Consider the following 57671-nt stretch of genomic DNA (forward strand, 5'->3'; position numbering starts at 1 on the left):
GTGTTACCCAATCTGGTGAATATAGTCTTAAAATATACGGAACAAGTGGTGCTGGGCAGTATAAATTCAAATTGAACACTATCGCTACGCCTGAAGAACTCGTTTCAAATAGTAATATTGTTGGTGTAAAAGACGCTATCGCGGGGGCATTGGCAAGTGGAACCTTTGCGGAATACAAAATGGTTGTGGAAGGAAACACTGCCTACCATATTGTTAGCGAACCTCAGCGTGATAAGGTCCAGTACAGCGCTAGTATTCATGATGAATCAGGCAACGAACTGTTTAAAACTCGACGTAAGTGGTCAAATAAAAAAATTGATTGGGGAATAGGTTTCCCTAAATCAGGTACATACATTCTAAGGATCAATGGCACCAATGGTGCTGGTATGTATCACTTTAAGCTTTTAGAAAAATAGCGCTCTCTGATAATAGTGTGATCACATTGGCATACTTTGTTGCGTTGAGCGCAACAATTTTATCTGTGGCAACAAACTGTACGTTAGAAGTTCAAAACTCTGCTTTTGATAGGTAACGTTTCCTAACAATTAAACCACTATCGACGTACTGATTTTATGATATAACATGCTAAGAATATTGTTGTATTAACATTTTAGGAGTACGTAAATGGAATTAGAAACACTACTCGATTACGTGTTTTCGTATCAGATTATCCTGCTAGTGCTGATTGTTATTGGCCTTAAATCGTCTATTAAATTTGTTCCGCAAAACCGCGCATTCATTATTGAGCGCTTTGGCAAATACAATACAACCCTTGAAGCAGGTTTAAACTTTATAGTGCCGTTTATCGATACTGTTGCGGCGGATCGTTCGCTTAAAGAGCAAGCGGGTGACGTACCAGAACAATCTGCAATTACCAAAGACAATATTACGCTAAGCGTCGATGGCGTGTTGTACTTCAAAGTTGTCGACCCTTATAAAGCAACTTACGGTGTTGAAGATTACGTGTTTGCTGTTACACAACTAGCTCAAACCACCATGCGTTCTGAATTGGGTAAAATGGAGTTGGATAAAACCTTTGAAGAACGAGATTTATTAAATACTAATATTGTGTCGGCATTAAACGAAGCGGCAGCGCCTTGGGGCGTGCAAGTATTACGTTACGAATTAAAGGATATTAATCCACCTAACTCTGTTCTAGATGCCATGGAACAGCAAATGAAAGCGGAACGTTTAAAGCGTGCACAAATCCTAGAATCAGAAGGTGATCGTCAAGCGGCAATTAACCGTGCAGAGGGTGACAAACAAGCCATAGTATTGGCCGCTGAGGCAGATAGAGAGCAACAAATACTTAAAGCTGATGGTGAAGCCCAGGCCATTATTCGTGTTGCAAAAGCCGAAGCCGAAGCTATTGAAACAGTGGGTAAGGCAGCAGCGACCAGTGAAGGTCAAAAGGCTGTTCAGTTAGATTTAGCAAAAGGCGCTATTCAGGCTAAAGAGAAGATTGCAAAAGAATCTTCTGTGGTGTTGTTACCGGATAGCAGTACCGAAATTGGTAGTGTTGTTGCACAAGCAATGACCATCGCGAATACCATCGGCAAAAAGGGCTAGCTATGGATAATATGCTAACCAATCTACCTCATTTTTTACTTGGCGTGGGGTTGGTGCTCCTCATTCTTGAAGTGGTAATGGGGTTTACGACTATATTGCTGTTGACGCTAGGCATATCAATGATGATAACGTCGGGGCTGATGTATAGTGGCATTCTTGATGAGTCGTTACTGTCAGCATTTGTGGTAATTGCGGTTGTGGATGCACTACTTACCCTAATAGTGTGGCGACCGTTAAAAATGTTACAGCGAGACCGCTCTCCGAAAGAAGTGAAGTCAGACTGGATAGGCACCACGTTCGATGTTGAAACGGATATTACTCCAGGCACCCCCGGTTCTGCGCGTTTCTCAGGTGTAATGTGGAAGGTGAAGTCCACCACACCAATACCGCAAGGGACAACGGTGGAAGTGATTAGAGTTGAGGTTGGCATTTTACATGTTCAACCTACCGACTAACCGTATGTAAGCAATATCAAGGTAACGCCAACTATTTGTAGCAGCACGCTTATTGTAGCTCCAGACAATGGGCTTTAACGCCAATTGCGTTGGTCATCACAGTGACGTGAAGACCACAATAACGTGATGACCAAAGATTAATGGTAACTCATGGTTGAAAGTCGTGTTGCACGGTTAAATCACTAACGTGATTAGAACCCCAACCCCTTTGCTATTCGATTCCAGCTGTTAATTTGCAATATAACCGTTGTTAAAGCCATAAAGCGCTGCTCGCCAAAGGCTCCTAGAGTGTCTTTGTATTCATCAGCCATATTTTTGCTTTCGTGCAAAAGGGTTAGGGTTTTGGTCCATAAAAGCGCCTGTTTCTCTAGCTCGGTAAAAAGCAGGCAGCTTTCCCACGTGGGTAGCGCATCTATTCGTTGTTGAGTATCACCGTCTTTCAGCGCTTCTTGAATGTGCATATTTTGGCAGAACTCACAGTTATTTATTTGTGATGCGAGTAATCTGACTAGGTGTATGAGCTTTGACGGGAGTGCGTCACTGATGTGTTCGCTCACCAAGCTTGTTAGGCTGGTGGGAATGTTGGGGTAATGCTGGTACAAATAATTAGGTGTAAGTGTGTTAGTCATTGGGCTCTCCTTATTTCATCTAAGAAAAGCGTAAATCAACACCCGCAACCTTAATTGGAAATTTGCGACAATTTTCGTTTGCGGTACCGTTGTGGCGTTTCTAACGTACTAGCGCTAAATGCATTGGTAAAATGTGATTGGTCGTAATAGCCGCATTGTAAAGCAATATCGCTTAGGCTATTGCTGCTTACAATAAGTAGCTTTCTTGCTGTGCTAATTTGAGAAAACTGCAAGAGCTGATGTGGCGTTACATCAAAGTATTTACGAATGTATCGTTCTAATGTCCGTCTACTCATGGTTGCGTCATCAGCCATTTGTTGTGGCGATAATAAGCGCTGGTTTACTCGTTGTATAAGGGGTAACCACGATAAGCTGGTGTTGTCTGTTTGAGCGAATGTATTGACTAACCAGTACTGAATTTCACGAAGTTGTCTGTCGACGTTGTTTTCCAATTGTGTGCTTTCTGAAAACGGAATGTCAGCTATCATATCGCATAAATGGTTAAACGAGTCGTAGTGTAAAAAGTGCTGTTGTCGAAGGCTGAAAGGTACACATTCCTCACACTCTATAGTCTCTCCAAACAGCGCTTTTGCGGCACCGGGCTTTAACACAACACTGATATAGTTTGCATCTAACCGCCAGTGTTTACTTACAACGCGGCGATGTTGCAATATGCTGGCTGTGCAACCATTGTCACTAATGCGAAAGGTTAAACTGCAACCCGCATCAGGGTACAGTTTTTCGGTAAATTCGGTCAGGTTCGGCTTTTCATTAGTCATATACCAAATAGCCTTGACGTAAGGGCGCAATTCAGCTGTCACGGTGATAAAGCGAATATCAACATGGTCAAAGCTGGCCGCCGGAATGATGTTGCTGCGCTTAGCGAGTATGTCATTGTTATTGTCGACCCTTTGAGTATTCACAGCTAAACGTTCACATCTTCCCATTGGCGCCACTTTCTATTTCACAATGCGTATTTGTTTCCAAGTAGCGCTTCATTTCCATATAATAAGGCATGGCTTGCTCGGCAACCTGGTTTAATGCATCGTTAAGTATAGGTAAGGGTTTTTGAGGTGAAGCGATAAGGCCCGTGCTTTTCCAAACCGACTCATACCAGTGCGGAGCCCATGTGCCATCGGCTGCATTACCTCCAGCAGGCCACGACAACATACTAGGTTGAAAATCGATACCTATTGCGCAGCATAGTTTGCGTAGCGCCTCTTCTGGGTTTTCAAGCAGTCGGTCGCTATCGACAACAATAGGCGTTTGCCCCAAGTTATCTCGCACATAACGCAATAGCCGTAGTTGTTGAATAAAACCTATATCCTCAAGAGTAGGGTTTTCTCGTTTGGCTTGATAACTCGCTACCACGCGCGCGGGGTGACGTATCAGAAATACGTTGGTCAGTTCACCCAGCCAATCAAGTTCAATGGTTTCAAGCATGTGATGGGTCATGTGCTTCTGATAAAAATGCGGCTTGTTGTTAGGAGTGTCGCCCAAACACTGTTTGATAACATCCTTTGCATTGCAGGGCTGAGAATCTAATATGGCTTGCTGCATAGGATGAACAAGCCCGGTCTCAGTCAAATAGGTTGCATAAAAAGGCTCATCGATAACCGCACAATCGCTACGCGCGGAAAATGCGTACATCATCGCGGTAGACAAATTTCTGGGCCCAGACCACATTGCAATGCGCATTACAAATTCCTTTTTTAAACAGTTTGCTTTACGAGTTCAAAATACCACTGCCTTATTCGCGTGGTCATGGGGCCAGGGTGAGACGTGCCAATTTGTCGTCCGTCGATATGTGATACCGGTGTTTGCGCCCCAAAAGTTCCGGTCAAAAAGGCTTCATCGGCGCCGTAGGTTTCTACTAGCGAATAATTTTTTTCTCGCACCGTTATGCCATTTGCTCTGCAAACCTCAATCACTTTTTGCCGTGTGATCCCATTCATGCAGTAATCGCCAGTCGACGTCCACACTTCATCATTTCGCACAATAAAGAAATTGCAGGCGTTAGTGGTATTTACAAACCCATTAATATCTAACATAAGCGCTTCGTCGGCACCGCACTTTTCTGCTGCGATACAGGCCAAAATACAATTTAACTTACTGTGGCTATTAAGTTTAGGGTCTTGCGTCATTGGTAGCCCTCGTAGATGGGGCACGGTAGCAAGTTTTATTGGTCTTGAGATTGCGGCCTTTGAATGTTCGCAAATAATAACCAGTGTCGGGCCTTGTTGCGAAAGTGCAGGGTGTTGAAATGGCTTACTTTTCACGCCGCGCGTGAACATTAAACGCGCATGCACATTGTCATGCATGTCATTCGCTATGCGAGTTCGCTCTAAGGCTGCTTTCACGTCTTGTTTAGACATACCCAAGTCTAAATCAATGGCTAACGATGCTTCAAACAACCGGTTAATGTGCTCATCTAAAAATGCCCATTTGCCATCATATAAGCGCAGGCCTTCCCAAATGCCATCGCCTAACATAAAGCCGCTATCATATACCGATACCTTGGCGCTGTCGCGATGCACAATATCGCCGTTAACGTATATGAGGATATCGCTGTTTCGTGGGTCTTCAAGCGCAGTATGCGTACTTACGTCTTCCATAACCATCTCTTATTAATTGTTATTGTGTTAACACACCATGTGAACAGCTTACTGTTGATAAAGTAAGCTGTTTGCATTGTTATGGTATTCGCTTGGGGATGTCAACTTACGCAGTAGTTTGGAATAAGCACCGATATACACGTACCTTTATTGACATCTGATGACAAAGAAACGTCACCTCTGAGTTTTTGTGTAACAAGGTTGTACAAAATATTAAGGCCTAGACCTGTTCCACCTTGTTCACGTGCGGTTGTGAAGAAGGGTTCAAACACCTTTCGCTGCAAGTCTTTGGGGATCCCTCTACCGTTGTCTTTAACACTAAGCTGAATACCAGTTTCAACTCGCTTGCATTCAACGTTTACGGCGTTCTGTTTATTATCTACACCATCACCGAAAGCATGGCGCTGCGAATTAGAAATGAGGTTAGTTAATAGTTGCGCGATTATGCCGGGGCAGGTTTCAACACGTAAATGCGGCGTAATGTCCAATGACAGTTCGATGTTTTCTTTGCGCAGCATCGGCTTAAGGGGGTTACAGATTCTAGGAATGTATTCATCCAGATCAAACTCTTCAACTTCCATCGTGGTTTGATCGGCCGATGTTCGCTTAAAATCTTGAATTAACTGTGCCGCGCGCGAGAGGCTTGATTCGGCTAGATGAAGTCCTTCAGCGCAAACATGGGTGAAGTCCTTGAAGCCTTGCTCGGTTAAACTTTGATTTTCGAAGTCTCGATTTATCGCTTTGAGCTCCTCCTGACAATTACTCACCGAAGTCAAGGCGATGCCTAGAGGCGTATTCACTTCATGAGCAATACCTGCAACCAAGTTACCCAACGCTGCCATTTTCTCTGACTCGACTAGCTTTTCTTGGGCGGTTTTGAGTGTGCTTAGCGTTATTTCTAGCTCTTGAGTACGTTCTTGTACGTTTTGCTCTAATGTTTGATTTGCCTTTAGCAACTGAGCTTCATAATCGGCGCGCTCTTTCGCACTTACAGCCCGCCCGTATAAGTCGGCTAATGATGCAGCAAATACTATTTCATCACCAAGCCACTGCCTAGGGGCGCCTTGATGTTCACAGCAAATAATGCCAATCATTTTTCCTCTGTGGCGAATGGGAACATCTAGCATTGAGCTTATGCCTAATGGACGTAAATAAACATCGGTAAATTCGAATGTTGCGGGGTGAGTATGCGCATCATCCGCTGCAATACTGCGTTCTGTATCAAGGGCCTCAAAATAATGAGGAAAGTCTTTTCTACTAAGTTTCAGGCTTTCATCATCTAAATCATTACCTTTATCTATCAATAGCTTGCAGATAATAAGTGACTGGGTCTCATCATAAAGCCAAATACCAGCACGTGTAATCGCCAACCCTTCACATACTGAGTTAATGATAAGGCGCGATGCAATTGATAATTCGCCTTTATCAATATCGGCGCTTCGACTAACCCGCAGTAATATCAACTCTAGTGCATCTTTCATTCTTCACAGTCCGGAGCTTGATTGCGTAGTTCTAAAATACGGTCAAAGTTTTCTAGCATGATATGGGTGATAACGGGGTCAAATTGCTTTCCTGCATTCTCGCGCATATAAGATTTGACCTCGTCAACCGTCCACGGGGTCTTGTAACAACGTTTAGATAGCAATGCATCTACAACATCCACAATGGCCATGATCCTACCTTCAATAGGAATGTCATCACCTGCAAGGCCTTCAGGGTATCCTGAACCATCCCATTTTTCATGGTGAGTTTTGGCAATAACGGCGCCCATTTTGGCAACAATACGATCAGTACCTGAAAGTAAGTCATAGCCCTTTTGGGCGTGCGTTTTCATGACTTCCCACTCATCGTCTGTGAGTTTACCTGGTTTGTGCAATATGGTTTCAGGAATACTAATTTTACCTACGTCGTGTAGCGCGGCTGCGTAGCGAATGGTTTCAATGAACTCTTGGCTCATAAAGAGCTTTTCTGACAAGAACTCAGTCATTAAAATGACGCGTTTTACGTGGCCACCCGTTTCTTTACTTCTCATTTCAATGGCGTCGCTAAGCACCATGATGAGCTCTTTTTGAGTCTGTTGAATGTCCTCTTTTTGCGTCAAGTTTTCAAAAATAACCGACACGTTTGACGCAAACATTTCCAATGTTTTGCGTTGTAAATCATCCAACGGGCCGTCTAACTCAATGTACAAAATATTGTGACTTACTTTGCCTGTAGGGTAGTAACCAATGAAGCGATTTTCTGATTGATAATGAGCTTTGCTTTTAAGTACTTTTTTTACATCATCTTCAATGGGTTTGGGTATCTCTGCTGAAATCCCCGGCGTGCAAAGCCCTACTAGGTCGCCGCTTGCTCCTAGTACGGTCATTTTGGTGTCACCGTAAAGGTCAGTATGTTGTGTGGAAAGATAAAGCACTGAGCTATTTAAATTCAGCAGTGTGAGTATTTGTTTAAGCACAGCTGAACCAAACTGCGCTAGAGACTGGCTTTCAAGCACAGAGGACGATGACTTCAATACGTCCTCCATTCCCTGTTTACTTTTCTCTATCGTTTTTATGTCTCGGTATGAGCGTATAGCGGTATAAACGCACGATTTGAGCTTCATGGAAGATAGCTCAGTTTTCGCTTTGTAATCGTTAATATCGTATTGCCTAATAACCTCTTCTTCGGGGGCTTGGCCAGGCTGACCTGTACGAAGAATAAGTCGTGTACTGTGGTTGTTTAGCTCATTTCTAATTTGGTCTATGAGCTTTAGCCCCGCATCATCAGTTTCCATGACCACATCAACAAAAGCGAGGGCGATGTCAGGGTGTTCCTTAAAAAGCGCTAATCCTTCCTTTGCGCTATATGCTGAAACGAAGGTAACACCACGTCTTTCAAAATTAAATTTTCTTAGCGTGAGTATGGTGACATCGTGTACACCGCTTTCATCATCAATTATGGCAATCTTCCACGGCGCTAGATTTGACTGTGTTGTACTGCCATCTGACTTCTTAAAAAGTGACATAGAAAACAAATGCTAAATAAACAGGTTAATTAAAACGTATGCCACAAAATGAAAAGGCGCAAATTCAGGAGTTGAGTTTTTTGTTACTTATTAAAAAAGCCTTATTACCCACGCAATGGGCAATAAGGCTTTAATTGATGCCATTATTCTGAATTAGTTATCTTCTATTGGCGTATTTTCCGTAATTGGAACTGTGTTTACATCTGTATCAAGAGACTCTACTGCGTTTCTCACACCTGCAGCATATTCCGAGGAAACTTTTTCCAAAACAGCGTACCATCTCTCTTTAACGCTATCTGAACATGGACCCATAGCGGCTGCGTAGTTTTTATATAATCGCTGCTTTTGCTCGTCAGAAAAAAGATTAAATAACTTTCTTGGCTGAACATAATCAACGTCAGCGTCTTCTTGATTGTATCGGTCGGCATCGCCATCAATGCTTAGCGGAGGCTCTTTTACAGAAAAGTCGGCGACAGGTCCATTGTGCTGATTGGGCTCATAATAGGCGTCCGGGTTTCCAAAATCATTGGTGAAGAAGCGCATTGCACCGTCTTTGTGGTAATGATTTACATCGCTGTTCTTTGGAGCATTAGCAGGCAGGGCTTCATAGTGCGTACCTAATCGATAGCGATGGGCATCTGCGTATGAAAATATACGCGCTTGTAACATCTTGTCAGGACTAAATCCGATACCTGGAACCACATTAGACGGGCTAAAAGCGGCGTTCTCTACCATTTGAAAATAGTTGTCTGGATTGCGATTCATTTCTAGTTCGCCCACTTCTATAAGTGGGTAATCGTCATGAGGCCACACTTTAGTTAAATCAAAAGGGTTGTATTCTTGCTTTCCTGCCTCTTCTTCAGGCATAGCTTGAATATACATGGTCCACTTTGGGAAATTGCCTTCATCAATAGCACTGTAAAGCTCTTCTTGGTATTTCTCTCTGGTGCTACCGATGATTTTTTCAGACGTTTCGTTGGTGTAATTTTTGATGCCTTGCTGCGTTTTAAAGTGAAATTTAACCCAATGACGCTTTCCGTCCTTATTCCACATACTAAACGTATGGCTGCCGTACCCATTCATGTGCATTGGCGAGACAGGAATGCCTCGGTCTGACATTAAGATAGTCACTTGATGTACACTCTCAGGTTGTGCGGCCCAAAAATCGAACATGGCTTCCGGTGAGCGTAGGTTAGTTTTTGGATGACGTTTTTGGGTACGGATAAAATCGGGAAACTTGTAGCCATCGCGAATGAAGAATATAGGCGTATTGTTACCAACCATATCCCAATTGCCTTGCTCCGTGTAAAACTTCAAACTAAACCCACGAACATCGCGTTCTGTATCCGCGGCACCTGATTCACCCGCAACGGTTGACCAACGGCTGAGTACTTCTGTTTGCTTGCCCACTTCACTGAAAAGATCTGCACGCGTATATTGAGTAATGTCGTGTGTTACTGTAAATGTGCCTTGTGCACCCCAGCCCTTGGCATGAACAACGCGTTCTGGAATGCGTTCTCGGTTTTGGTGTGCAAGTTTTTCGATAAGTTGATAGTCTTGAAGCAGGGCAGGTCCTCGTTCCCCCGCCGTTTTTGTGGTTTCGTTACTGGCCAGTGGGGCACCTGCTGAGGTGGTTAGTTGTGGTTTCTTCGTCATTGTAAACTCCATTCACGCGCTCTGAATTCAAGCCAAATTCCATTAACTACATGTGTGTTTGACTCATGTGTAGCCATTGCTACGGCAGCGGCAAGTAAAGGGTTTAGTTCGCGCTATACATATCTATAAAAACAAACAATCCTAATAGTACACGATGTACATTGCATCAAAGTAGGGGGCTGTTTACTCTACGTTAACAATTGAAGTTAAAAGACATTAGGAAAGGATATGAATTTTGCTGAGTTTGCCGCTTCGCGTAAAAGTGTTCGTGGATTTACCGACCAACCCGTTACAAAAGATACGGTAGAAGCCATCATCAATGCCGCAAAATGGGCACCGTCTTCATACAACACACAAACTTGGAAAATTCACGTTGTAACCGGAGATGTGTTAGACAACATCAGAAAAGGGAATACAGAAAACACCCTAGCCGGTAAGCCACATGTTCGAGACTTCCCATATAAAGAAGATTATCAAGGTATACATCGTCAGCGCCAAATAGATGTGGCAATTCAGCTTTTTGACGTAATGGGGATAGGGCGAGAAGACAAAGAAAAACGCATGGATTGGATGATGCGAGGCTTTAGGCAATTCGATGCTCCGGTGTCACTTGTACTTACATACGATAAATCACTGGAACCTGCAGGCATCACACAGTTTGGGTTGGGCTCGCTTGCCTATGGCATAGTATTGGCTGCATGGGATTTAGGATTAGGTTGCGTAATTAACGGGCAAGGAATCATGCAGTCTGAAGTAGTACATAAATACGCCAATATTCCCGATGATGAAGCTATTATGATTTGTATTGCACTAGGTTATCCCGATCCTGAATTTCCCGCTAACGACGTTCGTTCAACACGCGCTGACAATAGTGAATTTGTTACTTATCACGGTTTTTAGCAGGCTGGTAGGTTAACGCGCTCTTTAATGAAGCTATTCACTATTAGCGATAAGTATTGCTGCCATTTCGTCGCCAGGTATTGGTTTACTCCAGTAATAGCCTTGACCAATATGGCAGCCTAATTCAATCAGTTTGCTCAAAGCAGCCTCATTTTCGATACCTTCGGCCACGGTAACCATACCTAAGCTTTCGGCCATGTTAATAATGGCTGATACGAGGGGTTCCTCACTTTCATTTACGCCCAAAGTACTAACAAAGATACGGTCTATTTTCAGTTTTTTAGCGCTAAATGTACGCAGATAATTAAGGTTTGAATAACCCGTTCCAAAATCATCAATGGCGAACTGTACCCCTAGCTGTTTGATCGCTTGTAATTGCTGTACAACGTTATTTGTCGACTCTGCTAAGATGCTTTCAGTTAACTCTAGCTCAAGGCATTCAGCCGTCAAGCCACTATCTTTTAGTGCCTGAGAGACCACTTCAGGCAAGCTCCCGTCTTTAAACTGTGCAAAAGATAAATTCACCGCAATACTTAAATCTGTATTGCCTAACTGATGTTGTTCTGCGCAAAAATGACAAGCTTGGCGTAACACCCATTCTCCTAGCGGTGCGATAAGGCCGCTGCTTTCCGCTATCGGAATAAACTTATTGGGAAAAATCATGCTGCCATCTGCTTGAGGCCAGCGCACAAGCGCTTCCATAGCGCAAATTTTTCCCGTGGCTAAATCCACAAGTGGTTGATAATAAACGTCCAGCGTATTGTTATTGATGGCTGGTCGAAGCTGTTGAATAAGCTTGAATTTCTCATCGCTCTCTTCATCAAGTTTGGCATCGTAGTATTCAAAGCGATTACGTCCATTTCGTTTTGCCTCATACATTGCAATGTCGGCTTTTCGGCAAAGTTGCTTAAACTTAACGCCATCGAAGGGCGCTTGCGCGATACCGATAGAACAAGACACGACTATTTTCGTCTGTAAAACTTCAAATTCTGAAGAGCACCATGTAATAAGGTTGTCACAAAGTTTATCTAACTGCTTTTTATCATGTATTTCAGACGCCAATACAATGAACTCATCACCACCAAAGCGAATTAGATTCTCGTTGGCAGTTAGGTTGTCGGTAATAGTTTGCGAAATTTTCTGAAGAAAGCGATCGCCCGCTGCGTGGCCTAAAGCGTCGTTTACAGGTTTGAAGTTGTCCAAATCAATAAACAACAAGGCCAATTGAAGTCCCTTTTCTTCACACTCTTCGAGCTTTTGAACGAATAGTCGTTCTCCCAGTATCCGATTGGGCAAATTAGTAAGTGGGTCGTGATGAGCAAGGTGCTGGATGTGAATGCGGTTCTGTTCTACTTTGGCGTTTTCTTGCTGCAACGACTGCATCAAGCGGCGAATATCCTGCACCAGCACATACACACCAAATCCGGTAACGCAGAAAATCACCATAATAAAAACAAGATGAGTCCAGCTTAGATAGGGGCTTTTAGGCGCTATAGTGCCGCTCATGATTAACCACGTCATGAGTGCACAAAGGGCTAATATAAAAGAGAGTACGCCTATAAATAGGCCACGCCCGCCAAGAAGAGCTGCGAAAATAATAATGCCGGGGTAGCCCAACATTGCCATGTCGAAGACACCCGCACCAGTAGCTGCTAGAGCGAACAACATGGAGGACAGTGAGCCCAGTAGTACGTAACTACTCAAGGCCATTACTTTCTTATGGGCCAGAAAAGCTGCAATAAGAATACAAAAAAGACTAATCGCGAAGATATCAAATGTGATGCCACGAGAAACAAACAAACACGCAATTAGACCTAAGCTCGTTACATTGCTTATTTGAAATATCCGCTTTCTACGCAATTCACTAAGCTCATCGCGTTTTGAAGAGGGAAGCACAGATTCACTATCCAGCATACGTTACTCTTACCGCAGTGTTTAGAAAACCATACCGCCACTTTGGAAAAAAGCAAGTTATCGCATTGAACTAAAAAAAACGACTTCATAGTGAAGTCGTTTTTCTAAAGTGTAACACCATCAGTAACTGTCGTTCATCGGATGCGGTAAAACAACAGCGCTTATGTGCACATGTCACCGATTACCATTACCCAAAATGGAAAAGTAATCGGCTTTTAGCAACGGGGTTTATGCCGCAAGAGTCAAAATTTGGCGAGCTTTAGCGAGGTCAATATCGCCATGTTCGCCCAATGCAGTTAACCCATTGCGTTCCAAGTTGCCGATTAGGCCATCAATTTCAGACTTCTCGATACCGTGATCTGAAAGTCTTGTCTTCACTTGCATTGTTTCAAAGAAGTCTTGAACTGCTTTTATCGTCAAGTCGATTGCTTTTTCTTTGTCGCTCTCTGTGATTCCAAAAACGCGCTCGCCCAGCTGAAGAATTTTCTCTTGCTTTTTGTCGCGTTGAACAAACATTAGCGACGGCAATACAATAGCGAGTGTGACGGCATGGTCAAGCCCGTGCAAAGCAGTTAGCTCATGCCCAATCATGTGTGTAGCCCAATCTTGCGGTACACCTTTACCAATTAGACCATTCAGTGCCATTGTCGCTGACCACATAACATTGGCGCGAACATCATAATCCTGTGGTGTCGCTAGCGCTTTTGGCCCTTCTTGAACTAGCGTTTGCAAAATACCTTCTGCAAAGCGGTCTTGCAGCGGCGCATTAACTGAATACGTTAGGTATTGTTCAATGACATGTACAAACGCATCTACTACACCATTTGACACTTGTCTCGGCGGTAGCGAGAACGTGAACTCTGGGTCCAGAACGGCAAAAACAGGCTGCACAGTTTCAGACGAGAATGCACGCTTCTGCTGTGTTTCTTTGCGATTTACTACTGAGTTACCATTGCTCTCCGAACCTGTTGCAGGAAGCGTTAGAACGGCACCAATAGGTAGCGGATTGCTAAATGCTGCTCCCTTGATAAGAATATCCCAAGGATCGCCCTCAAAATTAACCGCAGCAGCCACAAATTTGGCACCGTCAATTACGCTACCGCCGCCCACAGCAAGGATGAAGTTAACCTTGTTGTCACGCGCTACTTCTACTGCTTTCATCAGCGTATCGAATTCAGGGTTTGGCTCCACACCTGAAAACTCGATTACATCTGCACCTTCTAGTGACGTTACGACTTTCTCGTAAATACCATTTTTCTTAATAGAGCCACCGCCATATAGAAACAGCACTTTCGCATCTTGGGGTAAGCGAGATGAGACTTCGCTTAGTTGGCCTTTACCAAATAAAATTTCGGTTTGGTTTTTAAACGTAAAATTAAGCATAGTTATTTCGCCTGTCCTTATTGAGTTATAGCGTTAAGTTGTTGAATCAATTTTTCTGCCAACAAGTCGTCTGAAAAAGGGTTCTGGCCCGTGATGAGCTCGCGATCGAATACTACATTCTTGTGATGTGGCTTTGTCACCTTTTTTCAATGCTAACTCAAAAGATTGCGGGTTGAGTTGAGCAGAAAGTAAGGCGATTGGGCCATGACATATCGCTGCCGTTGGTTTTTACCGTCGCATCAAATTGTGCAAGCATCGTAAGGGATTTGGTTTGAAGGCAGAAGTCAGATAAGTTTGCATTAGTCATCAAAAATCTGATGGGTTGAAGAAATGTCCTACCTAACACAACTTAAAACATTCGTTGAGGTATATCGCAGCGGCAACATAACCCGCGCAGCCTCTCGACTTCATATGTCACAACCCGCGGTAACGTCGCATATCCAAGCGATGGAAGCTATTGTGGGTAAAGAACTCTTTGTAAGAAAGGCAAGAGGCGTTGAGCCCACACCGATTGCAGATGACCTAGCGTTGCAGGTAGCAGGTCACATTGATGTTTTAGAGCAAAAAGTCGCTTCAATTCGAAGTCGGGCGTCAACCGATCATGGCACTTTACATTTAGCGGGTCCTGCCGAGTATTTGAGCGTTGTTGCTGGCCCTGCGTTGGCTAATTTACTGCAAGCAGATAAAGTGAATTTAGTTATGCATATTGGTAACAAGACAAGCACCTATAGTCTGCTAGAGGATGACGTTGTTGAACTTGCTATCACCGCATCAGAGCCTAGCGATGCACAATATGAATATTTAAAGTTAGATCGCGAACGTCTTGTTTTAGTAATGAATAGAGTGCAGGGAAAACTTTTAGGCGAACGGGAAATTACTGCGCATATGCTCAATCAATATAAGGTTGTTACATATGATGAGCAGCTACCACTAATCAGGCGTTACTTCTCAGAAGTTTTCAATGCACCGTGCGAATCACCAGTAGCTGCTGTGTGTCCAGATATTCGAGCCATTAGCACCATAATCAAAGCTGGAATAGGGTACTCGGTTTTGCCTGATTATTTATGTAAAGAGAGTATTGCAAAAGGCGAGCTAATTCCCTTAGGGCCACTAGGGCCAGAAAATGATATTTATTTAGTATGGAAAAAAGGCGCGCTGCGCAACCCTCGAGTGGACTTTGCCAAAGACGTAATCATGGCCTTTGCCAATCTCAATTATTTATCAGCACTGCCCGATTAATGCTTAAATAAAAAAGGAGGGCTATTAATATGGCGAAGCCAAATGCCAAAGGACCTGTCAAAACGGTACAGATTTTTTGTGCTAGATGTCGATGCCAACTTTACAAATACCGCAAAGGAGGCAAAGGGGCGCTGGTGAAGTGCTTCAAGTCCCGAATTGTCGAAGATTACACTGATGAAGAAGGCATCTGCCCTTCATGCAATAGTCAGTTTGCGCGAAGCGCAATGATAAGGGGCGAACGTTCTTTAAAAATTGTGGGTGGAAAAGTGCATATGAAATAAGTACTAAAAGTTGCGCTTGTGTTTTTTTGACCTAAATTTATTGCTAAGGGATCCTCCACCTAATCACATGGCTGTGCTGGCGATATTACACTTGTTGAATTAGTGAGTAGAGTACATGTCAATCCAGCGTAAATTTCTAATATCAGTGACCGCAGTTATTACGTTTTTTGCTGTAATAATCGCTGTCATTACTGTCTTTACAACCTCTTCATCTGTAAATGAAAAAATACAAACGCAGAAAAAAGAAACTGCTGACCGCCTTTCAAATATTCTCACTGTGACTGACGCCATTATGCTTGAAAGAGTAAAAAGTAGTATGGCTTTGCTAAAGCAACGAGGGGCAGAACTGGGCGCACCAAGTCAGGCTTCAAGCGTTGTGGTCAAATCAACGCCAGCTACTCAGTTACTATTGGGAAATACACCGCAGGCTAATAATTTTACGCTAGTAGATGGACTCACACAGGTCATGGGGGGCACCGCCACCTTATTTAGCAAGACAGGTGATGACTACATTCGCGTGAGTACCAACGTGATTAAAAATGGCGAAAGGGCCATAGGCACTAAATTAGCCCCCTCAGGTAAAGCCATTAAACAAATTCAAAATAAAAACGCTTATTACGGCGCCGTAGACATTCTGGGAAGCCCATACTTGACAGGGTACGAGCCCATGTTTGATTCATCTGGAAACGTCATTGGAATTTGGTATGTAGGGTATTCTGCGGACCTAAAGGTTCTTGAAGAAGCCATATTGCAAAGCCATTTACTAGAAGATGGTTTTGTCGCTCTTAGAGACGCGAAAGGGAATATTCGAATGCACTCTTCTCATGTGAGCGACGCCATTGTACAAGAGGCGCTTGCCAATGACGACGATTGGTTAGTGACTGTAACGCCATTCGCGCCATGGGGTTATGACATTATTTTAGCTGCATCTTCCTCTGAAAAGTCGGCGCTTATTGGTCAAGCGGTGTTCGCAGTATTTATTAAAATTGTGCTGGCAAGTGCGGGAATACTTTTAACTATTTGGTTGCTTGTTAAGCATATTGTTGGCAAACCATTAGATGAGTTTATAGGTGTTGTTAGTAACTTATCCTCAGGCGAAGGAGATTTAACGTTTCGGTTTGAAGCAGCAAGAAGTGACGAGTTCGGAACAATGGCGAAAGCATTCAATCGCCTTTTAGGACAGTTACAAGAAACATTGCAGTGCGTAGATGAAGCCACAGACAGAATGTTGGCCAAGTCTGAAACACTGAACACAACAGCAGGTAAATCTAAGGCGACCGTTGCTGAACTGGCGAAAGAAGCCCAAAACATCGACGATGCAATTGTGCTGCTTCAACAAAATGCAGACACAGTGTCGGGCACTATTCAAAGTTCGAGTGAGGCGGCTAAGGTGGCAGACTCTGACACACGAAACAGTGTGAATGTGTTAGCGCAAACTATTCACGATATTGAACTACAGGCCAACGATGTTGATACGTCTGTGAAAGTTATTTCAGAACTTGCGCAAGCCAGTGAAGAGATTAGCGGCGTAATGGAAGTTATTAGAACCATCGCTGAGCAAACGAATTTACTAGCACTTAACGCTGCCATCGAAGCTGCGCGCGCTGGCGAGCAGGGCAGAGGGTTTGCAGTGGTTGCCGATGAAGTCCGGTCGTTAGCCAGCCGGACACAATCATCGACTGAAGAAATTAGAAATATGATTGAGCGTCTACAACACGGTAGTCGTGAAGCGTCTGAAAAAATGCAGCAAAATAAAGACACTGCCTTCAAGACGGTCGACATAACTCAGAAAGCAGGTGATTCGCTTCATCAGGCTTTAAACGCTGTAGCGCGCATCACTACACTTAATCAAGATGCAGCCACTATGGCGGAAGGGCAAAAAGGCGTTGCCGATGGCGTTAAAAAAGGGCTGGCGACCATTCACGAAGTAGGCAAGGCCAATACAGATTACGCCAATGACGTCGCAATAAGTTGTGGAGCATTAGTAGAAGAGATTAAGCAAATGCAGATGCAGCTTCGCCGATATCACTTCTGATTTTGTGTTTTTTATACGCGATAGGCTGATTTTGAAATGATTAGTAACAATTTGTGAGGGCGACAATTGCCCGCTTCATTGCCATAGCACGCAGACCTATTTATCCTTATGCGTGGATAAAAATAGGGATTATTTCCCACTCTACGGATAAAAAACACCATGAAACGACTTACTGCGCTCTATGGAGCGGTGGTGACGCTGCTTACATTTGCGTCGCTGCTTGGCACATCTGCATACGCAGCAGATGTTGACTATCGCTTACCTAAATCTGTTACACCGACTTTCCAAAAAATTCACCTTAATATCGACCCCGATAACCCTGCCTATTCAGGAACCACTGAAATAAACGTCACAGTAAACACAGAAACAAATAAAGTTGGGTTTTATCAGCAAGATTTGACCGTGACTTCAGCCGTGTTGATTGCTGGTGGTAATGAAATTGCTCTGGATGTAACCGTTGGTGAATATGATATCAATTGGGGGATGGCAAAAGAGGCTATTGAGCCGGGCAAGTACACGTTGCGGATCGCGTTTGAGGGCAAAGTGAATACCTCATCTGACGGCATGTATCTGTCACGCTTTGAAGATAGAAATTATATTTTTACGCAGTTTGAAGACATGCATGCTCGTAAGGCTTTTCCTAGCTTTGACGAACCCATTTTTAAAATCTCGTATCAGATGTCTATTAGCGCACCCGAGCATCAAGTTATTGTAGGTAATACGCCCGTTGAGAAGCAATCTGTAGAGGCGGGCGTAAAGACTGTTTTATTCGAAAAAACAAAACCTATGCCGACCTACTTGATCGCATACACTGTAGGACCATTTGACAGTGCAGAAATGACAGGCCTTCCTGTTCCTGGTCGCATCTATGTACCAAAAGGGTATGCGGATAAAACCAAATTTGTTATCAAGCATACGCCAGAGATTTTGGCATCGCTTGAAAACTTCTTCGACATTAAATATCCATACAAAAAAATGGACTTTGTTGCAGTGCCAAACTTTACTCACGGCGCTATGGAAAATGTGGGGTTAATTACTTATCGCGACAGTTTGTTGTTACTAGAAGATAACCCTAGTGTGACAGAGCGTTCACGCCCATTAAATGTTATTGCGCACGAGCTTGCTCACCAATGGTTCGGAAACCTAGTTACTATGGCGTGGTGGGACGATTTATGGCTAAACGAAGCTTTTGCTTCTTGGGCAGCAAGTCATACTATGAAAGAGCTGTATCCTGAACTTAATTATGCAGATCGCATTGTGCAAGAAGGTGCGTTTGGCGCAGATGCAAGCCCGACAGTGAAGCCCGTTAAGAAAGTAGTAAAGAGCCAGCCTGACGTGATGGATGGTCTTGGACTTAATTACTCTAAAGGCGAGTCAATTTTGCAAATGATTGAGTCTTTAATTGGTACGGAAAAGTTCCGCGAAGGCGTGCGCAATTACATGAATAAGCACGCATGGGGAAATACTGTGGCTGACGATTTATGGGCTGCACTTGACGGCGTATCAGACTTCAACCTTAGTGCTATGATGAAAGCCTATTTAGAGCAGCCGGGCTATCCTCTAATTCACATTGGCAAAGATGGCAAAGTAACTCAGACTCGATTCCATTTGGCAGGTGCGGAAGTAGAGCAGCAAACGTGGGCTATACCACTTAAACTGACCTATCAAGTTAACGGGAAAATCAAAAATGACGTTGTCTTTATTGACAAGAAAACCACTTCACTACCGCAACTAGCAGAAGCACAGTGGGTATTCCCCAATGATAACGCAACAGGTTACTTCCGTTGGTCAATTGAGGCTGGGCAACTCAATGCATTGTTAAATAATATTGATGCGTTGAACAAACGTGAAAAGAAAAACTTACTATACAACTACCAAGCACTGCTTAATGCGAATGAGGTTGGCGTTGATAGCGTAATGAAAGTGTTGAATGCATTGGCGAAAGATAATGACGCTGAAGTGATTCGCGCTGCGGTGGGTGTATTAGCTGAATTTGATTATTTGGTCAATGAGGGCAATAAAGCGCAATTTGCGGCATTGCTAAATCAAGATTATCTACCACTACTTAACAAGTTATCACTTGAGCAAAGTGAGAGCGACTCGACCGACGTGATCCGCTTGCGTAACCAGTTGTACACGTTGTTAGGCATGCACGCAAATAACAGCACGCTTGTTGAGCAAAGTGAAGCCATTGCGAAGCGTTACATTAAAGATACTACTAGTGTGCCATCAGGCATAGCGGGGACCGCAATTGCAATAGCAACTAAAAATAGCCAAGGCGCAAACAATGCAAAATGGTTTGATAGCTTAGAAAAAGCATTCAATGAAGCTCAGTTGCCAAACGTGAAAAATACGCTTATTTACTCAATGCATTTTAGCGATAAAGAGACGGTGTTTAAGATGCTTGATTTGGCGCTGACCGACAGCATTACGCCTGCTAACACGCTATATATGGTAGTGCGAGTAGCGCGTAATTTAGACGACCATACAATGTTGTATGAGTGGCTGTCGAAAAACAAAACGGCTTTGATTGCAAAAATGCCTGATTATCATGTATCGCGCATGCCTGAGTTTGTCTCGGTAACCTGCTCAGCGGATAACCTCAAGCTAGCGACTAACTTCTACGCCCCTATAGCAGATGACCATCAGGGTATGCCTCGCGGCGTAGAAATAATGAAAGATGAGTCTATGCAATGTATGCGGTTGAAGGAGGCGTTTCAAGCTGACTTTGATGCGTTTTTAGCAAACTACGCGCAATAACGCGCAAAAAGTTACCGATTAGGTAAATAAAAAGAGCACCATTTGGTGCTCTTTTTTTGTGCAGAAGTAAATCGCTTAGCACCATCTTAGGTCGCTAAACGCTTTCTATTTTTCTTCAAAACACAAGCGACCGCGCTATATGACAACTCAACTTTCCCTGACCCTAAGTACAGTGGAGTTAATTAATAAATAAACTTATTTTAAAGCCGTAAGTTGCTGATTAATAAGAAATGTGACGTTTATATTATTATTTTCGTTAAGTGCTTGCTGTGTATACGTATGTATAAGATTTTATACCTTCCTATAAATCGGAAGATTAAAATAATGACTATCCAGAATAACACACACAACCTCTCACTGAGAAAGACGGCAAAAGTCGTCAATGCGCTTCTCACCGGCGCTTTATCACTCAGTGTTCTCTCTTTTAACGCCGCGGCTACCACGCTATGGGAAGAAAACTTTGAAGCCGCTGAACTTCAGGGTAAAGGAGCAACAGGCCCAATTCCCGTAGGCCAAAATGTTGTAGTTGACGGTGTTGAACGTTGGTCAATTGACGTTAGCGGCGCACAAATTACCGCAACAAGCGATTGGTTCAAAGTAAACAACAATGCTATGCAGGCACGTGATGTTGACGGTGACGTTGTATGGCAAACCGAAACAATTGATATTAGTGGTCAGGGCGACATTACGTTAGAAGTTGCGCTTTCTCAAAGTGGTACTTTTGAAAATGCTGATTACATCGACGTGTCGTACGCGATAGACGGTGGCGCTTTTGAATTAGTAACCTTAAACGAAGGCGACAGCAGAACAGTATTCGATGATTTTGGTAGTGCATTGGTTACGGCCAACATAGGTTCTGGCGCTTCACTCGTAATCAAAGTCGCTATGGCAAACAATGCTGGTAGTGAATATTCAAACCTAGACAGCGTTAAAGTAACAGCGTCAGGTTCAACTGGCGGCGATACTGGTGGTGATACGCCTGATGAGGGTGATAGCCCATCAAATGAGCTTCTTTTCTTGTCTGGCACGTGCTTCAATTGTCCCGATTTACAAGCAATTAATTTAGCCAGCGATTATGTTGAGTCAGACTATTATGCAGCGCTAGAAACTGCAATTGCTAATAATGAAAATGCGGTTACCCTTAAAGCAGCGGCTCACGATATTATTGAAAACGGTCATCGCACTCTTAGCTATTCTGAAGTATGGACAGCACTTACTTATACCGATGAAGACCCTGCAAATACCGATAATGTTGTGTTGTTCTATAAGGGTGTTTCCCAAGCTAAGTCAACAAATGGAAGCGGTACACAAAGCTCAAATCCAGACAATTGGAACCGTGAACACGTGTGGGCGAAAAGCCATGGTTTCTCTAGCTCGAGCCTAACGGCGTACACAGATATTCTACATTTGCGTCCTACTGACATTTCGGTCAATAGTTCTCGTGGTAATCTCGATTTTGATTTCAGTGATAGTCCGTTAAGCGAAGCGCCAGCTAACCGCGTTGACAATGATTCTTTTGAACCTCGTGATGCGGTGAAAGGGGATGTTGCCCGTTCAATGCTTTATATGGATGTGCGCTATGACGGAAATACGGCTGGCGATACTGAGGAAGACCTCGTACTTCTAAACCGTTTAACTACGACGGAAGAAGCCGCTTTCGGTAAATTGTGCGTGTTACTACAATGGCATGAAAGTGATCCGGTAGATGACTTTGAGCGACGTCGTAACGAGCGCGTTTTCGAATTCCAAGGAAACCGCAACCCATTTATTGATAAACCTGAGCTTGCATCGCTTATATATAATGAGAGCTGTGATGGCAGCGGTACTGATACAGGTGGCGACACTGGCGGTGATACTGGCGGCGACACAGGTGGCGACACTGGCGGTGACACAGGTGGCGACACTGGCGGTGACACAGGTGGCGATACTGGTGGAAATACACCGCCTTCATCTCACAGTGTTTACATTTCTGAGTACATCGAAGGAAGTAGTTTCAACAAAGCGATTGAACTGTTCAATAGCAGTGCTGAAGCTGTCGACCTTTCTGGTTACTCGTTAGTACTGTTTTCAAACGGCGCCTCAGGTGAAAATGACGGCAAAGTACTTGCCTTAGAAGGCTCAATTCCGTCAGGTGGCGTGGCTACATTTGCTAACAGCCAGGCTGATGCATCACTTACTTCTGGCTCGACCATTAGTGATTTTGTTATTAATTTTAACGGCGATGACTACATAGAGTTGACGTACAACGGCGACGTTGTGGACTCTCTAGGGACGTTTGGCGTTAGAACTAATTGGGGTAAAGACGTAACGCTAGTGCGTAAAAGCACTGTAACCGGCGGTAACACGTCGCGTAGTGGAAGCTTCGATGCAAGTGTTGAGTGGGACAGCTTCGCGCAAAATACATTTAGTAATTTTGGTGCGCATAACGGTAATGTTAGCGGTCCAACAGACCCAACAGACCCAACAGACCCAACAGATCCTACTGACCCAGTACCTGAAGTAGTGCTTATCAGCGCTATCCAGGGAGCGTCTGCAGCGTCTGAGCTAGTTGGAAGCGACGTAGTTGTAGAGGCAGTAGTTACTAAAGTTGTACCAGGTATGGATGGCTTCTTTGTACAAGAAGAAGCCAGTGACTCTGATGACAATACCGCTACTTCAGAAGGTGTTTTCGTGTACGTCGGCGCATACAACGAGATGCCACAAGCTGGCGATGCAGTTCGCTTAAATGCGACAGTTGGCGAGCGCTATGGTGTTACTCAATTAACGCTTACTGCAAATGCTGAGGTACTGGGCGCTGGTGAAAGCGTACTGTATTCAACGTTGTCATTGCCACTGAACGCAGAAGTGGATCTGGAAGCCTTTGAAGGTATGCAAGTTAGCTTCGAGCAAACTCTAAAGGTTTCAGATATATACAACTTAGGCCGTTACGGTCAATTCACTGTTTCATCGCAGCGTTTAATGATCCCAACAAACCAATATGAAGCAAATTCTGAAGCGGCGCTGGCATTGGCTGCGCAAAACGCAGTAGATTCACTTTTGGTTGACGATGGATACAGCTCGCAAAACCGCGATGGTCTTGAATTCCCGGTGGGTGGTCTTTCTCATACTAATTCGCTACGTTTAGGTGATAGCGTTGAAAGCTTAGAAGGCGTACTACACTACGCGTTCGGTGCGTATAATCTTATCCCTGTAGGTGACTTGCAGACTACCCGCACTAATCCAAGAACACGCGCGCCAATTTTACGTGCACAAGGCGACGTAAAAGTAGCAAGCTTTAACGTGCTTAACTACTTCAATGGCCCAGAGTTCCCAACGTCTCGCGGTGCTGACAGTGAGCTAGAGTTCAACCGTCAAAATGCGAAAACGGTTGCCGCTATTGTTGCTATGAACGCTGATGTTTTAGGTCTTGTTGAGATTGAAAACGACGGTTATGGCAATGACTCAGCGATAGCGACACTTGTCGATAGCGTAAATGCCGAGTTGGGTAGTGATGAATATGCTTATGTGGCACTTGAGTCGCTATTAGGTGGTGATGCTATTGCGGTAGGCATGCTATACAAGCAAGCGGTCGTTACGCCTGTCGGTAATCCAATTACCTCAAATGCTGCGCCATTTGATTACGGCAACAGACAACCACTTATTCAAAACTTCAGCGTAAACAGTAACGGCGAAAGCTTTGCTTTTGCTATCAACCACTTTAAGTCGAAAGGAAGCTGTGGCAGCGCTACAGGTGACAACGCCGATTTAGGTGATGGTCAAGGTTGCTGGAATGCACTTCGTACCGACGCAGCACAAGGTTTATTGGCACTTATTGAAGCAAACAGCGAAGTGCTTTCAGACCGCGTACTGATTATGGGCGATTTGAATGCTTACGCGAAAGAGTCTCCAATTTTGGCATTGGAAGCAGCAGGCTATACCAACGTTGTTAATCAGTTTGTAGGCGCAAGTGCTTATTCGTATAGCTTTGGCGGTGAAATGGGTTACCTAGACCATGCACTAACAAGTGGCACGCTAACTGAGTATGTCGTTGACACATCAGTGTGGCATATCAATGCTGATGAGCCTCGCGTATTTGACTATAACGTCGAATTTAAATCGGAAACGCAACTTGCTAGCTACTACGGCGCAGACGCTTATCGCTCTTCTGATCACGACCCTGTAGTGGTAGTGATGAACTTCCCTGAAGAGGTAGTAGTGGGTGATTTAGATGGTGATAACGACGTTGATTACAACGACATTATGGCGTTTTACCAAGCCTTCTTATCTGGTCAAGCGACTGATGCGAGCTACGATTTTAACGGCGACGGTATGGTTAACTTCTTTGATATTCAAGCGCTGATGGGCATGTGCTCGCGCGCTGGTTGTGCAATTTAATTTTTGGAAAAACATAATGAAAAAGCTTATTTTAGTATTTTTGGCAGCAATGACATTTAATGCAAACGCTGCATTTATAACTCTGACCACTGACAAGACTGAATATAACGTGGGTGACACCATTAGCGTGACAGTGAGTTTGAGTGGCTTAGTTGAAAACGGCACGCAAACATTCTTTTCGTCATATGTAACGGCATTCAACTTTGATTCAAGTGTACTCAGTGCAGTTGAGCCAAGCCTAACTAGTTTAATGGCGTTTGGCCCTTCTATGGCGCCTGGCATATTTCCATCTGAGCTATTTGCCGGTAGCGTTACAGGGAATATGGTATCAGGTTCTTCAATTGCTTCTCCGATGGCAAATCCGTTTTTCCAATCGGGTATGAAAACGGTAGGCTTGTATACGTTACAGTTTATTGCTATTGCTGCGGGCGATAACATCGACGGGTTTAGTTTTACGCAAAGCGATTTTTTTGATGCTGCTTTGGGCTCTACTCAAACTGCTGATGTTGAAACTGCGCGCTTTACTGTAAGTCAGGTTCCTGCGCCAAGCACAGGAATACTGGCACTGCTAGGTTTGGCTGCATTGGTGTATAGCCGTAAGCAAAATGCAAAATAAATAAACTTGCAGTGTAGTGGTAGCCCGGTGGCTTGATAACAAGCACCGGGCTTTTTTTTAAGCTGATAAACGCTAAGAAAATGTGCGCCAAGTTGAAAATCACTATTTACATACGACTCAAAATAAACCACACTGAAGAAAAACAACCAGCGCTTTGTATGTTAGATTCAATTTCATTTTCACAACGCCAGCGTTTGGCGTATATCGATTTTTGCCTTTTGTTTAAAGGTGCTATCCATCGTCAAGATCTCATCAACCGGTTTCAAGTAGGGTTATCTGCGGGGTCGCGAGATTTCACGTTATACAAAGAGTTAGCACCGGATAACCTGATTTATGATCCGCGAGAGAAACGGTATTTTCAAACCGAGACTTACTCTCCCTTATTTGAACATGACGCTAGGCGTACGCTCGTTAAACTGGCAAATGATATATCGGATGGTTTCGACGCTATCGGTGATATTCACTTTCCAGTTGAAAGCGCGTCGTCATTAAACGTACCAGACATTTTTGTTGTTGCTAAGGTGGTTCAAGCCATAGTTAATCAAAAGGCTATTAGCATTATCTATACGTCACTTTCCAGTGGTAGCGGCGCACGAGAGATAGTACCTCACAGCATTGTTGATAACGGACAGCGGTGGCATGTTAGAGCATTTGATAGAAAATCGCAGAGCTTTAGAGATTTTGTATTAACGCGTATTAGTAAAGTTACCGTTAAATCCGCGCCAGAGCCTCATGAATGTATTGACTGTGATGAGCAGTGGCAGCGTTTAATTCCACTAGAAATTGTACCGCACCCCAAAAATATAAAGTTTCCTACGGCGATAGAGTTAGATTATGCGATGGAAGAGGGGGTATTAACTTTGCAAGTGCGAGCCGCAATGGCGGGATATCTATTACGCCGTTGGAATGTAGACTGTACCAAACACGCCAGCTTAAAAACGGGTGAGTATCAGTTGTGGCTGCGCAATCAGGGCTCTCTTGCTAACACAGATAATTTGGCCATTGTACCTGGCTATATAGCGCAACAGGTGCCGTTTCAATAAGAGTTTGCTATTGCCTAATGCTTGGTATGCTTTTGAATACAAGCGATTAGAGTAGCTTTGTCTAGTGGTTTGGTAAGGAAATCATTCATGCCAGCGGCTAGACATTCCTCTTTGTCTTCCAAAAATGCATTGGCAGTAAGCGCAGCTATTGGAGTGTTAATACTCAGTGTGTTTCTTAATATACTTGATGCTTCAAGGCCATCCATAATTGGCATATTGCAATCCATCAGGATGAGGTCAAAGGTATGTTGTTTACAGGCATCCACGGCGTCCTTTCCATTTTTTACGTGTAAGTATTTGTAACCTGTACTTTTCAGCATTGTTTTTACTACTTCAGCGTTAATCTCATTATCTTCGGCCAGAAGAATACGCACATTGCCATTACGCGTGTGAGCAGTATCGTTTTTATTGTCTTGAACTTGAATGAGCGAGGCTAAGTCGTTTTCCAGCTCGCGTCGATTTATGGGCTTAGCATGTGTTTTCCAAATCAAAGAAGAAACGTCGTCTTCGTATTCTAATCGCTCGAGTTCCGCAGATATGAGAATGACGCGAGGAAAGTTTACGGGCTCTTGCTTTTTAAGCTCCCGAAGTAACTGAGGCCCACTCATTTCAGGCATGGCGATATCGAGAATAATAACATCGAATGAAAGTGGATCATCAGCGAGAAATGACTTAGCACTGTAGTAGCACGCGCTTTCAATCTGTAATGAAGAGACCACGTGATTGATATATTCCCTGCTAGTTTGTAGGTCATCAACAATTGCACACCGAATGCTGGAATTGGGTTTAACTGTTAATGCTGGAAGCGTCGACTCTTCAACTTGAATGGAAAAAGTAAACGTACTTCCTTTGCCATACGTTGATCGCACAGAAATGTCACCTTTCATAAGTTGGGCAAGTTGCTTGGCTATACTTAAACCCAATCCAGTACCACCATACGAACGGGTTGTTGAATTGTCTGCCTGCTCAAACTTGTTAAAAATATGCGCCAATTGCTTTTCTTCAATGCCAATTCCTGTATCGGTAATTTCAATAGAAAGCACATTGGATTTCGACTTGCGAAGGTACGACACTTGAAAGGTCACACTACCTTTTTCGGTAAACTTAATCGCATTGCTGAGTAAGTTATGTAACACCTGAGATAATCGAGTGATATCTCCGGTTATAACATGCGGTAAAGACGGATCTTTATAATAATGAAACGCTAGCCCTTTGCGCTGACATGCCACGCGCTGTAGCGACACCACGTCATCGAGAACTTGTAAAATATCCACAGGCGCTTGCTCAACAATTATTTTGCCAGCTTCAATTTTCGATATATCCAGAATATCGTTTATTAACACGAGGAGCTGGCGACCAGATGCCCGTGCTTTCTTTAGGTAAACATCGCTTTTATTTGGATTGTCTAGCGCCAATTCAATCATGCCAAACAAACCATTCATTGGGGTGCGTAGTTCATGACTCATGCTAGAAAGAAATTCGGACTTTGCCTTACTGGCTTTCTCAGCTTGCCGAGCTAATGCTTGTGCCTCGTTTCTGAGTATAATTTGCTTATCAAAAGCGGCTTTAATTGTTTTTTCCAGAGGCCAAAAAATAACAAAAGCTTCAATCGTCAGTAATAGCAAAGTGGCTAGCCAAATAAATATTTCAATTTGAGCGACATCACTAACGCGCGTTGAAGCTTCTTGCTCGAAGAAATTAACGACATTGTCTAATGCAGTGAGTAAATCGGTGACTTGTTCAATAGACAAACTCAAACCCTTTTCGCACATTGGGCTTTCCAGTATATTTTGCGCTTCGTTGATGAAGTTTCTTACGTGCTCGTCAAGTTGGCCATTACCAAAATAAGTGTCTTTTACATTAGCGGGAAGGTTAGGGAGTGAGGTAAGTCTGTAATGATTTACTTTAAAGGTTTCTAGTGTTGCCTCTAGGTATGTCTCTTCTAATGAGGCTCTACACGCAGCGCCTGTAGAGCTCAATAACGCAATACGCTGCGAGAGCATGCGTTGTTGTCCGGCAATATTGATGATTTCTGCGTCGTATTTTTGCTCATCAATCAGACTGTAAATAATAAAAAAGGACAGTGTGACAAGCGTTGCTGTTAGCAATAACGCGACGATGTATCGAAAGCGTAATGACATATATGTGAGCATGAGTTAGCACTCATCTCAAGATAATAGATGCCACGGCGTAACGCAAACGCCTAACGGTGTAATTGAAACATTTATTGCGGATTAAGCAATGGGTTCAAGAGCCCTTTTGGAAGTGGGTAAAATAGTGACTTCGTTCTGAGCAGTATGGTGAAACTTTTTGAAACGGGCACGCTTTTCTTTTGATGAGGAGCGCATCTCTTCCTCTGAAGGAAGATGTTTTACATGCAGTCCCTGAGTTTCGAAGTCATTATTAATGTAGCCTAGTGCCGCATAGCGTTTTAGCACCGCGTTGCAAGGGTAGAATCCCCATTTGTGATGAAATCGCTGCGCGTTAGAAACAAAATCCAACAAGTGATTTAGTGGACATCGGTAAGTGAGTCTTTCTGGTACAAATGTAACTGTCTCTAGCTGCACAAGTTGCAGTCCGAGATGTCGACACGTGGTAAAAAAGTCTTCGTCGTTTAATCCGAAACCTGTGTAACTTTCATCGAAACCGCCGGTTTTTTCAAAGTCTGCCTTACTAATAAAAAACACTGTAGAACAAATACTATCGTTACTAAACTCTCCATAGTTAATTTCCTGATTTTGTTGATTGTCATTTAAGTTTTCTAAGAATGTCATGTCATCATTACTCGAGCGGTAACCCGTTGCTAATTCAAGGTGACTGCGCTTGAGTTGGTTGTACGAGCCTCGACATAAATCCTCAGATACAAATTTTACTGACGTAAAAACAACACTGTCTGATGTTAATTTACGTACACCATCACCCACTAACGTTGGTGCGATAATAGCTTCAACATTCACATACAAAATCGTGTCATATGTTGCGGCTAACATGCCTTTGTTTCTTGCTCTTGCAATGGGTAATGTCTGTTGCGTTGTGAACTTATGGACAATGTCGAAGTGATCACTTTTCATCAAAGAAAGTTCAGACGGTGGTGCCATCCAAACTACAATCAACTCCGAAGGCTTGTCGGTGCCAGCCTCTAATTGCGAAATAAGACGGCAAAGCTTCTCGGTACGATTTTTGACAATAGTCACTACGCTCACTGGCATGTGCATGAAGGCCTCCCTCGCATGTCGCTGTCTCAACATTCACTTGTATGACGCATAACTTTTGATAGCTATTAAGCAAAAAACAGTCCTAATGGATTAACTATCTGTTTAATAATGTTTTTTATTGTTTGGTGAACGTAGGTGACAGTGTGTATTGTTGCTCATTGGGTAGATAGGCTATGACAGTGAGAAAGAGTTACACGCGTAGCCAAACGTTTCTACTATGCGCCAGGTTAGAGATTTGATATTCTTACCTTCAGTAATATAACTCTTTGTATTGTAAAGGTTCACATCGAGTGTTCTTCGGTGTTCCACAATGTGAACTTTGGTCTAAAATGTGGATGAATTGCATGCCACACTCTGCAATATGTACTATGCTCGTTAATGTGAGTCCATGGCTTTACTTTAACCGTATAAGTTGTTGGTTATTAAATTTTCAAGTGGTGTAAAGGCTGTGTCAGTACAATCTTCAGTAGTCGTTCGTCAATATGACAAACAGTCGCTAAAAACAGTTGACGTTATCTCCGGCATCTCTCCAAACGCAATGAGGCGGGTATTTGGCGGCTGGATATTTTTCGCTGCAGTAGTGGGTATCATTGTGGCAGTAGCGCCAGACTTGAGCGCTCAGTTTATCGGATTAACGCTTTTTGTGTTGGTCGCGTTTACATTGGTAATGTTTGGCCAAAGCCGTATCTCGGAAGGTTGGCCAGCTATTATCTGCGACCAGAACTTCATTGGCGTTGTAAGAGATCCGGTTGCTCGAGAGTACATATGCGTCGACTCTTCATTAGTCGTCGATGCAAAGCCAACACTTATCAAACCCAATAAAAAAGCTGTTGAGATTCAATTGGACTATGAAAAGCTTTCAGAGCAAGACATAGCGCTACTCAAGCAAGCAGTTTGGCCGTACAGCGACAAATTGGTGGGGTTAGCCCATTTCAAAAAGCGCGAAGAGGCATGTGAGAGTGTTATGTGGTGCGTTCAACATCGTTCATCTCATTAACTAGGGCGTGTTAATCCCGATTGGGTGGTGCAACAAGTGCCAGTTGAGTGAAAAGAGGGTAATGGTCAGAGCCAATATCACTTAGTCTCTCAATACGTACTAATGAAAAGTGCTTCGAGTGAAATACGTGGTCAAGCGGCCACTTCACAAGTGGATAGTGTGCATGGAAGGTGTTAAAAAATCCTCGTCCCTCTCGCGGGTCAAGCAGGCCACTTATCTTTTTAAAATGGCGCGTGGTGGGTGACCAGGCCACATCATTTAGATCTCCTGCAACTATAATAGGGCCGTTTTGCTTCGAAATTTCCTTTCCAACCACATGTAGCTCAATATCTCTCGGTTTTGCATATTCGTTTTCGGTTGGACTTGGTGGTTTAGGGTGTAAAAAGTATAAGGTTACTTTTTGCCCATCAACATTAATCGTTGCTCTAATCGACGGTACGTCATCCTCAATCAAAAAGCGTAAGGTCACATTCTCAAAAGCATACTTGCTGTAAACATGCATGCCGTATAAGTTCTCTAATGGGCAAAATTTCTGATGGGGGTAGTCTTCTTCAAGCTCACTGAGGTGATCTTGCCACTTTTTATTAGACTCAAGGGTAACTAAAAAATCAGGTTGGGTGCTATGCACATGGGATAGTAGCTTTTGAAAACCGTCGTTCGGCATATAAACATTGCTTGAAAGGATGCTCAATGTCTCTTTAGACTCAGCCGCTACACGACGTACTTCGCGCTTGTAAAGTGGTGTATAAGGGATAATCCACATGCATTGATAGAGCAGACTGACGGCAAGCCCTAGCATTAATATCACATCTAATACCGATAAAGTGTAAGAGATTGCTTTCACTGTATAGACCACAAGTAATACCGCTAGCAAAGTCGCTATTTGTAATCTAGGAAATTCCCATACTCTAACTGTCCAGTGCGACGAGGGAAGTAATGGTATAAAAGATATCGCTATGAAGATTACAGAAAAAACCAACAACACTATTTCCATTTAGATAGCCTCCCTGAGCCATAGAACTCGCCACCAAGCATAGCGGGCAGTTTTATTTCGGTTACGCAGTTAAGAATTGTTAATGTTTACGCTGGCGAGAAGAGAATAGTTTAGATTCAGTTCAGATGTGCTAAATAAGAATTATTATTCTTTGGCGAGTAAAAATTGCTGCAAAGCAAGCAAACTTTTCATCTTGAATATTGGTTGTTGTGTTTTGTGTTTGAGTTTTTTTATTTTAAATCAGTTTGTTATGTCGTTGGCATTGTTTTGGCATTACCTTATTCGAGTTTCGACAAAGGAGAAATGTTATGAAACGCACACTACTTTCTATGATTGTTGCTACATCGTTGACTACTGCTGCTTATGCAGGTGATATGAACTCTGACAACAAGTGGGAAAAGGGCGCCAAAGACGCATGGATTGATGGCAAAGCTGAAGCTACGCTGTTGTTCAATGGTAACCTAGATTCATTCGATATTAACACCGATGTTTCAAACGGCAATGTTGTTCTTACTGGTAAAGTGGATAACTCTGTTGAGAAGAAGCTGGCTGAAGAGTTAGTGTCTAACATTGATGGCGTAAAGTCGGTAGACAACAAACTAACGGTTGTTGCAAAAGCTGACATGGATTCTGATATGTCAGAAGACATGGAAGAGACGTACGACGAAGGTACGAGTGAGTTAACTGACGCGAAAATCGCTACCGTAATTAAAACTCGCCTTCTTATGGATACGGATATCTCTGGTTTTGACATTGATGTCGATGTAGAAAACGGCAATGTAACCCTAACGGGCGATGTTGATTCTGATGCTGAGCGTGACCTTGCGATTGAGATTGCGAAAAATGCATCTGATGTAAAAGATGTCGAAGATAACTTACGTGTGGTGACTGAAACAGCCATGAACTAATTGCGTTTAATCACCGATACAGAAGGGGCTTCGAGCCCCTTTTTTGTTTTAACCGACAACCTGTTTTCAACCTCATTTCCCAAACTCTGCACGACAAACACATCTTTGTTTTGTCGTAGCGTGAAATATTCAAAGCGCTGTGTACAAAATTCCCAACCTTCATGATCAATAAATAGCTAAAATTATATACGTCATTGTTTTATATGTATTTTATTGTTGGCTCGATAACTGCAATCTATTATTAACTAGACGCTTCAAGGAGAGTGGCATGAATATTTTACGCTGGGTTGTTTCGGGGTTCGTTGTATCTTTTTTTGTAGTTATCGTTGGAATGGCAAGTAACGGTAGTACTTTTGTAAGTCAAGCGACAGCAGATGATCAGGAGCGTGTGCTACATCCAGATATTGTGAAAATAGAAGGCACGTATTCGCAAGTTGAATTTGATTTAAGTAGAAAGTCTCATTTGCTACGTAAGATGCGGATGGACCATTATATTGCTCAAGCAAAACAGGCCGACTTGCGAGGGTGGGATCATGAGCGCGATGATTTAATTGAACGCGCTGAAAACATTCTGTCGCATCATTTGACCCAATATGCAGTGAGTGTTCAAAACGATGCAGAATCGTATTCTGTATCTTCAATCTAAATAAAAAAGCGAAGCCTGATGTCAGGTTTCGCTTTTATTCTTTTAGCGCTCTATGCCATTGTTTAAATTGTTAGTCTTACTCTACATCGACAATTTTAAGCGTATTGGTGGCACCCACTTTTTCCATCTCGTCACCATAGGTCAAAATAATGCTATCACCGCTTTTAACTAAGCCTTTCTCTTTGAGTGAAGCAATAACATCATACTTCAAGCGACCTGGCTCACTTTGTGATGAGTCAAAGTAAACCGGTTTTACGCCGCGGCAAAGCGCCATCGTGTTTAGTGTTGTTTCGTGACGCGACATTGCTATTATTGGCAAGGATGTGGTGATGCGTGACATCAGCGTTGGCGTGCTTCCGCTTTCCGTCAAACCGACAATTGCCTTAACACTTGGGAGGTGGTTTGCTGCGTAAACTGCTGAAAGTGCAATTGACTCACTGGTAGACGAGAATTGTTCGTCCATGCGATGCTTTGAAATTTTAACACTTGGATGTGTTTCTGCACCTTCACAAACGCGCGCCATAGCCGCAACCGTTTCAATAGGGTAGTTACCCGCGGCTGTTTCAGCAGACAACATCACCGCATCGGTACCGTCAAGCACTGCGTTAGCTACATCCATAACCTCTGCGCGCGTTGGCATTGGGCTATCAATCATCGACTCCATCATTTGCGTTGCAGTAATGACCACTTTGTTAAGCTGACGAGAGCGCGCGATAAGCTTCTTCTGTACACCTACAAGCTCGGCATCGCCAATTTCAACCCCTAAATCACCACGAGCAACCATTACGGCATCCGATGCACTAATGATATCTGTCATAGCTTCGTCAGTTGCAACGGTTTCAGCGCGTTCTACTTTGGCACAAATTTTTGCGTAGCAACCTGCTGCTTCAGCCAGTTCGCGAGCATAATTTAGATCTGCGCCGCTGCGTGGGAACGATACGGCAAGGTAATCTACGCCAATCTTAGCGGCTGTTTTGATATCTTCTTTGTCTTTTTCAGTCAACGCATCGGCAGAAAGGCCACCACCTTGGCGGTTGATGCCTTTATTGTTTGATAGCTTACCACCTACAGTTACTTCGGTGATGACTTTACGACCTTCTACACCAGTCACTTTAAGCTGAATACGGCCGTCGTCTAGCAATAAGATATCACCCGCAGAAACGTCGTCTGGCAGAGCTTTGTAGTCGATACCCACTTGCTGGTCGTTACCTTCGTCACGTCCAAGCTCTGCATCCAAAACGAATTTAGCGCCAATCTCTAGATGAACAGAACCTTGTGCAAAACGTGCAACGCGAATTTTAGGGCCTTGAAGATCGCCTAAAATTGCAACGTATTTGCCTAAGTTTTTGGCCGCCTGACGAACGCGTTTAGCGCGTTCAATATGGTCTTCTGCTTGACCGTGAGAAAAATTCATTCGTACTGTATTTGCGCCTGCGGCAATCAGTGCTTGAATTTTTTCTAATGAGTCGGTTGCTGGACCTAGGGTGGCAAGAATTTTCGTTCTTCTAGTCATGAGATTCCGTCGCTGTTTCTGTAGTTAGAAATGACAAAGAGTGTTAGGTGAATATTATTAAAATAGTCACCTGTAATCGCTTTACGTAATTTTATTACAGAATAGTAGTTGAATTTGACAAAAATGTGAATGAAAGAAAGAAAAAGTCATAACTGGCTCGACCAGTTAAGCGGCTTTAACTTACATTGTGAACAAATAATAGACTAAGTAAGGTGTGGTTGCTTAATAACAAACGCGGTTTTCTGGTATTGGGGTCAAATTCTCAAGTGTAGGCAAGCGAATGATGAAATCGACTCGCTTGCCCTGTTGCAGCTGTTAGTCGTTGCGTTTCTCATACCGAGAACCGCGAAGGGTATCTTTAACGCGCTTCAGGTTTTCTCTGAATTTGTTTCCGCGGCGCAGTGTAAAGCCTGTGGCCAACACGTCGATAAGTGTAAGCTGTGCAATACGCGATGCCATTGGCATGTACATGTCGGTATCTTCAGGTACTTCAAGCGATAAAACGTAACTGCACTCTTGTGCCAACGGGCTATCTGCCGATGTTATTCCAACGACAGTAGCGTCATTCATTCGCGCTATTTGTGCAATCTCTACCAAACTCTTTGTGCGACCGGTGTGGCTTATAAGCACTACAACGTCACCATCTGAGCAATTCATACAACTCATGCGTTGCATCAAGATGTCTTCAAAATAAACAACGGGTACGTTAAAACGGAAGAATTTATTTAGTGCATCGTGAGCGACCGACGCTGATGCGCCGAGTCCGAAAAATGAGATCTTCTGTGCTTGTGTAAGCAAATCTACCACGCGATTGACGACATTGACATCGACAGACTGTCGCGCAACCTCAAGTGACGCCATGGTCGATTCAAATATTTTATTGGTGTATTCGTCTGGACTATCGTTCTCGTCAACATGGCGGTTAACGTATGGCGTACCATTGGCAAGGCTTTGCGCTAAATGTAATTTGAAATCGGGGAAGCCTTTGGTGTCCAGTCTTCTGCAGAAGCGGTTAACCGTTGGCTCACTTACATCCGACATTTTAGCAAGTGTTGCTATACTCGAATGAATGGCTGTTTGAGGGTTCGCAAGAATAACCTCTGCCACCTTTTTCTCAGATTTGCTAAACGCCGCTTTATTTTGTGTAATTTTTTCTAAAATGTTCATACAGATATAGCAATTAAATAACGCAAGTTGTTGTAAGGTACATCTGTAATAGTACCCAATGTGACGACTGTGACAAGAAAAATGTAATTTTTTGACATTTTTTATTGTTTTGGCGAGGTTAAATCAGGGTAAACTGAGGGAAACAACAAAGATTCAGATCCTGTAGTTGGTTCAAGTTGTAATTTTACTACATTTGGTGTTAACTATACGGTAAAAATAGTCGTTAGTGTTGTAAATAACTGTACAATACGCCGCGGACACATACATTTAAAAGGTCGACGAATATGGTATTGGATAATTCCTACGAACCCTGTGATTTTGTACTTTTCGGTACATTGGGTGATCTTTCACGACGCAAGTTATTGCCTTCATTATATCAGCTTGAAAAAGCAAACTTGATGCATCCAGACACCACTATTGTTGGTGTTGCGCGTCAGGAAATGTCTTTAGACGAGTACGTTGAAGAAGTTCACACAAACCTTATCAAATTTGGTGAAAAGAACTTATGTGAAGAAACATGGGCACGCATGAAAGCGCGTTTACATTATGCTTGTGTTGATATGAAAGACGTAGAGAGCTATTGCGTTCTTGATGACCATGTTGACCCTACGCGCACCATGGTGTGTTACCTTGCAACACCACCGGCGATTTACGGTGATATTTGTCGTGGTTTGCACAGCTGCAAGATTATCGACTCAAGCGTGCGTGTCGTGCTTGAAAAGCCAATCGGCCACGATTTGGCATCGTCAAAAGTTATTAATGAGCAAGTTGCTGAATACTTCGACGAAAAACAAATTTATCGAATTGACCACTACCTTGGCAAAGAAACCGTACTTAACCTGGTTTCATTGCGTTTTGCGAACTCAATTTTTGCGACGAACTGGGATCATAATTGCATCGATCACGTTCAAATTTCAGTTGCTGAATCGGTTGGTATTGAAGGGCGCTGGGGTTATTTTGATGACGCAGGTCAAATGCGCGATATGGTGCAAAACCACTTGCTACAAATCCTTAGCTTGGTCGCAATGGAGCCGCCGACAACACTTGACGCTGACAGCATTCGCGATGAAAAACTGAAAGTACTTAAAGCGCTGCGTCCTATTAACTCATTCAACATCAACGATAGTACCGTGCGCGGTCAGTACACATCTGGATTTGTTAAAGGTGAAGAAGTGCCTGGTTACCTTGAAGAAGAGGGCGCTAATACACAAAGCAGAACGGAAACGTTTGTGGCTATCAAGGCTGAGATTGACAACTGGCGTTGGGCTGGTGTGCCATTCTACCTTCGTACAGGTAAGCGCATGCCAACAAAGGTCAGTGAGGTTGTTATTTACTTTAAGCGTCAGCCTCACAACTTGTTTGGCGACAGCTTCAAGAACCTTCCACCTAATAAGTTAGTAATCCGCTTACAGCCTGATGAGGGTGTTGAAATCACGGTAATGAACAAAGTACCGGGTCTTACGAGTTCAGGTTCTATGGATTTGCAAAAATCTAAGCTTAACTTGAGTTTCTCTGAGGCATTTGCAGACGAGCGAATCCCTGATGCCTATGAAAAGCTATTACTAGAAGTCATGTTGGGTAACCAAGCGTTATTCGTTCGCCGCGATGAAATTGAACAGGCGTGGACGTGGGTAGACTCTATTCTTGAAGCGTGGAAGCAATCAAGCGAGCCACCAGAGCCGTATCAAGCTGGTACATGGGGACCTGTAGATTCAATTGGTTTACTAGCGCGTGAAAACCGCAGCTGGTATGAAAGCAAAACAGCGAAGAAGAAATAAGATGGCGTTAACAACACTTTCATTTGAAACTCCTGATGCGCTGACCAATGCGTTTGCAGAAGACTTAGTAAGTATCCTTAAAACGGGCATTAAAACCCGTGGTCGCGCTTCACTTGTGGTCAGCGGTGGACGTACTCCATTGGCGTTATTCAAGCAACTCAGCGAAACCGACCTAGAGTGGGATAAAGTTGATATTACATTAGCTGACGAGCGCTGGGTTGAAGAAAGCCATGAGGCGAGTAATACCAGTCTAGTAAAGCAGAACTTAATTCAAAATAAAGCCGCGGCAGCTCGTTTTATCGAGTTAAAAAGCGAAGCAGAAGATGCAAAAGACGGTGTGAGCATTGCAGAGAAAAACCTTGAAGCAATGTCTCAGCCTTTCGATGCGTTAATTCTAGGAATGGGTGAAGATGGCCACACGGCGTCACTTTTTCCATGCTCAGAGCAAGTGCTAGACGGCTTAAATATGGACAGCGGCAGAACGTGCATTGCTGTTCAACCTACAACAGCACCTCACCAACGTATTTCATTGACGCTACCAGCGTTGCTCAATAGCCGTAATATCTTTTTGCACCTTACTGGTGAAAAGAAGAAGCATGTTTTGCTAGACGCTATTGAAAATGCCACCGAAGCGCAAAAGCCCATCACTGCCGTTGTGAATAGAGCACCGGTAACTTTGATGTGGGCGCCATAGGAGACGATTATGAACCCCAAAATTGCTGAAGTTACGCAACGAATCATCGAGCGTAGTAAAGAAACCCGTAAGGCGTACCTAGAGAAAATTGAACATGCACGACGTCAAGGTCCGCACCGTGGCGCATTGTCATGCGGTAACTTAGCCCACGGCTTTGCTGCCTGTGGTACAAGTGAAAAAGCAGATCTTCGCTCTATGACAAAAGCCAACGTGGCGATTGTTTCTGCATATAACGACATGCTTTCAGCTCACCAGCCTTATGAAACTTATCCAGCGCTTATCAAAGAAGCGGTGAAAGAAGTTGGTAGTGTGGCACAGTTCGCTGGTGGTGTTCCGGCAATGTGTGATGGCGTAACGCAAGGTCAATCAGGTATGGATTTAAGCCTGATGAGCCGCGATAACATTGCGCAGGGCGCAGCTATTGCGTTGTCTCATAACATGTTTGATAGCGCGTTGATGTTGGGTATCTGTGACAAAATCGTACCAGGGCTACTAATTGGTTCTTTGACATTTGGCCATCTTCCAACAGTTTTCGTTCCAGCAGGCCCAATGCCTTCTGGTTTGCCGAACAAAGAAAAGGCACGCGTACGTCAGCAGTTTGCTGAAGGCAAAGTAGGTCGCGACGCATTGCTAGAAGCTGAGTCGCAGTCTTATCACTCAGCGGGAACCTGTACGTTCTACGGTACAGCTAACTCTAACCAGTTAGTGGTAGAAATGATGGGCTTACACCTGCCTGGCTCGTCGTTTGTAAACCCAGGCACGCCATTACGTGATGCACTAACAAAAGCCGCTGCAGTGCAAGCAACACGCTTAACTGATTTGGGTGATAATTACACGCCAATTGGCCACATTGTAGACGCGAAGGCGATTGTAAACGGACTCGTAGGCTTGTTAGCTACAGGTGGTTCAACAAACCACACTATGCACTTGATTGCCGTTGCTCGTGCTGCTGGTTATATCGTGAACTGGGATGATTTTTCAGACATTTCAAACGCAGTGCCACTACTTACGCGCATTTACCCTAACGGGTCTGCTGATATCAACCACTTCGTTGCCGCAGGCGGTATGTCTCTCTTAATTAGACAACTACTTGATGCCGGTCTACTGCACAACGATGTGAAAACCATTTGTGGTGAAGGCTTAGATTTCTATACCAAAGAGCCAGTGCTTATTGATGGCGAGCTTGAGTGGCGTGATGGTCCTACTGAATCATTGGACAAAGAAGTATTGGCAACTGTGGAAGCGCCATTTAAACCAGACGGTGGTTTGAGCGTTCTTGACGGTAATTTAGGGCGTGGCGTAATTAAGACATCTGCACTTCGTACGCCTCACTGCACCCTTAAAGCGCCTGCAGTTGTATTTGAAGACCAGTTTGAACTTGACGAAGCATTTAAATCTGGTGCGCTCGATAAAGATTGTATCGTAGTGGTTCGCTTCCAAGGGCCTTCTGCCATTGGTATGCCTGAGCTACACCGATTAACACCGCCACTTGGTGTACTTCAAGACCGCGGCTTTAAAGTTGCATTGGTGACAGACGGCAGAATGTCTGGTGCATCGGGTAAAGTACCAGCTGCAATTCATGTAACACCAGAAGCTTACAAAGGCGGTTTGCTTGCAAAAGTACACGACGGCGACCTAATCGAATTAAACACCGTGACTGGCGAATTAACACTACATGTTGATGATGCGACGCTAGCTGCACGTGAAGCGCAACCTGCGAATCTTGCAAAGCATCATGTCGGCATGGGCCGTGAAATGTTTGCGGGAATGCGCGCGATGCTAACGGGTGCAGAAGAAGGTGCATGTTCACTGTTCTACACACAGGAGCAAGCATAATGGGGCAGAAGTTTGTCGCAGATGTAGGCGGGACTAACATACGTCTAGCGCGCGTGACCGAATCTGGTGTGGCTGATATTAAAAAATACATGTGTAATGACTTTGCCAGTATCGATTTGGCAATAGCACAGTATTTTGCTGATATGCCCGAATATGCTTTTACCGAAGGGTGTATTGCTATCGCGTGCCCGGTACTTGGCGATCAGGTAGAAATGACCAACCACAGTTGGGCTTTTTCACAAAACGCGCTTCGTTCTCAATTAAAGTTGAACGCGCTGTATGTAATCAATGATTTTACTGCAGTGGCGCACTCATTGCCTGTGCTTGGTGACGAGCAAGTTGTCCAAATTGGTGAGGGTAACGCAAAACCTAACGGTAATATTGCGGTATTTGGCCCAGGTACAGGGCTTGGCGTTGAACATATCACAATGACAACGTCAGGTTGGCAAACCTTAGACGGTGAGGGCGGTCATGTGGACTTTGCTCCTGTTGATGAGACCGACATCATTGTTTGGCGCCATCTACAGGCAACGTTTGGTCGAGCTTCTGCTGAAGAAGTTATGTCTGGTCGAGGCCTACATAATATCTATACCGCACTAGCTAAACATGCCGGTGAGCCGGTGACGTTCACCGAGCCTGCGCAAATCACAGAAGCGGCATTGTCGGGAAGCTGTAAATTAGCTGAAGCCACGTTGACGCAATTTTGCCGCATTATGGGCAGTTTTGCGGGAAATCTGGCATTGAACATGGCGACAACAGGCGGCATTTTTATTGGTGGCGGTATCGCAAATCGTTTCCCTGAGTTTATCCAAAACAGTGACTTTAGAGCACGTTTTGAAGCAAAAGGGCAAATGAAACATTACGTCAAAGACATTCCTACCTATTTGATAGCAGAGCCTGACCATGGTCTTCTTGGTGCTGCTGCTTATCTGAATCAAAATACAGCGAGCTAAATTATGACAACGAAATGGAAATACTCACCAGAGGAAATTTTTGCAGCCGGTCCTGTGGTACCTGTATTGGTTATCAACGATGTTGAAAAAGCTGTACCTTTGGCAAAAGCGCTAATGGAAGGTGGAATTAAAGTACTGGAAGTGACACTGCGTACGCCTGCTGCAATAGATGTGATTAAACGCATTGCACAAGAGGTGCCAGATTCACTTATCGGAGCAGGCACGGTAACCAATGCTCAGCAGTTGAAAGCAGTCGTAGAAGCAGGAGCGAAGTTTGCAATCAGCCCTGGGATGACAGCTGACTTATTGAAAGCGGGTATGGATGCCGAAATTCCGCTTATTCCTGGTATTTCATCTACGTCTGATTTAATGAAAGGCAAAGATGCAGGCTACACACATATGAAATTCTTCCCAGCAGAAGCATCTGGTGGTGTGAAAGCCATAAAGTCAATCAGCGGTCCTTTCCCTGACGTGACATTCTGCCCAACGGGTGGAATTGGTCCAAATAACTACAACGACTACTTAGCACTAAATAACGTTAAGTGTGTAGGTGGTTCGTGGTTAGCACCAGATGATGCCATTGAGGCGGGTGATTGGGCACGTATAACGCAATTGGCAAAAGAAGCGGTTGCTGGCGCCGCAAAGTAATATCAGGTGTACTGATTTTCAAATAAAAAACCTGCCATTTGGCAGGTTTTTTTATTCCCGTAAAAATAGTGGATGTGCTTAGAGGGGAACGATAACTTGCGTCAGCGCGTGGCGCTCACCAGGGGCAAGCGTTTTTCCTTTTGTAATCGCCGATTCTACGCATAGCATATGCTTGTAACCAAATGGATCCATATCTGAGATAGAAGCTGCGCCTTGCCATGGATTCCATACCACGACAGAGTCATTACCTTGAGAATTTACCGACGTAAATGCTTGATTGCTCACTTCAATTGTTGCATTTTCAATCGCCTCTACATGGATGCGATCTGTTTCCCCTGTAATTAAATAGGGCGAGGGCGTAGGTTTAAGCCCCCAATCATCCAACTTATCTTTAAACTCTCCATGCATACCTTTTAACTGAGTGTCCTGAATGTGGTCAACATGGAAATAAGTATGCAGTGCACAGTTGTAGTCAAAGGGCACTACACCTGTGTTTTGAGTTTCCAAAGAGACGCTAAGGGTGTTACCTACCTGTATAACAAGTTGTACCGCACAGTCATATTCAAAGCCTTCTGCACGTGAAAAACTTGGAGAAAGTATAATTTCAGTACCCGATTCAGTATCTCTAGAATCAATTAATTTCCATACTTGTGTACGCAAGAAACCATGAGCGGGTAGGGCGCCTTTTTCTCTGCCGTGGTCGTCACTAAACCATGGCCAGCAAACAGGAATACCGCCGCGAATCGGGCGCTCTCCATTCAAGTAAGCATGAGGGCTCACCCATAAACGTTCTTTATTGTCCTTTTTAGGTACATATGACAGCACATGACCGCCAAATAAACTAATTCGGGCTACAGCGTTACTATTTTCAATATCTAAAAAAGTCAGTCCGTTAGACTCACTAACGTTCACTGAATTAACGGGCGGCATAAACCCTCCTTGGACAAACGTTTATAAAAACGAAGTGACAGAGCACGAGTGATTGTCACGGAAACAAAAGGCGCAAGCGTTACTTTATATTATAGAAAACTAATGAGTATTTAGCGCTCGGAAAACAAAAAAGGTGCAAGCTCATTGCTTACACCTTTTAGATTAACTCAACTTTACAACAAGTTAATTAAATATTTGTTCTAAATGATACTTTTTATTTAGAAATATGGGCAACTAGGTCTAATACCTTGTTTGAATAACCCCATTCATTGTCGTACCACGATACTAATTTAACAAATGTGTCAGTTAGCGCGATACCAGCAGTTGCGTCGAATACCGATGTGCGAGCGTCACCAATAAAGTCATTAGAAACGACCGCATCTTCGGTGTAACCCATAATGCCCTTCAGTTCGCCTTCAGACGCTGCCTTCATCGCCGCACAAATATCTTCGTAGCTTGTCGGTGTTGCAAGGTTAACCGTTAGGTCTACCACTGAAACATTAGGCGTAGGTACGCGGAACGCCATACCCGTCAATTTACCATTAAGCGCTGGAATTACTTTGCCAACGGCTTTCGCTGCACCTGTTGATGAAGGAATGATGTTTTGACCTGCACCGCGACCGCCGCGCCAATCTTTCATCGATGGACCATCAACAGTTTTTTGCGTTGCTGTTGTAGCATGCACTGTTGTCATTAGGCCATCAACAATACCAAATTTGTCATTTAATACTTTTGCTAGTGGTGCAAGACAGTTCGTTGTGCACGACGCATTAGAAACAATTGTTTCGCCAGCGTAGCTATCTTGGTTAACACCCATAACAAACATTGGGGTGTCGTCTTTAGAAGGTGCTGACATAACAACTTTCTTGGCACCAGCTTCAATATGCTTAGCAGCCGTTTCTTTGGTAAGGAACAAACCTGTAGATTCAACAACTACATCTACGTTCACTTCGTCCCATTTTAGTGCTGCTGGGTCTCTTTCAGACGTAATGCGGATAGTCTTGCCATTTACAACAAGGTTATTGTTGTCTACGGTTACATCACCGTCGAATAATCCGTGTGTCGAGTCGTACTTCAATAGATAAGCAATGTAGTCCGTGTCTAGTAAGTCGTTAATAGCTACAACTTCAATGTCCTGACGCTCTGCTGCCGCGCGCATTACTAAACGTCCAATACGGCCAAAACCATTGATACCGATGCGAATTGTCATAACGTACCCCGATTATTTAAATAAAATGAAAATAAATTACGTAAAGTATGGATCAAAATGCCATAATTAGCAAAATAAAAAGCTAAAGTGTTGCAAAATTACGAACAATGGCTTTTGCAATCGTATTCAGATTTCGCCAAAGCCTTGTTTCTAGAATAATGTTAAAAAATTGTTTGTAGACGCACTATGCTTTCTCTTTGATGCGTTTTTCACCAAATAACAGGAATGACACACAATGACACAACAACTTCTGCAACAGCTGGTTGAAATGCGGGGAATCGAAACCCAATATGTTGACGCATGGGGTAAACCTGCAACCATCGCAGAATCAAGCAAAGCTAAGTTGCTTAACGTATTAGGTTATGACACCTCAAGTGACGAAAAAATACAGTCTCAAATTGCCAAAGACATTCAATCAGTCTGGCTTTCTGTGCTTAATCCTGTTCAAGTTGTTCGTTCTCACGAAGACATTAACCTTGCAGTTCGACTTCCAATTGAATTAGTTAATGACGAACATGTGCTTGTTGTGACTTGTGAAAATGGTGATGTACTTGAACATCGTTTTACGCCGGTTGACCAAGAAATGACAACAATGGCACACATAGACGACGTAGAGTTTCATGAATACGTTGTAACCCTGCCTTTGGATTTACCACTCGGTTACCACGATGTTGTGCTGATGGCTGATGATGACCAATTAGGGACATCGCGCATAATTTGCGCACCACAAGCGTGCTACACCCCGCAAGAAATCAAAGACGGCAAAAAAATTTGGGGCCTTAGCGTACAGCTTTATTGTGTGCGTAGTGAGAAAAACTGGGGTATTGGTGATTTTTCTGACTTAGCATTGCTTATCGAAAAAGCAGCAAGCGTTGGTGCAGACTTTATTGGCCTTAATCCCATCCATGCGTTGTATCCCGCAAACCCAAATGCCTGCTCACCCTATGGTCCAAGTTCACGCCGCTGGTTAAACTATTTGTATATCGATGTAACCGCAGTTGAAGGTTATGACGATAAATCGGTGCAGGATGTTGTGACAGGCGATGACTTTAATGCAACACTTGCCCATGCTCGCAATGTTGAGCATGTTGACTATGAAGCCGTTGCTCATCTAAAACTTGCTGCGCTTAAAGCAGTATTCGATGTTTATGATGCCAAATATCTACGCAAAAACACAAAGCAAAACAAAGCGTTTAAAGCGTTTGTTGAAGCAGGTGGCGAGAGCCTAGACATGTTGGCAGTGTACGACGCGCTGCAGTCTCACCTAAAAGCAGAAGGCAAAGAAAGCTGGGGTTGGCCAGTATTTCCAAAAGAATACAAAGACTACCACAACCCAGCGGTTGCTAAATTCAAGAAGGCCAACGAGCAAGACGTTAAATTTTATTTGTTCTTGCAATGGATTGCTGCACAGCAGCTCGAGGCTGCTAGCAACAAGGCAACTGAAGCTGGCATGACCATTGGTCTGTACCGCGACCTTGCGGTAGGGGTAAGCGAAGGCAGCGCTGAAATTTGGGGCAATAAAGATTTGTATTGTACAGATGCAAGTGTTGGTGCACCGCCTGATATTCTTGGCCCTCTAGGTCAAAATTGGGGCCTACCTCCGATGGACCCTCGCAAGCTTTACGAGCAAGGCTATCAACCCATTATCGACCTCTTTGCTTCAAATATGGCATCGTCTGGATCACTTCGTATCGATCACGTAATGGCACTTTTGCGCTTGTGGTGGGTTGTGAAAGGCGATAATGCTAAAGACGGTGGCTATGTTTATTATCCGGTAGACGATCTTCTGGGAATTTTGGCGCTTGAAAGCGTGCGCAATGAAAGTTTAGTCATTGGAGAAGACCTCGGAACAGTACCAGAAGAGATTCGTAGTAAGCTGGCTGAAAACGGTGTTTACTCTTACCGTGTATTCTTTTTCGAACAAGCGGAAGATGGCGGTTTCTTCTCGCCAAGTCATTACCCAGTTCAATCAATGTCTACATTGACTACGCATGACATGCCGACATTAATTGGGTATTGGCATTGCCTAGACTTAGAGTTAGGCAAAGAAATTGGGCTTTATCCAACAGAAGAGATTTTGCAGACACTTTACGCAGATCGACATGAAAACAAACAAGCCATTCTTGATACGCTTCATGGACACGGCTCTGTAGCAGAACATGTAGGTCGCGATGTGAATTACACCGGCATGAACCGAGAGCTTAACAACGGGATGCAAGTTCACATGGCGGGAGGTTCAAGTGCGCTGTTGAGTTTACAACTTGAAGATTGGCTTGAGATGGATAAGCCTGTAAATATTCCAGGTACGTTCGATGAGTATCCTAACTGGCGCAGAAAGCTTACTGAAAACATCGAATCGATGTTCAACAGAGATGACATTAACGACTTAGCATCTAAGCTTACACACGCTAGAAAGCAGGCGAGCGGCAACAAGTAGCGCGTCATAAGGCCGGTAAAAATTAAGGAGTGACGAAAGGCTTCTTAATCGAGTAAGATAAAGCGTCACTATTGACGCTTTACTAAAACAAACCCGCTTTAGTGCGGGTTTTTAATAGGAGTAGCGAATGCAATTAGCGCAGCAGTTAGAGCAGGTATTATGTTCACAGCCGTTTTCTCAACTAGGTGTTTTAGAAGACAAAGGAAAGTACTTACTTCGCGTTTATCGTCCAGACGCAAAGTCAGTAACAGTCAAATGGGAAAGTGCAGCGCTAGCAGACGTTACTCTGCAATCTAACGGTGGTGGTCTTTACGAAGGGCGTATTTCACAGCTACAAGCGAAGGCCCTATATCGCGTGTTTGTCGACAGTGACAACGGGCAATTCGATTATGTCGACCCTTATCAATTTACTGACTATGCCTTTCATGCTGTTCATTATATCGATGCTAGTCCCTCAAACCTGTATCAACAAGCTGGCGCGCAGCTAATCTCGCTTGGTGACGAACAGGGCACCACGGTCGCCGGTGTCAGATTTTGTGTGTTTGCGCCAAATGCCTCATCGGTATCTGTTATTGGTGACTTTAATGGCTGGGACGGGCGCTTACACCCATTGGAAAAAACTTCAATGGGTTACTGGGTTTTATGTGTTCCAGAGCTAGCTGAAGGTGAACGGTATAAATACCAAATTAAGGATGCGAGGGGCCATGACCTACCGCACAAAGCTGACCCGTTAGGGTTTAGCGCTGAGCAGTATCCCTCACACGCGTCAAAAGTGTACAACCACAACAATTATGAGTGGGGCGACAGCACTTGGATGTCAAAGCGTAGCGTTAATAAGTACGAAACGCCAATGAGTGTTTATGAAGTGCATTTGGGGTCGTGGAAGCGTCCTGGAGATGACAGTGACGCGCGCTATCTCTCTTATCGCGAACTCGCTGACGATCTCATTGGTTATGTCAGTGATATGGGATATACCCATTTAGAATTACTCCCTATTTCTGAGTTCCCTTTTGACGGTTCTTGGGGCTACCAACCCGTGGGGATGTTTGCACCTACAAGTCGCTTCGGAAATCCAGACGAATTTAAGTACTTTGTTGACCGATGTCACCAAGCCGGTATCGGCGTTATCATAGATTGGGTGCCTGCGCATTTTCCGGAAGATGGTCATGGTCTTGCTCGCTTTGATGGTTCGTGTGTTTATGAGTATGAAGATCCGCGTAAAGGATGGCATCCCGATTGGAACTCGTGTATTTACGACTTTGGAAAAGACACCGTCCGTCAATTTTTAGTCGCTAATGCGCTGTATTGGTTGGATAAATTCCACGTAGATGGTTTGCGTGTCGACGCAGTCGCTTCAATGTTATATCTGGATTATTCACGTAATGACGGCGAGTGGATCCCGAATGTAGATGGCGGCAACGAAAACTACGAAGCGATTAGTTTACTCAAGTGGATGAATGAAGAAGTGTACAAGCATTTCCCTGATGCAATGACCATTGCGGAAGAGTCTACTTCTTTTCCTAAAGTATCCCGTCCTGTATTCGACGGTGGGTTAGGGTTCGGTTTCAAATGGAATATGGGGTGGATGCACGACTCCCTTCACTATATCGCCAAAGACCCTGCTTATCGCAACTATCATCATGGCGACATTACGTTCAGCATGGTGTATGCCTTTGACGAAAATTTTATGCTGCCCATTTCTCACGATGAAGTCGTTCATGGAAAGGGGAGTATGTTGCGTAAAATGCCTGGTGACGAGTGGCAACAAGCCGCAAACCTTCGCTGCTACGCAGGCTTCATGTTCGGTCATCCAGGTAAAAAACTCAATTTCATGGGCAATGAGCTTGGACAATCACGCGAATGGAATCATGATGCGAGTTTAGATTGGCACTTACTTGACTTTGATAAGCACGCGGGAATACAAGCACTCTACAGAGCGCTAAATCATCTCTACAAAAATACTCCAGCGCTATATGAACAGGACCATAATCCTGCAGGGTTTGCGTGGATTGATCACAATAATGCAGAGCAGAGCGTAGTCTCTTTTGTCCGTTCTGCGAAAAACGGCCGTCAAAAGGTATACGTAGTATCGAATTTTACGCCGGTGCCACGCAACAATTTTAGAATTGGCGTGGATGATGCTTGCCGTTTGACGTTAGCACTTAATACTGATGATAGTGCTTATTGGGGGAGCGGCTACGCGGTTATGGAACACGTAACATCGACACCAACACCGTGGAACGAAAGACAGCATTCAGTAGAGATTAATTTGCCGCCGCTTTCTACTGTGTTTTATGTCACAGAAGATGAATAAATTTCACACAATCACATAGTTTAAGAGAGACAAGTGAACGAACATCGCAAAAATTTGCTTGCTGCAGAACATAGTGTGGGTGAGGCGTTTCCTCTTGGGGCAACGCCGACACCTGATGGATGCAATTTTGCAGTTTATGCGCCCGATGCGAAGGCCGTTATACTGTGCTTTTTTAACAAAGATACTGAAGAAGCGACCGTTGAGCATGTACTGCCTGAGAAAACCGGTGACATCTGGCACGGCTATTTTAGTGGTGTAAGAGCAGGGCAATTTTATGGGTATCGCGTAGAGCGTGGCGAGGGCGGTCTTCATGCTGCAAACACGCATAAACTGCTCATTGATCCATATGCTAAAAAGCTTAGTCGCCCGATAAAGTGGGATGCCAGACAATACAAGCATGATTCTCAATTTATGATACCTAAGTGTATCGTTATTGATGATGAAACCTACGCCAAACCAGTCATAACATCACCTAAGGTACCCAAGCACAAGCGTATTGTTTATGAAGCGCATGTCAAAGGACTTACAAAGCTACACCCGGACGTACCAAAAGCGCACCAAGGCAAGTTTCTAGGCGCTGCTCATCCCAGTGTTATCAAGCACTTGAAGGCATTAGGTATAACAACAGTACAGTTCATGCCACTGTGTTCGTTTATGCCTGAGCCCTTTATTACCGAGAAAGGATTAACCAACTACTGGGGATATAACCCAGTAAACTTCTTTGCTCCAGAGCCGCGCTATGGCGTCAGCGACGCACTAGCTGAATTGCAAGAGATGGTGGCTGCATATCACCGCGCTGGGCTAGAGGTTATTGTGGACGTTGTGTTTAATCACACCGCAGAAGCAGGGAAGGGAGGGCCGATACTGTCATACAAAGGCTTTTGCCCTTATCAAGCTTATCTCCTAGAGCAAACTAAAACGGGAGAGTTGGTTTATTCGAATCATTCAGGCTGTGGCAATACAATTAACACCGCACAACCTTTTATGATGGGACTGATTTTAGATGCAATGCGTCATTGGGTATCGGTTATAGGCGTAGACGGTTTTCGCTTTGACCTTGCTGTAAGCCTAGGGCGTGAACCTCAGCAATACAATAAAAAATCCGGACTATTGCGTGCTATTAGCAGTGACCCTGTGCTGAAAAATAAAGTGTTGTTGGCTGAGCCTTGGGATATTGGACCAGGCGGATACCAGGTTGGTAATTTCCCCTCTCCATGGCTTGAGGTGAATGACAAATATCGCGACACCGTGAGAGCGTTTTGGCGTGGTGACGACGGCGTAACAGCTGACTTTGCGACAAGGTTGATGGGGTCGCGGGATATCTTTCATAAAGGTCATCGCCATATCAGCGCGTCAGTAAATAATATCTCGTACCACGATGGTTTTACACTTCACGACATGGTGACCTACGCAGAGCGTCATAACCTAGACAATTTGGAAGAAAATCGCGATGGGCACGGGCACAACCTGTCAGCCAATTATGGTGTTGAAGGGGAAACATCAAACCCAGACATTATTACTATGCGCGAGAGACAAAAACGCAATTTGTTTGCCACACTGATTTTCTCTCAAGGTACGCCGCACGTTCTTGGTGGGGATGAACTAAGTCGTACGCAAAAAGGTAACAACAATGCCTATTGTCAAGATAATCCCATTAGTTGGTTTAACTGGGAGCTTAATAAGCGCAAGCAAGATTTCTTGCGTTTTTGTCAGTATGTCATTCGATTGCGGCAATCATCGTCTTTATTAAGCGAGCTCAAGTTACACGATGATACTTATCATTTGTCGCGAAACGTTAAGGAAATAAATTGGTATAAACCAGACGGCTCCGATAAAGCGTCAGAAGACTGGAATGCTTTGCACAATAAAGCGTTTGGCGTAGAGATTAAAGGGTGTCCTTCGGGAACACAAAAGCCAGAGCATTGGTTTTTATGCGTTAATGCGAGCGAAAATGATGTACGCTTTCACTTGCCATCTGTTTTACCACGAGGTGGATGGACGATGCATTTAGATACGCGTTACGCGTCACTTGAAGAGCAGCCTTCAATTTGTATCCAGAAAGTATTTCTTCAAGCGAGTTCGTCGTTGACATTGTTCAGTTTCGCCAGCTTTGACGCATAGCACCAAGTTTAATTACGCATCGTTTTAGGTATGACATACCTAAAAATAGTAAAAAACGTGGCGAATACATTTACCATTGGCGACAAATACGGCATACCGTACTAAATTGTTGATGTTTGGCTGTTCTTTATGAGTTCAGGTGGTATCATGCGCTCCCATCTGAAATGTGAGGGTGTTCCTATGCAAAATAAAGGTGGTAATTCGCACGATGATAATGCGTGCGACATTGGTTTTATCGGTTTGGGGGTGATGGGTAGCAACCTAACCATGAACCTCGTTGATCACGGATACCGCGTAGCGTGTTTCGATTTAGATCAAAACAAAGTTGAATCCATTCTAGCAAAAGACGCAAGTGAAAGAGGTGAAAACACTGAACCTCGCGTTGAAGGCTGCAGTTCTTACACCGAGCTTTTGAGCAAATTAAAAGCCCCTCATCTTATCATTATTTCTGTACCAGCGGGCGACCCGGTAGATCATGTTTGCAACCACCTAATTGATGCGGGCATTCACGCTGATGACATTGTCGTAGATACCGGCAACAGCTTATGGACAGACTCTGTTGCTCGTGAAGAGCAATATAAGGGTAAGTTTATTTTCTTCTCTACCGCTGTTTCGGGTGGCGAAGTAGGTGCACGTTTCGGCCCTTCATTGATGCCGTCGGGCAATCCCTATGCTTGGACACGCATTGAACCCGTTTTAAAGTCAATTGCCGCTAAAGTTGATCCTGAAACAGGCAAACCTTTAGAAAGCCACACACCAGGAAAACCGGTGTTAGAAGGCGAGGCATGTGCGACATACATAGGGCCTGTTGGTGCGGGACACTATGTGAAAATGGTACATAACGGTATTGAATATGCTGACATGCAGCTTATTTGTGAAACGTACCACGTAATGCGCCAAGCATTACACATGGCGCCTGCTGAAATAGCTGAAGTTTTCCGTCGTTGGAATGAAGGCAAACTCAATAGCTACCTAATGGAAATTAGCGCCGAAGTTCTTGAGCAACTTGATCCAGAAACCAAGCAGCCCCTTGTTGATGTTATTCTCGATAGAGCCGGGCAGAAAGGTACAGGGCTGTGGACCGCAGTGAGTGCGCTTCAAGTTGGTAGCCCTGCGCAAACCATTACCTCTGCTGTATTTGCTCGTAGCATCTCAAGCTTAAAAGAGGAGCGCATAGCGGCAAGCAAAGTACTAGCTGGTCCTGATGCCCCAGTGTTCAATGATGAACAGAAAATGTCTATCATTAACAAGCTTGAACAAGCGTTATACTGCTCTAAAATTTGTGCCTATGCTCAAGGTTTCCAGCTTATGGCAATGGCAGGTAAAGAGCACGGCTGGACGTTAGAGTTTGGTGAAATCGCCAAAATTTGGCGCGCTGGTTGTATTATTCGCGCCGTATTTCTTCAGTCGATCTCTAAAGCGTACGAAAACAATGAAGACTTGGCCAACCTGCTTATGGATCCGTATTTTGCAGAGCAAATCACTCAATACCAAGCAGACTGGCGTGAATCAATAGCACAAGCAACGCTAGCTGGAGTGCCGTGCCCATCGATGATGTCGGCGTTGAGCTACTACGATTCATATCGTACTGCTGTGTTACCCGCTAATTTGCTGCAAGGGCAGCGTGATTATTTCGGCGCGCATACTTATCAACGTATAGACAAGCCAGCAGGTAAGAAGTATCACATCGAATGGAGTGATCCTTCACGTCCACAAACTGCTATTAAAAAATAGTACTCGAGCTTAAAACAAGTGACGCACTTAGATAATGAATTTTAGGCGTAACAAGACCATTCAAAGGTGTATTTGGCAGCAAGTACACCTTTTTTCATTGTAAGAGGTAATGTATGTCAAAAACGAATACCCAATGGCGTGACACGCTCAGTGAAGAAGAATACCGCGTATGCAGAGAGGCGGGCACAGAGCGACCATTTACGGGCGCGCTGCTCGATGAAACGCGAAATGGCCTATATGTGTGTAAGTGTTGCGAGGCACCATTGTTTCCGTCGGATACCAAGTTTGATGCTGGTTGTGGTTGGCCATCTTTTTACAAACAGTTAGAAGATGGAAATGTTGATTATCGAGAGGACTTATCTCATGGCATGCGACGAGTAGAAATTTTCTGTAAGCAATGCGGTTCGCATTTAGGTCACGTTTTTCCGGACGGTCCTGAGCCAACGGGGCAACGTTACTGTGTGAATTCAGTCTCAATGACCTTTAAGGGTGAAAATAACACCGTAGTAAAAGGCTAGCGCCACACAGCTTGACCTGAAATAAGGTAAACATCTGGTTAAAAAGTGAGCGCTTTTCGTGGCCACTTTCAAAATGATATAAAAAACCGCCTATAAAAGGCGGTTTTTTTGTTTTTAGTAATGAATTTTTGTGAAAGTAACTTTCAGAAATTAGAGTTTATTTAGCTTAAGTTTTTCGGCGTTGAACGTGTTGCTGTTTAACGCGCTTGTGATGTCATCAATAATGTTGTTCAGAATATCAACAGGGAGATCATAGGTTTTTCCTAGTTGTTCGCGCTGAATACTCGGTAATGCATCATCAAACTCTTCTGCAACGCCATACCATACGTAAGCTAATCGATAGTTTTCGCTATCCATACCAATGCTTGCTAGTGAATGGTAAATGCCAATATCAATATTGTCGCTGTCAGTGTATAGACCTAACGCTCGATACAGAGTTGTTAAGGCACGCTGTTGATCAGTTTTAATTTGCACAGAGGCAAGAGAAACTAATAGTTCGGGGTCTGTCACGCGATCACTCGCGGCAAAGCGCTCAAAGCGATGAAACGCATCTTGGTCGTTATATCGTGTCCAGTGGTAATAAGAAAGGTAAGGGTCAAGGGAGGTTTTAGTCTCTCGGCTTAACCGTTTTATTTCGTTGCGCGCGGTAATAACGCCTTTTAAGCGTGTGGCTTCTTTACCTTTGCGTTTAACATGTTCTATATGCTGTACCTCTTCGACACATTCTAAATACTCTTCAAAATGCAATAACAGAGGATACTTATAGGCATCGTCTTTATTGTCTTGATTGTAATAGCGAAGGCGAATGATATCGGCACGCTCAAAACGGCACCGTGCATCTAAGCTTAAGTCTAAGCATAGCTCACTGTGCGTTTCGCAAATCTCGCTGATTGTCGGTTCAAATAAATCACCGCACCCCGCTAAAAGGGGCACTGTCAAAATACTTGCCAACACCGTTCTTATTTTATTGCGCCAGTTTGTTGGAAACTTACTAAATAATGCAGCGTTCAACGCGCTTTTTATGGGCATTATGAAACTTATCAACAATTTGGTCATCCTTGTGTGTTTATTTAAGATACTGCTCGTCACCGTCAGACGAAACCTCACCTAGTGTACCCTAAAAATAATAAAAAGCTGACGTGCAACTAACGCAATTTTTTATCGATGAAGGCAGAAGCATGAATCAACAGTTTGAGCAGGAATTACAAAGCAGCTGGCAAGAGCGTCAGGAATACGCGGAAATGATGTTGCCCCTTATTGGTAAGTTATACCGAAATAAGGCAGTAGAAATTTCAGTTTATGGCCGCTCGCTACTTAACGCTAGTGCCATTGATGTTATTAAAGCGCATCGCAAAGTGCGCCTGCACGAAGGTATTAAACTACGTTTACGTGAAAGCTACCCAATTTTAGAAGCGTTAAGCAATATGCAACTTGCGCCAGCGCAAATTGATATTGGCAAATTAGCCTTCGATTTCCATTATGGTTCTGCGGTTGACAACAACGACCTTACGGCCTACCTCAACGAAAAACTAAATGACGTTGCCGGTAAAGAGGACGATCAGAAGCCTCAAGACGTTGTACTATATGGTTTTGGCCGTATAGGTCGTTTATTAGCGCGTTTGTTAATTGAGCGCCAGGGTAAAAATAATAAACTTCGTTTGCGCGCTATAGTAGTGCGCGGCGGTCGCGATGGCGATCTTGAAAAGCGTGCAAGTTTACTGCGTCGCGATTCTGTACATGGTCCATTCAACGGCAGCATCACTATTGATCACGAGCGCAACGCACTTAAAGCAAACGGCTCGTACATTCAGGTGATCTACGCTAACAGCCCTGATGAAGTAGACTACACGCAATATGGAATTGATAATGCAATCATTATTGATAATACAGGTATCTGGCGTGACCGCGATGGTCTAGGTCTTCACCTAAAAGCGAAAGGCGCTGCAAAAGCAATTTTGACTGCCCCGGGCAAAGGTGACATCAAAAATATCGTTCACGGTGTAAACGACGAAGAAGTCACAGCTGAAGACACCATTGTTTCTGCTGCGAGCTGTACAACCAATGCTATTACGCCAGTGCTTAAAGCGCTTGACGAAGAGTACGGTATAGACAACGGTCACGTTGAAACCGTGCACTCTTACACTAACGACCAAAACCTTATCGATAATTATCACAAAGGTGACCGTCGTGGTCGCAGTGCGCCATTAAACATGGTTATCACTGAAACAGGGGCGGCAAAAGCTGTGGCGAAAGCGTACCCTAAGTTGGCAGGAAAGCTAACGGGTAACGCAATTCGCGTACCTACCCCTAATGTGTCATTGGCTATCCTTAACTTGAACCTTAAGACATCAGTAGACCGCGTTGCAGTAAATGAGTTCTTGCGCGATACGGCGTTGTTCTCAAAACTTCAACACCAGATTGACTACACTGCAAGTAAAGAGATTGTATCAACAGACTTGGTTGGCTCTCGCGCTGCATCGGTAGTTGATTCTCAAGCAACAATCGCAGCAGATAACCGCCTTACACTTTACGTGTGGTATGACAATGAATTTGGTTATAGCTGTCAGGTACTGCGCGTTGTACGTGATATGGCTGGATTAAGCTTTCCTACGCTGCCACTTTAAGCAGCAAAAAGGTTCACCCAACGCGGTTGTAAACCACTAAATTGTTCAAAAAACCGGCCCACGAGGTCGGTTTTTTATTGGTGTAAACAATTTGTTTACTTTTAGTGTGATAAAACCCTCTTGTCCGCGTGGTATTTGTATTGGTGTCTATGCTAAATTAGCGCACAAATAATGAGGAAAACGACAGTCTATGCATATCTCAAGTCAATTCGACAGCGGCAACATTGAAGTTGTTAAGGCGCAATCACCAGAAGACATTCGTCTTGCTATTCCCAAAGACAATCAGTCAGAGTTTGCTCAGTGGTTCCATTTTCGTTTGGTCGGTGAAACCTTTGTTACTCACACAATGACAATCGAAAATCTAGCGAAATCTGCTTACCCTGAAGGTTGGAAGGGGTACAACGTTCTTGCATCTTACGACCGTCAAACATGGTTTAGAATTCCAAGTGATTTTGACGGCGACAATCTTTCATTCTCACTAACGCTAGAACAGCCTAGTGTCTACTTTGCGTATTTTATTCCGTATAGCTACGAGCGTCATTTGGACCTTGTGCACGATGCGCAAATGTCACTGTTATGTGAACATCGATTCTTAGGTCTTACGCTCGATGGCCGCGACATGTCATTGCTTGTGATTGGAGAAGAAACACCTGAAAAGAAAAAGGTGTGGATCACTGCGCGTCAGCATCCTGGTGAAACGATGGCTGAGTGGTGCGCGGAGGGTATTATCTACCGCTTGCTCGACGAGCAAGATGGTTTGGCGCGACAGTTGCTTGATAACGCTGTATTTTACATTGTGCCGAACATGAACCCTGATGGAAGCGCGCGAGGTCACCTTCGTACTAATGCTGTAGGCACTAATCTAAATCGTGAATGGGCAACGCCGAGTGCAGAAAAAAGCCCAGAAGTTCTTTATGTGCTAAATGCTATGTCTGAAATTGGTGTAGATATGTACCTAGATTTGCACGGTGATGAGGCATTGCCGTACAACTTTGTTGCGGGCAGCGAGGGGAACCCTAGTTACAACGACGATATTAAAGCGCTAGAAGACACCTTCAAATCAGCACTGTTAAATGCTACGCCTGAATTCCAAGATGAATTTGGTTATGACAAAGATGAGCCGGGTAAGGCAAACCTAACCGTGGCGTCAAATGCGGTTGGTGAAAAATTCAAATGTATGGCGTATACCGTTGAAATGCCATTTAAGGATAACGCTGATGTACCGGATGATGTCTACGGCTGGTCTGTTCAGCGCAGTCGACAGTTAGGTGAAGATTTACTTATTGGCGTTAATGCGGTAGTAAAAAAGCTGAAAGGCTAAGAAAGTATAGTTAGAAGCACGAGCTTCTGTTAAAAAGGCCTCTTTAAGAGGCCTTTTAGTGCGTTCAAAGTCGCTTTTTGTATTGCAGTTAGGTTGCCCTAAACGCTCTCGAATCAAAAAGCTACGACAATAATCACAATAAATAAGTAATCATAATAAAAAAGGGGAAGTACCTTGGAAGGGTTATACGGTTTTCTAACGATGTTAGATGGCTTTCTAGGAGGCGCGTTTTGGTTTCCTTACGTGCTATTAGGCGTCGGTCTATTTTTCACTGTCTATCTTAAGTTTCCACAAATTCGTTTCTTCAAGCACGCGTGGCAAGTTGTTACGGGTAAATTCGACAAAGAGAGCGATCCAGGTGACACCACGCATTTTCGTGCGCTAACCACGGCATTATCAGGCACGGTAGGAACCGGTAATATTTCTGGCGTAGCTTTCGCTATCTTTTTAGGTGGCCCAGCAGCATTATTCTGGATGTGGGTTACTGCATTTTTAGGTATGACGACCAAATTTGTTGAGGTTACGCTTTCCCATAAATATCGTGTGAAAACAGAAGATGGCACTATGGCTGGTGGCCCTATGTATTACATGGACCGTCGCTTAAACATGAAATGGCTAGCGGTTGCATTTGCCATCG

At 44.0% G+C, this 57671-nt stretch carries 44 protein-coding genes and 1 pseudogene (2 of these 45 cut by a window edge); 27 read left to right on the forward strand and 18 right to left on the reverse strand.

Going from position 1 to position 57671, the window contains the following annotated elements; genetic code table 11:
- The 3 genes from LHL20_RS05895 to LHL20_RS05905 all read left to right on the forward strand — a co-directional run.
- Positions 1-416, forward strand: partial view of a hypothetical protein gene (locus LHL20_RS05895; RefSeq protein ID WP_226432624.1) — the final stretch only. Its footprint begins 1582 nt before the window's first position; only the last 416 of its 1998 coding nucleotides appear in the window; the start codon falls outside the window, past its left edge; its stop codon occupies positions 414-416.
- 208 nt (positions 417-624) lie between these two features.
- The gene (locus LHL20_RS05900; RefSeq protein WP_226432625.1) at positions 625-1569 is read left to right on the forward strand and encodes an SPFH domain-containing protein; all 945 of its coding nucleotides are present in this window, start codon (positions 625-627) and stop codon (positions 1567-1569) included.
- A 2-nt stretch (positions 1570-1571) separates the two neighbouring features.
- Positions 1572-2024 carry an NfeD family protein gene (locus tag LHL20_RS05905; RefSeq protein ID WP_226432626.1) on the forward strand — a complete coding sequence of 151 codons (453 nt, stop codon included), beginning with the start codon at positions 1572-1574 and terminating at the stop codon, positions 2022-2024.
- A 191-nt stretch (positions 2025-2215) separates the two neighbouring features.
- Here LHL20_RS05905 and LHL20_RS05910 read toward each other — a convergent pair whose 3' ends face one another.
- The 7 genes from LHL20_RS05910 to LHL20_RS05940 form a co-directional block, all read right to left on the reverse strand.
- The gene (locus tag LHL20_RS05910; protein WP_226432627.1) at positions 2216-2653 is read right to left on the reverse strand and encodes a carboxymuconolactone decarboxylase family protein; all 438 of its coding nucleotides are present in this window, start codon (positions 2651-2653) and stop codon (positions 2216-2218) included.
- 50 nt (positions 2654-2703) lie between these two features.
- Positions 2704-3600 carry a helix-turn-helix domain-containing protein gene (locus LHL20_RS05915; protein ID WP_226432628.1) on the reverse strand — a complete coding sequence of 299 codons (897 nt, stop codon included), beginning with the start codon at positions 3598-3600 and terminating at the stop codon, positions 2704-2706.
- Positions 3587-4351, reverse strand: coding sequence for a sulfotransferase (locus LHL20_RS05920; RefSeq protein WP_226432629.1), 765 nt, complete (start codon positions 4349-4351; stop codon positions 3587-3589). The genes LHL20_RS05915 and LHL20_RS05920 overlap by 14 nt, the downstream gene beginning before the upstream one ends.
- 14 nt (positions 4352-4365) lie before the next feature.
- The gene (locus tag LHL20_RS05925; protein ID WP_226432630.1) at positions 4366-5268 is read right to left on the reverse strand and encodes an aminotransferase class IV; all 903 of its coding nucleotides are present in this window, start codon (positions 5266-5268) and stop codon (positions 4366-4368) included.
- Positions 5269-5369: 101 nt separating this feature from the next.
- A complete protein-coding gene (locus tag LHL20_RS05930) occupies positions 5370-6749 on the reverse strand; it encodes a sensor histidine kinase (RefSeq protein WP_226432631.1) in 1380 nt (459 codons plus the stop codon).
- Entirely contained in the window at positions 6746-8275 is a 1530-nt protein-coding gene (locus tag LHL20_RS05935) for a DUF3369 domain-containing protein (protein ID WP_226432632.1), read from the reverse strand. The genes LHL20_RS05930 and LHL20_RS05935 overlap by 4 nt, the downstream gene beginning before the upstream one ends.
- Positions 8276-8428: 153 nt before the next feature.
- The gene (locus LHL20_RS05940; protein ID WP_226432633.1) at positions 8429-9931 is read right to left on the reverse strand and encodes a catalase; all 1503 of its coding nucleotides are present in this window, start codon (positions 9929-9931) and stop codon (positions 8429-8431) included.
- A 228-nt stretch (positions 9932-10159) separates the two neighbouring features.
- On the opposite strand from LHL20_RS05940, the gene LHL20_RS05945 reads away from it, so the two are divergent.
- Positions 10160-10831, forward strand: coding sequence for a nitroreductase (locus LHL20_RS05945; RefSeq protein WP_159626098.1), 672 nt, complete (start codon positions 10160-10162; stop codon positions 10829-10831).
- A gap of 33 nt (positions 10832-10864) precedes the next feature.
- On the opposite strand, the gene LHL20_RS05950 is transcribed toward LHL20_RS05945, so the two are convergent.
- The 3 genes and pseudogenes from LHL20_RS05950 to LHL20_RS21170 form a co-directional block, all read right to left on the reverse strand.
- Positions 10865-12745, reverse strand: coding sequence for a putative bifunctional diguanylate cyclase/phosphodiesterase (locus LHL20_RS05950; protein ID WP_226432634.1), 1881 nt, complete (start codon positions 12743-12745; stop codon positions 10865-10867).
- A gap of 228 nt (positions 12746-12973) precedes the next feature.
- Positions 12974-14128: an iron-containing alcohol dehydrogenase gene (locus LHL20_RS05955; protein ID WP_159626094.1), complete on the reverse strand. Its 1155-nt coding sequence runs from the start codon at positions 14126-14128 to the stop codon at positions 12974-12976.
- Between the two features lie 17 nt (positions 14129-14145).
- Positions 14146-14356, reverse strand: a pseudogene (locus tag LHL20_RS21170) (type 1 glutamine amidotransferase domain-containing protein); the annotation flags it as partial.
- A 102-nt stretch (positions 14357-14458) separates the two neighbouring features.
- On the opposite strand from LHL20_RS21170, the gene LHL20_RS05960 reads away from it, so the two are divergent.
- The 7 genes from LHL20_RS05960 (at position 14459) to LHL20_RS05990 (ending at position 26476) form a co-directional block, all read left to right on the forward strand.
- Positions 14459-15367 carry a LysR family transcriptional regulator gene (locus LHL20_RS05960; protein WP_226432635.1) on the forward strand — a complete coding sequence of 303 codons (909 nt, stop codon included), beginning with the start codon at positions 14459-14461 and terminating at the stop codon, positions 15365-15367.
- Between the two features lie 29 nt (positions 15368-15396).
- Positions 15397-15648: a hypothetical protein gene (locus tag LHL20_RS05965; RefSeq protein ID WP_226432636.1), complete on the forward strand. Its 252-nt coding sequence runs from the start codon at positions 15397-15399 to the stop codon at positions 15646-15648.
- A gap of 115 nt (positions 15649-15763) precedes the next feature.
- The gene (locus LHL20_RS05970; protein WP_226432637.1) at positions 15764-17683 is read left to right on the forward strand and encodes a methyl-accepting chemotaxis protein; all 1920 of its coding nucleotides are present in this window, start codon (positions 15764-15766) and stop codon (positions 17681-17683) included.
- A gap of 159 nt (positions 17684-17842) precedes the next feature.
- On the forward strand, positions 17843-20443 hold the full coding sequence (locus tag LHL20_RS05975) for a M1 family metallopeptidase (RefSeq protein WP_226432638.1): 2601 nt from the start codon (positions 17843-17845) through the stop codon (positions 20441-20443).
- A gap of 324 nt (positions 20444-20767) precedes the next feature.
- Positions 20768-24817, forward strand: coding sequence for an ExeM/NucH family extracellular endonuclease (locus LHL20_RS05980; RefSeq protein ID WP_226432639.1), 4050 nt, complete (start codon positions 20768-20770; stop codon positions 24815-24817).
- A 16-nt stretch (positions 24818-24833) separates the two neighbouring features.
- Positions 24834-25433, forward strand: a complete 600-nt coding sequence (locus LHL20_RS05985; protein ID WP_226432640.1) for a hypothetical protein — start codon at positions 24834-24836, stop codon at positions 25431-25433.
- A 158-nt stretch (positions 25434-25591) separates the two neighbouring features.
- A complete protein-coding gene (locus LHL20_RS05990; RefSeq protein ID WP_226432641.1) occupies positions 25592-26476 on the forward strand; it encodes a WYL domain-containing protein in 885 nt (294 codons plus the stop codon).
- A 14-nt stretch (positions 26477-26490) separates the two neighbouring features.
- On the opposite strand, the gene LHL20_RS05995 is transcribed toward LHL20_RS05990, so the two are convergent.
- Both LHL20_RS05995 and LHL20_RS06000 read right to left on the reverse strand, forming a co-directional pair.
- Positions 26491-28617 (reverse strand): response regulator, encoded by a 2127-nt coding sequence (locus LHL20_RS05995; protein ID WP_226432642.1) that lies wholly within the window; start codon positions 28615-28617, stop codon positions 26491-26493.
- A 93-nt stretch (positions 28618-28710) separates the two neighbouring features.
- Positions 28711-29691, reverse strand: a complete 981-nt coding sequence (locus tag LHL20_RS06000; protein ID WP_226432643.1) for a glycosyltransferase family 2 protein — start codon at positions 29689-29691, stop codon at positions 28711-28713.
- A 448-nt stretch (positions 29692-30139) separates the two neighbouring features.
- On the opposite strand from LHL20_RS06000, the gene LHL20_RS06005 reads away from it, so the two are divergent.
- Positions 30140-30688 (forward strand): hypothetical protein, encoded by a 549-nt coding sequence (locus LHL20_RS06005; RefSeq protein ID WP_202261802.1) that lies wholly within the window; start codon positions 30140-30142, stop codon positions 30686-30688.
- Between the two features lie 10 nt (positions 30689-30698).
- Here the strand turns inward: LHL20_RS06005 and LHL20_RS06010 are convergent, their stop codons facing one another.
- A complete protein-coding gene (locus LHL20_RS06010; RefSeq protein WP_226432644.1) occupies positions 30699-31682 on the reverse strand; it encodes an endonuclease/exonuclease/phosphatase family protein in 984 nt (327 codons plus the stop codon).
- A 308-nt stretch (positions 31683-31990) separates the two neighbouring features.
- Between LHL20_RS06010 and LHL20_RS06015 the strand changes: the two genes are divergently transcribed.
- A complete protein-coding gene (locus LHL20_RS06015) occupies positions 31991-32590 on the forward strand; it encodes a BON domain-containing protein (RefSeq protein ID WP_226432645.1) in 600 nt (199 codons plus the stop codon).
- Between the two features lie 268 nt (positions 32591-32858).
- Positions 32859-33236: a hypothetical protein gene (locus LHL20_RS06020; protein WP_226432646.1), complete on the forward strand. Its 378-nt coding sequence runs from the start codon at positions 32859-32861 to the stop codon at positions 33234-33236.
- A 76-nt stretch (positions 33237-33312) separates the two neighbouring features.
- On the opposite strand, the gene pyk is transcribed toward LHL20_RS06020, so the two are convergent.
- Positions 33313-34749 carry a pyruvate kinase gene (gene pyk, locus LHL20_RS06025; RefSeq protein ID WP_202261798.1) on the reverse strand — a complete coding sequence of 479 codons (1437 nt, stop codon included), beginning with the start codon at positions 34747-34749 and terminating at the stop codon, positions 33313-33315.
- Between the two features lie 315 nt (positions 34750-35064).
- A complete protein-coding gene (locus LHL20_RS06030; protein ID WP_159626062.1) occupies positions 35065-35916 on the reverse strand; it encodes a MurR/RpiR family transcriptional regulator in 852 nt (283 codons plus the stop codon).
- Positions 35917-36200: 284 nt separating this feature from the next.
- Here LHL20_RS06030 and zwf point away from each other — a divergent pair, with 284 nt between their 5' ends.
- From zwf to LHL20_RS06055, 5 genes are read left to right on the forward strand one after another with little or no spacing between them, the layout of a single operon-like run.
- Positions 36201-37694: a glucose-6-phosphate dehydrogenase gene (zwf, locus tag LHL20_RS06035; protein ID WP_226432647.1), complete on the forward strand. Its 1494-nt coding sequence runs from the start codon at positions 36201-36203 to the stop codon at positions 37692-37694.
- A 1-nt stretch (position 37695) separates the two neighbouring features.
- Positions 37696-38388: a 6-phosphogluconolactonase gene (gene pgl, locus LHL20_RS06040; RefSeq protein ID WP_202261796.1), complete on the forward strand. Its 693-nt coding sequence runs from the start codon at positions 37696-37698 to the stop codon at positions 38386-38388.
- A 9-nt stretch (positions 38389-38397) separates the two neighbouring features.
- A complete protein-coding gene (edd, locus tag LHL20_RS06045; protein ID WP_226432648.1) occupies positions 38398-40224 on the forward strand; it encodes a phosphogluconate dehydratase in 1827 nt (608 codons plus the stop codon).
- Positions 40224-41177 (forward strand): glucokinase, encoded by a 954-nt coding sequence (locus LHL20_RS06050; RefSeq protein ID WP_226432649.1) that lies wholly within the window; start codon positions 40224-40226, stop codon positions 41175-41177. The genes edd and LHL20_RS06050 overlap by 1 nt, the downstream gene beginning before the upstream one ends.
- A 3-nt stretch (positions 41178-41180) precedes the next feature.
- Entirely contained in the window at positions 41181-41825 is a 645-nt protein-coding gene (locus tag LHL20_RS06055) for a bifunctional 4-hydroxy-2-oxoglutarate aldolase/2-dehydro-3-deoxy-phosphogluconate aldolase (protein WP_159626052.1), read from the forward strand.
- 78 nt (positions 41826-41903) lie between these two features.
- On the opposite strand, the gene LHL20_RS06060 is transcribed toward LHL20_RS06055, so the two are convergent.
- Positions 41904-42755 (reverse strand): D-hexose-6-phosphate mutarotase, encoded by an 852-nt coding sequence (locus LHL20_RS06060; protein WP_226432650.1) that lies wholly within the window; start codon positions 42753-42755, stop codon positions 41904-41906.
- Between the two features lie 214 nt (positions 42756-42969).
- Complete coding sequence (gene gap / locus LHL20_RS06065; protein ID WP_159626048.1) at positions 42970-43965, reverse strand: type I glyceraldehyde-3-phosphate dehydrogenase; 996 nt, start codon at positions 43963-43965, stop codon at positions 42970-42972.
- Positions 43966-44200: 235 nt separating this feature from the next.
- On the opposite strand from gap, the gene malQ reads away from it, so the two are divergent.
- From malQ to msrB, 5 genes are all read left to right on the forward strand, one after another.
- Entirely contained in the window at positions 44201-46402 is a 2202-nt protein-coding gene (gene malQ, locus LHL20_RS06070; RefSeq protein ID WP_226432651.1) for a 4-alpha-glucanotransferase, read from the forward strand.
- Positions 46403-46529: 127 nt separating this feature from the next.
- A complete protein-coding gene (gene glgB / locus LHL20_RS06075) occupies positions 46530-48716 on the forward strand; it encodes a 1,4-alpha-glucan branching protein GlgB (RefSeq protein WP_226432652.1) in 2187 nt (728 codons plus the stop codon).
- Positions 48717-48749: 33 nt separating this feature from the next.
- The gene (glgX, locus tag LHL20_RS06080) at positions 48750-50837 is read left to right on the forward strand and encodes a glycogen debranching protein GlgX (protein ID WP_226432653.1); all 2088 of its coding nucleotides are present in this window, start codon (positions 48750-48752) and stop codon (positions 50835-50837) included.
- A gap of 180 nt (positions 50838-51017) precedes the next feature.
- Complete coding sequence (gene gndA / locus LHL20_RS06085; RefSeq protein ID WP_226432654.1) at positions 51018-52571, forward strand: NADP-dependent phosphogluconate dehydrogenase; 1554 nt, start codon at positions 51018-51020, stop codon at positions 52569-52571.
- Positions 52572-52684: 113 nt separating this feature from the next.
- Positions 52685-53089, forward strand: coding sequence for a peptide-methionine (R)-S-oxide reductase MsrB (gene msrB, locus LHL20_RS06090; protein ID WP_159626038.1), 405 nt, complete (start codon positions 52685-52687; stop codon positions 53087-53089).
- Between the two features lie 150 nt (positions 53090-53239).
- Here msrB and LHL20_RS06095 read toward each other — a convergent pair whose 3' ends face one another.
- Complete coding sequence (locus LHL20_RS06095) at positions 53240-54118, reverse strand: DUF2989 domain-containing protein (RefSeq protein ID WP_226432655.1); 879 nt, start codon at positions 54116-54118, stop codon at positions 53240-53242.
- Positions 54119-54267: 149 nt separating this feature from the next.
- Here LHL20_RS06095 and LHL20_RS06100 point away from each other — a divergent pair, with 149 nt between their 5' ends.
- From LHL20_RS06100 to LHL20_RS06110, 3 genes are all read left to right on the forward strand, one after another.
- Positions 54268-55713, forward strand: a complete 1446-nt coding sequence (locus tag LHL20_RS06100; RefSeq protein WP_159626034.1) for a glyceraldehyde-3-phosphate dehydrogenase — start codon at positions 54268-54270, stop codon at positions 55711-55713.
- Between the two features lie 190 nt (positions 55714-55903).
- Entirely contained in the window at positions 55904-57034 is a 1131-nt protein-coding gene (locus LHL20_RS06105; RefSeq protein ID WP_202261790.1) for a M14 family metallopeptidase, read from the forward strand.
- A 174-nt stretch (positions 57035-57208) separates the two neighbouring features.
- On the forward strand, positions 57209-57671 hold the 5' portion of the coding sequence (locus LHL20_RS06110) for an alanine/glycine:cation symporter family protein (RefSeq protein WP_226432656.1). It continues 1196 nt past the right edge of the window; the window shows 463 of its 1659 coding nt (coding positions 1-463); it begins with the start codon at positions 57209-57211; the stop codon falls past the right edge of the window.

Origin of the sequence: Alteromonas sp. McT4-15 (assembly GCF_020515205.1) — a bacterium.
Taxonomy (GTDB): Bacteria; Pseudomonadota; Gammaproteobacteria; order Enterobacterales; family Alteromonadaceae; genus Alteromonas.

Bases quoted from the DNA above. Each gene is read 5' to 3' on its own strand.
- LHL20_RS05930 (WP_226432631.1), bottom strand. From the start codon at position 6,749: ATGAAAGATGCACTAGAGTTGATATTACTGCGGGTTAGTCGAAGCGCC.
- LHL20_RS05935 (WP_226432632.1), bottom strand. From the start codon at position 8,275: ATGTCACTTTTTAAGAAGTCAGATGGCAGTACAACACAGTCAAATCTA.
- LHL20_RS05920 (WP_226432629.1), bottom strand. From the start codon at position 4,351: ATGCGCATTGCAATGTGGTCTGGGCCCAGAAATTTGTCTACCGCGATG.
- LHL20_RS05955 (WP_159626094.1), bottom strand. From the start codon at position 14,128: ATGCTTAATTTTACGTTTAAAAACCAAACCGAAATTTTATTTGGTAAA.
- LHL20_RS06100 (WP_159626034.1), top strand. From the start codon at position 54,268: ATGAATCAACAGTTTGAGCAGGAATTACAAAGCAGCTGGCAAGAGCGT.
- LHL20_RS06020 (WP_226432646.1), top strand. From the start codon at position 32,859: ATGAATATTTTACGCTGGGTTGTTTCGGGGTTCGTTGTATCTTTTTTT.
- edd (WP_226432648.1), top strand. From the start codon at position 38,398: ATGAACCCCAAAATTGCTGAAGTTACGCAACGAATCATCGAGCGTAGT.
- LHL20_RS05985 (WP_226432640.1), top strand. From the start codon at position 24,834: ATGAAAAAGCTTATTTTAGTATTTTTGGCAGCAATGACATTTAATGCA.
- LHL20_RS06030 (WP_159626062.1), bottom strand. From the start codon at position 35,916: ATGAACATTTTAGAAAAAATTACACAAAATAAAGCGGCGTTTAGCAAA.
- LHL20_RS06095 (WP_226432655.1), bottom strand. From the start codon at position 54,118: ATGCCCATAAAAAGCGCGTTGAACGCTGCATTATTTAGTAAGTTTCCA.
- LHL20_RS05940 (WP_226432633.1), bottom strand. From the start codon at position 9,931: ATGACGAAGAAACCACAACTAACCACCTCAGCAGGTGCCCCACTGGCC.
- gap (WP_159626048.1), bottom strand. From the start codon at position 43,965: ATGACAATTCGCATCGGTATCAATGGTTTTGGCCGTATTGGACGTTTA.
- LHL20_RS05980 (WP_226432639.1), top strand. From the start codon at position 20,768: ATGACTATCCAGAATAACACACACAACCTCTCACTGAGAAAGACGGCA.
- LHL20_RS06055 (WP_159626052.1), top strand. From the start codon at position 41,181: ATGACAACGAAATGGAAATACTCACCAGAGGAAATTTTTGCAGCCGGT.
- LHL20_RS06000 (WP_226432643.1), bottom strand. From the start codon at position 29,691: ATGCACATGCCAGTGAGCGTAGTGACTATTGTCAAAAATCGTACCGAG.
- LHL20_RS05910 (WP_226432627.1), bottom strand. From the start codon at position 2,653: ATGACTAACACACTTACACCTAATTATTTGTACCAGCATTACCCCAAC.
- LHL20_RS05925 (WP_226432630.1), bottom strand. From the start codon at position 5,268: ATGGAAGACGTAAGTACGCATACTGCGCTTGAAGACCCACGAAACAGC.
- LHL20_RS06060 (WP_226432650.1), bottom strand. From the start codon at position 42,755: ATGCCGCCCGTTAATTCAGTGAACGTTAGTGAGTCTAACGGACTGACT.
- LHL20_RS06050 (WP_226432649.1), top strand. From the start codon at position 40,224: ATGGGGCAGAAGTTTGTCGCAGATGTAGGCGGGACTAACATACGTCTA.
- LHL20_RS05915 (WP_226432628.1), bottom strand. From the start codon at position 3,600: ATGGGAAGATGTGAACGTTTAGCTGTGAATACTCAAAGGGTCGACAAT.
- LHL20_RS05995 (WP_226432642.1), bottom strand. From the start codon at position 28,617: ATGTCATTACGCTTTCGATACATCGTCGCGTTATTGCTAACAGCAACG.
- LHL20_RS05990 (WP_226432641.1), top strand. From the start codon at position 25,592: ATGTTAGATTCAATTTCATTTTCACAACGCCAGCGTTTGGCGTATATC.
- LHL20_RS05970 (WP_226432637.1), top strand. From the start codon at position 15,764: ATGTCAATCCAGCGTAAATTTCTAATATCAGTGACCGCAGTTATTACG.
- LHL20_RS05905 (WP_226432626.1), top strand. From the start codon at position 1,572: ATGGATAATATGCTAACCAATCTACCTCATTTTTTACTTGGCGTGGGG.
- LHL20_RS05945 (WP_159626098.1), top strand. From the start codon at position 10,160: ATGAATTTTGCTGAGTTTGCCGCTTCGCGTAAAAGTGTTCGTGGATTT.
- LHL20_RS05950 (WP_226432634.1), bottom strand. From the start codon at position 12,745: ATGCTGGATAGTGAATCTGTGCTTCCCTCTTCAAAACGCGATGAGCTT.
- LHL20_RS05965 (WP_226432636.1), top strand. From the start codon at position 15,397: ATGGCGAAGCCAAATGCCAAAGGACCTGTCAAAACGGTACAGATTTTT.
- zwf (WP_226432647.1), top strand. From the start codon at position 36,201: ATGGTATTGGATAATTCCTACGAACCCTGTGATTTTGTACTTTTCGGT.
- malQ (WP_226432651.1), top strand. From the start codon at position 44,201: ATGACACAACAACTTCTGCAACAGCTGGTTGAAATGCGGGGAATCGAA.
- LHL20_RS06105 (WP_202261790.1), top strand. From the start codon at position 55,904: ATGCATATCTCAAGTCAATTCGACAGCGGCAACATTGAAGTTGTTAAG.
- msrB (WP_159626038.1), top strand. From the start codon at position 52,685: ATGTCAAAAACGAATACCCAATGGCGTGACACGCTCAGTGAAGAAGAA.
- gndA (WP_226432654.1), top strand. From the start codon at position 51,018: ATGCAAAATAAAGGTGGTAATTCGCACGATGATAATGCGTGCGACATT.
- glgB (WP_226432652.1), top strand. From the start codon at position 46,530: ATGCAATTAGCGCAGCAGTTAGAGCAGGTATTATGTTCACAGCCGTTT.
- LHL20_RS06015 (WP_226432645.1), top strand. From the start codon at position 31,991: ATGAAACGCACACTACTTTCTATGATTGTTGCTACATCGTTGACTACT.
- LHL20_RS06010 (WP_226432644.1), bottom strand. From the start codon at position 31,682: ATGGAAATAGTGTTGTTGGTTTTTTCTGTAATCTTCATAGCGATATCT.
- LHL20_RS05960 (WP_226432635.1), top strand. From the start codon at position 14,459: ATGTCCTACCTAACACAACTTAAAACATTCGTTGAGGTATATCGCAGC.
- pyk (WP_202261798.1), bottom strand. From the start codon at position 34,749: ATGACTAGAAGAACGAAAATTCTTGCCACCCTAGGTCCAGCAACCGAC.
- pgl (WP_202261796.1), top strand. From the start codon at position 37,696: ATGGCGTTAACAACACTTTCATTTGAAACTCCTGATGCGCTGACCAAT.
- LHL20_RS05900 (WP_226432625.1), top strand. From the start codon at position 625: ATGGAATTAGAAACACTACTCGATTACGTGTTTTCGTATCAGATTATC.
- LHL20_RS05975 (WP_226432638.1), top strand. From the start codon at position 17,843: ATGAAACGACTTACTGCGCTCTATGGAGCGGTGGTGACGCTGCTTACA.